This is a genomic window from Rhodococcus sp. ACS1, from assembly GCF_002300155.1.
In the GTDB taxonomy this organism is placed as follows: Bacteria; Actinomycetota; Actinomycetes; order Mycobacteriales; family Mycobacteriaceae; genus Rhodococcus_F; species Rhodococcus_F koreensis.
Genome location: NZ_NSDZ01000012.1, coordinates 1 through 56,768 on the forward strand (window position 1 = coordinate 1; position 56,768 = coordinate 56,768).

Sequence of the window (56,768 nt, forward strand, 5' to 3'; positions counted from 1 at the left end):
ACCTCGTGTCCCCCGCCTTCCGGCCGGGGTCGGTGTCCGTGTCGCTCTGACCTGGAATAAGTTACGCGAAGGGAAACTGCTTGCCAAATCGCCAGGTCACGGTGTTCGTCGTTGCAGGATTCCGCTGGTCAGAGCCGGTGCGCCCCTTCGGATCCGGGGCCTCGCCGCTCGTACCGGTTACTGTGACGCCGGACTCACCGTGAAGAACCGGGTTCCGCGTCCACTCGTTCGATGCGGCCACCGAGTTCCTGCAGGATCTCGACGAAGCGGGGATAGCCGCGGTCGATGTGGAAGACGTCGTGCACTTCGGTCACCCCGTCGGCGACGAGACCCGCCAGCACGAGGCCGGCTCCCGCCCGGATGTCCGACGACCACACCGGCGCACTCGACAACTGCGCGATTCCCCGGATCACTGCGTGATGACCGTCCGTCCGCGCATCGGCGCCCAACCGGATCATCTCTTCGACGAACCGGAACCGCGCCTCGAAGACGTTCTCCGTGATCATCGATGTTCCCTCCGCGACCGCCGCGAGGCCGATCGCCATCGGCTGCAGGTCGGTGGGGAAACCCGGATAGGGCAGCGTCGCGAAGTTGACGGCTGTCGGCCGCGCTTCCTGGACCACCCGGAATCCGTCCGCCTCGGCCGTAACCTCGGCGCCGGCCACCCGCAGCTTGTCGAGCACCAGGCCGAGGTGCTTCGGGTTGACCCCGCGCACGCGCACGTCACCGCGCGTCATCGACGCCGCGATCCCCCACGTCGCCGCGACGATCCGGTCGCCGATGACGCGGTGCGTGGTCGGCTCGAGCTTGGGGACGCCCTGGATGGTCAGCGTGGATGTGCCGGCACCCTGGATCTTCGCGCCCATCTGGATCAGCATGTTGCACAGGTCGACGATCTCGGGTTCGCGGGCCGCGTTGTCGATCACCGTCTCGCCCTTGGCGAGGACGGCGGCCATCAGGATGTTCTCGGTCGCCCCCACCGACGGGAACGCGAGCCGGATGTTCGCACCGTGCAGGTCCTCGGCCTGCGCGACCACGCAGCCGTGCTCGATCGTGCTGTGCGCACCCAGCAACCGCAGCCCCGACTGATGCATGTCGAGGGGCCTCGAACCGATGGCGTCGCCACCGGGCAGCGCGACCACGGCGCGACGGCACCGCGCGACGAGCGGTCCGAGCACACACACCGAGGCGCGGAACTGTCGTACCGCCGCGAAATCGGCGTGGTGTTTGGGTTCGGCGGGTGTCGTGATCCGGACGACGGAATCATCGAGGTCCACCTCGCAGCCGAGGCCCCGCAGGACGTCGGCCATCAAAGGAACATCCAGGATGTCCGGACAATTGGTGACAGTTGTGGTGCCCTCAGCCAACAGCGCTGCCGCCATCAGCTTGAGAACGCTGTTCTTCGCGCCCCCGACAGACACTTCACCTACGAGGCGGTTACCGCCGGTGACAAGGAAGCGTTCGCTCACAGAACACAGCCTAGAGCCAGGGATGCCGGCACCGGAGGCCGGTACCGTAACGCTATGGCCGTACACCTCACCAAGATCTATACCCGGACCGGCGACGACGGGACCACCGGACTCAGCGATTTCTCCCGTGTGTCGAAGAACGATCCGCGGCTGATCGCGTACGCCGACTGCGACGAGGCGAACGCCTCGATCGGGGTTGCGGTCGCGCTGGGCGACCCGCCGGAGGAGATCCGGTCGATCCTGCGGCAGATCCAGAACGACTTGTTCGATGCCGGCGCCGACCTCTCCACCCCGGTGGAGGCGGAACCGAAATACCCGCCGCTGCGCATCACCGGCGAATACATCGATCGTCTCGAAAGCTGGTGCGACGAACTGAACGAACGCCTGGAGCCGCTGAACTCCTTCATTCTCCCGGGCGGGACGGCGCTGGGCGCTCTGCTGCACGTGGCGCGGACAGTGACCCGTCGCGCCGAGCGGTCCGCGTGGGCGGCCGTCGACACCAACCCGGAGACCACCAACGCTCTTCCGGCGAAATACCTCAACCGGCTGTCGGATCTGCTGTTCATCGTCAGCAGGCTCGCGAACCCCGAGGGCGACGTGCTCTGGAAGCCGGGCGCCGGGAAGTCCTGATCAGAGACGGCGACCGCGAACCGATCGGCCGGACGGTCGCGATTCGACCCAGGACAGGAACGCGGTCAACGCTCCCCCGTCCAATGCGATCTCGTACGAGCTCCCGCGGTCCTTGACCGACAGGATGATGATCTCGTCGGACATGATGTCGAATTCGGAGCCCTCGGGGCTGCGACGACCTGCGACCTCGATGCCCTGGCGCTCGATACGCGAATCGGGGCCAGGTCGCAGACTCGACAGTTTGAAGAAGACGAGGGAGCCCTCGCCGTAGCGGATGACGCCGTGGCGCCACCCGGTGTCCCCCAGGGCAGGCGTCACCCGGAGGATCGCCGCGGTGCCCCCGCGGCGCAGTACTGCAAGCCGATACAGAAAAACCGCGACGGAGGCCGCGAGCAGCACAACCAGAATGATCAACACAGTCATTCCGATTGTCACTGTTCGTCGGCTCCGTCGCGGTCTTTCTCGTGCAGCCTAGGCGCGCTCGACAGCGCGGACCCGACCCTTGGCGACAGCAATCGCCTCGAGGTCGTCTCCACTCTCTGCGAGCACGGCCTTGGCCGCTTCCACATCGATGTCCTCGGCCAAGTCGGCTGACTCGGCGAGGATCGTGACTGTCTTCGCGGTCACGGACAGGAATCCGCCGTGCACAGCAGCGACGATACGCTCACCGTCGGCCGTCGTGATCGCAACCACTCCGCCCTCGACCAGCTGTCCGAGAACCGGCTCATGCCCGGGCATGACACCGATCTCGCCCTCGGTCGTCTGTGCGCTGACGAGAGTCGCCGAACCAGACCACAACCGTCGCTCCACGGCGACGAGTTCCACGGTCATCTCAGCCATCGTCGACTACTTCCCGGCGATCTTCTTGGCTGCAGCCTCGACGTCGTCGAGTCCACCACAGCTGTTGAACGCCTGCTCGGGCAGGTGATCGAACTCGCCCTTGCAGATGCGGTCGAACGCCTCGATGGTGTCGCGGAGCGGCACCACGGAGCCGGGCTCACCGGTGAACTTCTCGGCGACGATGAAGTTCTGGCCGAGGAACTTCTGCAGACGACGGGCACGGCCGACGAGCACCTTGTCCTCTTCCTGCAGCTCGTCCATACCGAGGATGGCGATGATGTCCTGCAGTTCCTTGTACTTCTGCAGGATGCGCTTGACCTCGTTGGCGACCCGGAAGTGCTCGGCACCGACGATGCCGGGCTCCAGGATGCGGGAGGTGGAGGTCAGCGGGTCCACAGCGGGGTAGATACCCATCTGCGAGATCGGACGCGACAGCTCGGTGGTGGCGTCGAGGTGCGCGAACGTCGTGGCCGGCGCCGGGTCGGTGTAGTCGTCGGCGGGCACGTAGATCGCCTGCAGCGAGGTGATGGAGCGGCCTCGCGTCGAGGTGATCCGCTCCTGCAGCTCACCCATCTCGTCAGCCAGGGTCGGCTGGTAACCCACGGCCGAAGGCATACGACCGAGCAGGGTCGACACCTCGGAACCGGCCTGGGTGAAACGGAAGATGTTGTCGATGAACAGCAACACGTCCTGACCCTGGACATCGCGGAAGTACTCCGCCATGGTCAGCGCGGACAGGGCGACGCGCATACGCGTTCCCGGCGGCTCGTCCATCTGGCCGAAGACGAGGGCGGTGTCCTGGAGGACGCCCATCTCTTCCATCTCGAGGTGAAGGTCGGTGCCCTCACGGGTGCGCTCACCGACGCCTGCGAACACCGAGGTGCCGGAGAACTCGCGGGCGATACGGGTGATCATTTCCTGGATCAGAACGGTCTTGCCGACACCGGCACCACCGAACAGACCGATCTTTCCACCCTTGACGTACGGGGTGAGGAGGTCGATGACCTTGATGCCGGTCTCGAGGATCTCCGTCTTACCCTCGAGCTGGTCGAAGGCCGGTGGCTTGCGGTGGATGCCCCACTGCTCGCCGTCGCGACCCGTACCGGGAGCGTCGAGGCAGTCGCCCAGCGCGTTGAAGACGTGGCCCTTGACGACGTCGCCGACGGGAACCGAGATCGGCTTGCCCGTGTCGGACACCGAGGTGCCGCGGATCAGACCGTCGGTGGGCTGCATCGAGACGGTGCGCACCAGGTTGTCGCCGAGGTGCTGTGCAACCTCGAGGGTCAGCGTCTTGGCGACCGAGGGGAGCGTGATCTCGGCGTGCAGGGCGTTGAACAGTTCAGGAATGGCGCCACGCGGGAATTCAACGTCCACGACGGGACCGATGACCCGCACGACGCGGCCGGCGACGGACGAACCCGAGCCTGCCCCGTTGTTTTCGGTTACTGCTGCGGTCATTGCTTAGTCACTTCCTGCGCTCGAGGCGAGCGCATTCGCGCCGCCGACGATCTCGCTGATTTCCTGGGTGATCTGGGCCTGGCGAGCCTGGTTTGCCTGACGGCTCAACGTGTTCACCAGTTCGTTTGCGTTGTCCGTCGCGGCCTTCATGGCGGTACGACGGGCAGCCGACTCCGACGCCGCAGCATCCAGCAGCGAGGAGTAAATGCGGGTGCTGATGTACTTCGGCAGCAGGGCACCGAGCAGCTTGTCGGGTTCCGGCTCGAAGTTGTATCCGGCGACCGGGTCCGAGTTGCTGGACCCGTGACCGTTCGTCAGGATGTCTTCGCCGAGTTCGACGTGCTCCTCGGAGACCATCACCTCGAGGGGAGCCATCCGGCGAACCTCGGGAGACTGGGTCAGCATCGACACGAAGCGGGTGTAGACGATGTGCAGCTCGTCGACGCCTTCGATGGTGCCCTCACCGTTCGGCGCGGGAACCTCGGAGCCGGATCCGGCCATGAACAGGTCGACCAGGTGCCGGCTCGCCTTGGCAGCGTCGGAGTAGCCCGGATTCTGGGAGAACCCGGTCCACGCACCCCCCAGATCGCGGTCACGGAACGTGTAGTAGCCCAGGCCCTTGGATCCGAGCACGTAGATCACCGGATCCTTGCCCTCGCTGCGCAGCAGCTGGAACAGCTCCTCGGCCTCCTTGAGGACGTTGGAGTTGTATCCGCCGCACATACCGCGGTCACTGGTGACGACCAGGACCGCGGCACGCTTGGGATCGGTGCGCTCGTTGAGCAACGGGTGGTCCAGCGAAGCGGACGCGCTCGCCAGCTCCGAGAGAACCTTCGTGATCTCCTCGGCGTACGGCTTCGCCGCGGCGACGCGCGACTGTGCCTTCGTGATCCGCGAGGTCGCGATCAGTTCCTGGGCCTTGGTGATCTTCTTGGTCGAGTTGACCGACTTGATGCGAGACCTCAGTTCGAGAATGCTTGCCATCGATCGATCACTCTCCCTTCATGTTTCGCAGCATCATGGGCAGGCCGCTCACTTGCTGACGGTGGTGCGCTTGACGTTGATCTGCTCGTGGCCGACCTCGCCGGCGTCCAGAGCCTCAGCCTCGGCCTCGTTCACGACCCGGCTTCCGTCGGACGCGAGGAACGTTTCCTTGAACTTGTCGGTGGCCTCGACCAGTGCCTTGGCGTTGTCGGCGTCGAGGGCCTTGCCGCCCTTGATGCTCTCGTACACGCCGGAGGCGGTGCGGTGCAGCTCGTCGAGCAGTTCGGCCTCGAAGCGACGGACGTCGCCGACGGGCACGCTGTCGAAGACACCTTCACCGGCGAGGTAGATCGACACGATCTGGTCCTCGACGGGGATCGGGCTGTACTGATCCTGCTTGAGCAGCTCCACCAGGCGGGCGCCACGCTCGAGCTGTGCCTTCGAGGCGGCGTCCAGGTCGGAGGCGAAGGCCGAGAACGCCTCGAGCTCACGGAACTGGGCCAGCTCCAGACGCAGCGAGCCGGAAACCTTCTTCATGCCCTTGGTCTGCGCGGCGCCACCGACACGGGACACCGAGATGCCGACGTTGATGGCGGGACGGACACCCTTGTTGAACAGGTCCGACTCGAGGAACACCTGACCGTCGGTGATGGAGATGACGTTGGTCGGGATGTAGGCCGAGACGTCGTTGGCCTTGGTCTCGATGATCGGCAGCGCGGTCAGCGAGCCTCCACCCAGGGCGTCGGACAGCTTGGCCGAACGCTCCAGCAGGCGGGAGTGCAGGTAGAAGACGTCACCGGGGTATGCCTCACGTCCCGGCGGGCGACGCAGCAGCAGCGAGATGGCGCGGTACGCCTCGGCCTGCTTGGTCAGGTCGTCGAACACGACCAGGACGTGCTTGCCCTGGTACATCCAGTGCTGACCGATGGCGGAGCCGGTGTAGGGGGCGAGCCACTTGAAACCGGCGGAGTCGGAGGCCGGGGCAGCGACGATGGTGGTGTACTCCATCGCGCCCTGCTCCTCGAGGGCAGCCTTGACGCCCGCGATGGTGGAACCCTTCTGGCCGATCGCGACGTAGATGCAGCGAACCTGCTGCTTCTCGTCGCCGGTCTCCCAGTTGGCCTTCTGGTTCAGGATCGCGTCGATGCAGACGGCGGTCTTGCCCGTCTTACGGTCGCCGATGACGAGCTGACGCTGTCCGCGGCCGATCGGGGTCATCGCGTCGATGGCCTTGATGCCGGTCTGCAGCGGCTCCTCGACGGGCTGACGCTCGAGCACCGAGGCAGCCTGCAGCTCGAGGGCGCGGGTCTCGTCGCTCGCGATCTCGCCCAGGCCGTCGATCGGCTGGCCGAGCGGGTTGATGACGCGGCCGAGGAAGGCGTCGCCGACGGGTACCGACAGCACGTCGCCGGTCCGCTTGACTTCCTGGCCTTCCTGGATGTTCTCGTAATCGCCCAGGATGACGGCACCGATCTCGGTGGCATCCAGGTTGAGCGCGACGCCCAGAATTCCGCCGGGGAACTCCAGCAGTTCGTTGGCCATCGCCGAAGGCAGGCCACTGACGTGCGCGATGCCGTCGCTGGTGTCGGTCACGACGCCGACCTCTTCGCGGGAGGCCTCCGGGGAGTAGCTCGCGGTGTAGTTCTCGATCGCGCTACGGATCTCGTCGGAGGAGATCGTCAGCTCCGCCATGTTTTTCCTGCTCTCGGTGTCTGGTCTTCGAAAAGATCTGGGGTATGGGGTTCGGTTGCGGACTACTTGAGGGACTTCCGCAACGCTGCGAGACGTCCCGCTCCGCTGCCGTCGATCACCTCGTCGCCCACCCGGACGACCAAGCCGCTGAGGAGTTCAGGATCGACCTCCACGTGAACCGTCACCGGCTTCCCGTAGGTACGGGTGAGGGTGGCGGTCAGCCGATCCGACTGCTCACTGGACAGCGGAGCAGCGCTGCGCACCTTGGCGACAACGGCCTTCCGCTGCGCTGCTGCCAGATTCGACAGTTCGTCGAAGGCGTCCGCGGGTGCGGAGTTCTTCAACCGGCCCACTGCCTGGGTCGCCAATGCCTCGGAGACCGCGGTGACCTTGCCGTACAGCAGCTTGGAGAGCAGGTCACGCTTGCCCTTCGCCGGTACGGAACGGTCGGACAGTGACTGCTCGAGCTTGGGGTCACCGGCAACGATGCGGCCGAGACGGAAGAGCTCGTCCTCGACGGCGTCGAGCTGTCCCTGATCGGCCGCTGCCTTCAGCAGCGATTCCCGACCGAGGAGCACCAGCGAGTTGAGCAGGTCGGAGGTGGCGGACCAGTCCTGGCCCACCGCCGCCTTCAGGACGGCGAGGGTCTCGGCCGAGACCTTGCCGCCGAACACCTGCTGGGCCAGACCTTCGCGAACGCTCCCGATCGTCGAGGTGTCCGACAGGGCACTCCGGAGAGTGCGCTGCTCGTCCAGGATCTCGACGACCGAGAACAGCTCGGCCCCGATCTGGGCCGCGGCCGCTGTGGCTGCTCCGGCAGAGACGGATCCCAAGGCCGAAGACAACGCAGCACGGGTCTGCGTCAAGGCCTCACGGCTCGCTGCGTACATGGTGCTCACTTCCCTGCTGCGGAATTTGCGCCGATGGAGTCGAGCTCGTTCAGGAATCGATCGACCGTGCCGGCCCGCTTCACGTCGTCGGCGAGGGACTCACCGATGAGCTTCTCAGCGAGGTCGACCGCGGTGCGGCCGAGATCGGCGCGCAGTTCGGCGACGATCTGCTGACGCTGCGCAACCAGCTGGTTGTTGCCGGCGGCCACGATGCGGTCGCTTTCTTCCTGAGCCTGTGCCTTCATTTCGGCGATGATCTGCTGCCCCTGGGTGCGCGCGTCCTCACGGATCTGCGCAGCTTCGGTGCGAGCTTCGGCCAGCTGAGCGCGGTACTGCTCGAGCGCCGCCTTCGCTTCGGCCTGGGCCTCTTCGGCCCGCTTGATGCCGCCGTCGATCTGCTCGGTTCGCTCGGCAAGGACCTTCTGGAACATCGGAAGGACGTACTTCCAGAAGACGAAACCAACGATGACCAGGCAGACGATCGACCAAACGATGTCATACGTCGCGGGGAGGAGAGGGTTGTGACTCTCTTCCTCTGCCGCGAGCAATGCGATGTTGGCTGCCATGTGACGGTCTTAGAAAATGAAGCCGGCGACGAGGCCGATCAGCGCGAGGGCTTCGGTGAAGGCGATACCGAGGAACATCGTGGTACGAACCTGTCCGGCCATCTCGGGCTGGCGAACCATTCCCTCGATTGCCTTACCGACAACGATGCCCACGCCGATGCCGGGGCCGATCGCGGCGAGACCGTAGCCGATGGCTCCGAAGCCCGTCGAGCGGGTTTCCTGGACAGCTTCCTGAGCGAGGTAGGCGAGGCTCATGGTGTTCCGTTCCCTTTCTGTTGACCTCCGCCGGATTCGGCGGGAGGCTCAGTTCTTGGTGTAGCTGGTCGTGAAGCTTGTGGTGCTAGTGCGAATCCGCGTGCAGCGCCAGATCGATGTACACCGACGTGAGCAGCGCGAAGACGTAGGCCTGCAGGAAGATCACCAGCAGTTCGAAGAAGGTGAATGCAATGCCGGCGGCAAGCGAGGCCACACCGAACACGGCCTGGAACCCACCGGAGACGAAGAAGAAGTACTGGGTGGCGCTGAAGAACAGCACCAGCAGGATGTGGCCGGCCAGCATGTTGGCCATGAGACGAACCATGAGCGTGAACGGCCGGAGGACGAACGTCGAGATGAACTCGATCGGCACGAGCAGGAAGTGCAGCGGAAGCGGTACACCCGGGACGACGATGCTGCTCTTCACGTACTTGAAGAAGCCGTACTTCTTGATGCCGACGTAGTTGAACACGATGTACGCCAGGGCGGCGAGCACGAGCGGCATGCCGATGCGCGCGTTCGGCGAGATGTTGATGAAGGGGATGATGCTGCCGAGGTTGCTGGCGAGCACCAGGAAGAAGATGGTGGTGATGACCGGCAGGAAGCGCTTGCCCTGCTCCTTGCCGAGAATCTCTTCCGCGATGTTGATCCGGACGAAGTCGAGCGCGATCTCACCGATGTTCTGGACACCGCGAGGAATGATCTTCGGGCTGCGCATCGCGATGACGAAGAAGAGCATCATCAGCGCGGACAGCAGGATGCGAACCAGCATCAGGCGGTCGAGTTCGAACGGAGTCCCTTCGAACAGGACCGCGGGCGGGAAGAAGTCGTTCAGGGAAGGCGCGTGGAATTCTTCCGCGGCCACGTTGATGACGCTCAGCGTTCTCTCCCGTAGTCGGTCCGCAGCCTTCGTTGACTGCGGTTCGATCGGACATTGACGATCAAACAAGTCGACAAGCTCGACTCGCGTATTCGTCAGCTGCTGCGGACTGTTCGAGTCCAGCGTCTGTCGGTGTCGGCGACTCTCGTCGACTCGGCGGCCCTGAAAGTGCGGCCACCTACAAGCATGCAATACCGGCGAGTAACTGACTCGCACTCTCATTGCTCTCGCTTGACCCAGACCTTAGCAAGTCATCTACGACGTTGTGTAGACGGGGTCGGGGTCGATTCAATTTTACTACATCTCGTAGTACTACTTATCGTCCGAATCGGGCGATCCGGCGTCGTCCGACGGCGTGGGTTCGACGTACGGCGCCTTGGTACCGAGCACTCCGAACGTTTCCGCTCCCAGCACGATGACCAGCGAAAGCACCATGACCAGCACCAATGCCGTCTTGTCGTAGAAGTCGAGCGGTTTGAGGATCGCGAGGACCGTGATCGCGAGGATCATCTTCAGCAACCACGTACCGAGCAGTACCGCTCCCGCCGTCAGCGCCGGAAGCTTCGCGGTGAACAGCACACCGAGTGCGGTGCACAGGATGAATCCTCCCCCGACCGCCGCACCGAGAAGGGCCCCGTACAGGCCCGGCTTACCCGCGACGAGAAAAGCGACGATCGAACCGACCACTGCCAGCACGATCAGACCGAGAACTCCGTAGCGCACGGCAGCCCGCAACGACGCGGTGTGATCAGGGGCGGAGGCAGGGGTGAACGTCACGGTCGCCAAGGGTAGTGGATCCTCGCCGGTCCGCGGCAACCCTCCCGTCAGCCCCGACGATCGTGCTGCTGTCCGCGAATCGACGGGACAGCCGTCACGACCAATGCGAAGACCAGGCCTCCCGCGACCAGGAGCACGACGACGCGACGGTCGAACAGGGCCGAACCGACCGCGCCGAACGCCAGCACACCGACCCACAAGTAGATGAGCAGCACGACGCGGCGGTGCGAGTGCCCGATCTGCAGGAGCCGGTGGTGGAGGTGCATCTTGTCGGGGCTGAACGGGCTCACCCCGGCGCGGGTTCGCCGGACCACGGCCAGCAACAGGTCGAGGATCGGAATGAACATGACGGCACCGACCAACAGCAGCGGCGAGAGCAGACCGAGCAGGTCGCGGGTGCCGTACGCGGTCAACGGAATGCGACCGGACGCGCTGGTGGAGATGGCCGCCAGCATCAGTCCGATCAGCATGGAGCCGGAGTCGCCCATGAAGATCTTGGCGGGCTGGAAGTTGTGCGGAAGGAAACCGAGACACGCACCTGCCAGGGCGGCGGCGATCAGAGCGGGCGGATAGGCGCTGACGTCGCCGCCCTGATCGTGCAGAAGTCCCACCGAGAACACGCAGATCGCGAGCGACGAGATCAGGCCGAGGCCCGCGGCGAGGCCGTCGAGGCCGTCGACGAAGTTCATGGCGTTCACCATCACCACCGCGACACCAACGGTGACGAGACCGGCCTGCAGCTGGTCGAGGATGACCGTGCTGCCGTCCCCGAACGGCATATAGACGATGAACCAGCTCACCCCCATCACGACGAGGATCCCGGCCGCGGTGACCTGGCCGACGAACTTCGTGAGCGCGTCCAGGCCCCAGCGGTCGTCGACCACCCCCACCAGCACGATCACAAACCCCGACACCAGGGCCGCGGGAATGTCGGAGGTGAACTCGAATCCCCTGGTGAGCGCGGGTAGCTGCTGCGCGAACAACAACGCGACGAGCATGCCGAGATACATGCCGACCCCGCCGAGGCGGGGCGTCGGGATGACATGGACGTCCCGGTCCCGCGGCACCGCCACTGCCCCGAACCGCAGCGCGAACAGCCGCACGGCCCCGGTGGCGAGGTAGGTCACCACCGCGGCCGTGAAGAGGACGAGCAGGAGTTCGCGCAGCGGGACACCCGCGCCCCCACCTGCTTGAGCCAGCACCACGCCGGCCGATTCGGCAGCACTCACTGGGCGGACAGACTCTCCGCCGTCACTCCGAGTACGGCGGCGACATCGCCGGTGGGCACCGCGCCTTCACGCAGGATCCGCGGGGTGGCGCCGGTGAGGTCGACGATGGTCGATGCCTGCCCCTGTTCCGCCCGGCCGCCGTCGAGGTACACGCTCGCCGATCCGCCGAGTTGCTCGCGGGCTTCCTCCACCGTCGTGGCGGGCGAGCGCCCGGAGACGTTCGCGCTCGACACCGCGAGCGGACCGACCTCACGCAGCAGTTCGAGGGCGACCGGGTGCAGCGGCATGCGCAGCATGACCGTGCCCCGGGTGTCGCCGAGATCCCATGCCAGCGAAGGCGCTTGCTCCACAACGAGACTCAGCCCGCCGGGCCAGAACGCCCGGATGAGGTCGCGCGCCTGCGGGCGCACGCTGTACACCAGGCCGTCGATCGTGTTCCACGAGCCGACGAGCACGGGCACCGGCATGTCCCGCCCGCGACCCTTGGCCCGCAGGAGGGCGGCGACGGCCTCGCTGTCGAATGCGTCCGCGCCGATTCCGTACAGCGTGTCCGTGGGGAGCACGACGAGACGCCCGGCCTTCAGCGCATTCTTGGCCGCACTCAGTCCGGCGGAGCGTGAATCGGGAAGGCCACAGTCGTAAACGGTACTCACCGGTTCATTCTTTCACCCTCGGCGTCGGCCCCTGCACGCTGCGCCTCGATATCCGTTGCGACGCGCCGGGCCACGACGAACCGCGGCTTCCCCGCCAGGTCCGGATGCTCCGCGACCTCGCCGAACACCCGGCGGGACGCGAACAGTGCCGCGACGTCGGAGCCGTTCGAGTCGTCGTGCTCGATTCCGACCGCTCCCCCGATGCGCAGCCAGCGCGCGACGTTCGAGATCATCGGCTTGATGACGGACAGACCGTCAGGTCCGGCGAACAGCGCGCTGTGCGGATCGTGGTCGGCCACCTCGGGTTCGAGTTCGACACCCTCCGGGATGTACGGCGGATTCGCGACGATCAGGTCGACCCCGCCCTCGAGCCCGGCGAGCAATGTCCGGTCCGTCACGTCACCCTGGTACAGCCTGATCGGCGCGTCACCTGCCTGTTCGCGGGCGTCGGCATTGCGCCGGGCCCACGCGAGCGCATGCGGTTCCAGTTCGACGGCGTGTACGACGGCGTCGGGGCGGGCGTTGGCGATCGCCAGCGCGAGCGCGCCCGACCCGGTGCACAGGTCGAGGACCACCGGCGGATGCTGATCGCAGCTTCCGAGGAATGCGAGCGCCCACCCGAGCAGCAGTTCCGTCTCCGGGCGCGGCACGAAAACGCCGGGGCCGACCTCGATGTCGATGTCTCCCATGGCGGCCGTACCGAGGATGTACTGCAACGGAATCCGCTTGGCCCGCTGGTCGACCATCTTCTTGTAGGCGTCGATCACCGACTCGTCGACGAGCGGGACGAGCCCGAGCCGGGTTCGCTCCACCCCCAGCAGGTGTGCCGCGAGCAGTTCGGCGTCCGCACGGGAGCTACGCACCCCGGCCTCGTCGAGTTGCGCGGTTGCGTCGATCAGGGCCAGGCGAAGAGGAAGGCGACTCACAGGTACAGACTGCCACGCGGCCCGCCGCCCGGTGGCGCGGTCCCGGCTTCGCGGTTACTCCGCGGCGAGCCTCGCCTCACGGTCCGACTTGCCGAGCGCGTCGAGCAGGGCGTCGAGTTCGCCGTCCAGGACCGCATCCAGGTTGTGGGACTTGAACCCGATCCGGTGATCGGTGATGCGGTTCTCCGGGAAGTTGTACGTACGGATCCGCTCGGAACGGTCGACGGTGCGCACCTGGCTCTGCCTGCCCGCCGACGCCTCCGCGTCCGCGGCCTCCTCCGCCGCAGCCTGCAACCGGGCGGCGAGCACCTGCATGGCGCGGGCCTTGTTCTGCAGCTGCGAGCGTTCGTTCTGACAGGTCACGACGATGCCGGTGGGCAGGTGCGTGATCCGGACCGCGGAGTCGGTGGTGTTGACACCCTGACCACCCTTGCCCGAGGAGCGGTAGACGTCGATGCGCAGGTCGGTTTCGTCGATCTGCACCTCCTCCACCTCTTCCGGTTCCGGGTAGATGAGGACACCGGCGGCGGACGTGTGGACGCGTCCCTGCGATTCCGTCACGGGCACACGCTGCACACGGTGGACGCCGCCCTCGAACTTCAGCCGCGCCCAGACCCCGTCACGCACATCGCCCTTCGACTTGATCGACAGCGTCGCGTCCTTGTATCCGCCGAGGTCGGACACGGTCGCGTCGAGGATCTCGACGCGCCAACCGTGACGCTCGGCGTACCGGACGTACATCCGGGCCAGGTCGGAGGCGAACAACGCGGATTCCTCGCCGCCCTCCCCCGACTTCACCTCGAGCACCACGTCGTCACCGTCGTGCGGGTCGCGGGGAGCCAGGAGATCGGTGAGAGTCTTGTCCAGTTCGAGGACCTGCTCCTCGAGTGCGGGCACCTCGGCGGCGAAGCTGGAATCGTCGGCGGCGAGTTCACGCGCCGCCTCCAGATCGTCCTGCGCCGACTTGAGCCTGGTGTACGTCGCCATGATCGGTGCGAGTTCGGCGAATCGCTTGCCCGCCTTGCGGGCCGCGGAAGCGTCGTTGTGCAGGGCCGGATCCGCCAACTGCTGCTCCAGGCCGGCATGTTCGGCCAGGATGTCGTCGATGGCCGAAGGCTGGGTGGTCCCTGCCATGATTCGCTCCGCTCTGCGTTCGTTCGGGAAGTAGGCACAAAAAAGCCGACGCCCGGCCTGCAATTATCGCAGGACGGGCGTCGGCCGAACAGCTAGGACTCTGCAGATTCCTTGGCTGCGCCCTTGCCGGCACGCTTGCCGTAGCGAGCCTCGAAGCGGGCGACACGTCCACCGGTGTCGAGGATCTTCTGCTTGCCGGTGTAGAACGGGTGGCACTGCGAGCAGACCTCGACGTTGATACGCCCGGTCTCCTTGGTGCTGTGGGTCTCGAAGGTGTTGCCGCAACCACAGACCACGGTGGTGGCCACGTAATTGGGGTGAATGCCTGACTTCATGGTGTCCCTTTCAATGGTCGCCGGGTCGCCTTCGCCGTTCGAAGACGTGAACCGGAACCGGACTCAGCCGCTCAGTATGCCAGACCGCAGGTTCGCGATCCCAATCGGCATTTTGTGCTTGCGGTGTGGTCAACGCGGGTGGTCCGCGTTTTGTTCCACGGTGATTCCGGAGGGGGAAACAGCGGGGCCCGGCGACCGAAAGTCGCCGGGCCCCGCTTCGGGTCGATGATCAGTCGTCGATCGCGCCCGGAGCAGTCTTCGACACCTGCATGAGGAATTCGAGGTTGCTCTTGCTCTTCTTGAGCCGGTCGATCAGCAGATCGATGGCCTGGTGCGAATCGAGACCGGAGAGCACGCGCCGGAGCTTGTGCAGCACCGCCGCCTCGTCCGGGCTGAGCAGCAGCTCGTCCTTACGTGTGCCCGAGGGGTTCACGTCCACGGCCGGGAACACGCGGCGTTCCGCGATCTTGCGGTCCAGCTTCAGCTCGGCGTTACCGGTGCCCTTGAACTCCTCGAAGATCACGGTGTCGCCGGTGGAACCGGTCTCGACCATTGCCGTCGCGATGATCGTGAGCGAACCGCCGTTCTCGATGTTGCGCGCAGCACCGAGGAAACGCTTCGGCGGGTACAGCGCGGTCGAGTCGACACCACCGGAGAGGATACGTCCCGACGCCGGCGACGAGTTGTTGTACGCACGGCCGAGGCGGGTGATCGAGTCGAGCAGGACGACGACGTCCTTACCCGCCTCCACCAGGCGCTTCGCACGCTCGATGGCGAGCTCGGCGACCGACGTGTGGTCTCCCGGCGGGCGGTCGAAGGTCGAGGAGATGACCTCGCCCTTCACCGAACGCTGCATGTCGGTGACCTCTTCGGGACGCTCGTCGACCAGCACGACCATGAGGTAGCACTCGGGGTTGTTGGTCGCGATGGCGTTCGCGATGGCCTGCAGAACGCTGGTCTTACCGGCCTTCGGCGGGCTCACGATCAGCGCACGCTGTCCCTTGCCGATCGGCATCACCAAGTCGATGACACGCGTCGTCAGGATGTTCGGCGTCGTCTCCAGACGCAGCCGCTGATTCGGGTACAGCGGGGTGAGCTTGCCGAACTCGGGGCGCTTCTTGGCCGCTTCGACGTCGCCGCCGTTGACGGTGTCGATGCGGACCAGCGGGTTGAACTTCTGCCGCTGGTTGCCCTGGTCACCCTCGCGTCCGATCCGGACGGCGCCGGTGATGGCGTCGCCGCGACGGAGGCCGTTCTTGCGGATCAGGTTCATCGACACGTAGACGTCGTTCGGTCCGGCCAGGTAGCCGGAGGTCCGCACGAACGCGTAGTTGTCGAGGACGTCCAGGATGCCCGCGACCGGCTGCAGGACGTCGTCCTCGCGGATCTCGGTCTCGCGAACGTCACCGCCGCCGCCTTCACCGCGGTCGCGTCCACGACGACGTTCGCGGAAGCGGCGTCCGCGGCGTCCGCGACCGCCTTCCTCGTCGTCGCCGGGGCGGTTGTCGCTGGTGCGCGGGCCGTTGCCGCCCTGGCTGCGGTCGCCACGGTTGTCGCGGTCGCCCCGGTCGCCCCGGTCACCGCGGGTCTCGCCGCGATCACCACGGGTGTCGCCACGGGTGTCGCCACGGTCGCCGCCGCGCTCACGTCGGTTGCGGTCGCCGCCCTGCTCGCCGGAGCCGTCCTGCTTCGCCGGCTTCTCGGCGGAATCCTGACGGTCCTCGGCCTGCTTGCGCTCGGCCTGCTGCGTGTCGGTGGCAGTCGCCGAGGCCGTGTCCTGGGCGTTGCCGCCCTGGTCACCCTGCTCGGGAGCGCCCGCCCGACGTGCGGATCCGCGACGCTGGCGGCCACGACGTCCGCCTTCGGCGGTGTCGGTGTCCCCTGCAGCGCCGTCGGCCGTCGCAGGTTCGGCCGTCTTGGGCTCGGCGGCCTTCTCGGCGGGTTCCGCCTGCGGAATCACTTCGAGTTCGGTCTGAGCGGACTGTTCGCGCTTGGCGCGCGTCGCCCGGGTCCGGGGAGCGGTTTCGGTCGCGGCAGCGGCCGGGGCCGCAGAGCCGCCCTGACGCTCCTTGATCGCGGCGATCAGGTCGCCCTTGCGCATCCCCGAAATGCCCTTGATGCCCAGCTCACCTGCGAGAGAGCGGAGCTCGGTGAGCACCATTCCGGACAGCCCGGCACCTCGGCGCGCGTCGGCGCGCTTTGTGGAGGCCGTCACTGATGACGCCTGTGAAGAGTCGCCTGCCTGCGCGCCAACGGTATCCACCGAGGAGGCGCGCACAGGAGCGGCGATGAGGTCCGTATCGGTCACGGAGGTCCTTTCCTTCCCTCACTCGCGCTGCGCAGAGTCGAGGGTTCGTCCCGTAATTCGGTTTCGAATACCGAATTCGGATGTGCCGTACGTAGTTGCATGTGAAGAACTGCCGGCTTGCCCGCCATCACATCACCCTTGAAACAGGCGCGTACTCGCAATCCCTACACGACAGATAGTGCGGAGGATCGTGCCAGGAGCCGTCAACCCCGATTGACCTGGAGTAATTGCCCTGGTGAAGCACCGGCGTCTGATGCGCACGATGTACGGACATTGCCCAGGATAGCTGTGAACGACCGTAGGGGCAAGGAGACGCCCCTACGGCGTGTCAGCTGGTCCGGACGCCGTCGGCTACGTCCAGTTCGAGAACCTGCAACCCCTCGGCCTCGGCCTGTGCTCGAAGATCCACGGGGAAAGGCTCCGTGGTCAATGCGAGAACGGTCGGTCCGGCTCCGGAGACGGTGGCGGCGATACCCGCCTTGCGGAGGACGGCGATCCATCGCGTCGTCAGAGGAAGGGCCGGAGCGCGCTGCGTCTGATGCAGTCGGTCCTCGGTGGCCGACATCAGAAGGTCGGGACGCTCTGTGAGCGCCACCACAGCGAGGGCCCCGCGGCTGACGTTGAACGCGGCATCCCGGTGGGGAACCGTCTCGGGCAACAGACCCCGCGTGTGGGCCGTCGACGAGCGCTCCCCCGGAACCAGTGCGACGACCCGGATCGCGGGGTGCACCTTCAGCGGGACGGCCGAGTAGATGTCGGTGGCCGCGGGGGCTCCGTCGGCCTGCTCACCCGCGCAGCTCCACGACACGACCGCGCCGCCGAGCACGCTCGCCGACGCGTTGTCGGGGTGCCCTTCGAATTCCGACGACAGCTGGACGAGCTGATCGAGCGACAGTCCGAGTTCGGGGTCGAGCTTGATCGCCAGGCCGTTGGCGGCCGCCAGTCCCCCGACGACAGCGGAGGCAGAGGACCCCAGACCGCGCGAATGGGGTATCACGTTGCGGCACACCACGTCCAGGCCGTCGGCCCACACACCGGCCGATTCCAGGCCGCGTTCGATCGCCCGGACCACGAGATGGGATGGACCCCACGGCACGTCGTCGGCGCCCTCGCCCTCGACCCGGATGTTCAGCCCCGAAGCCGTGGTCGTCACGGTGATCTCGTCGTACAGTCCGAGCGCGATGCCCAGCGTGTCGAAACCCGGGCCGAGGTTGGCGCTCGACGCAGGCACGCGAGCGGTCACGGTGAGGCCCGCGGGGAGGGTCTGTGTCATGGTGGCAGTGTGGTCCTGCGGCGTGGTGGGCGTGGGCGCCCCCACTACGCCAGCTCGAGGGCCGAGGCGACAGCGACTGGGTCGACCGGGATCGGTTGGACCTCAGGCATACCCGCCAACGCCGTGTCGGGGTCCTTGAGGCCGTTACCGGTGACCGTGCAGACGACGGTCAGCCCGGAGTCCAGCCAGCCCTCCTTGCGGGCGGCGAGCAGGCCCGCGACGCTCGCGGCCGACGCCGGTTCGACGAAGACCCCTTCGGTCCTGGCGATCAGCCGGTACGCCTCGAGGATCTCGTCGTCGGTGGCGGCCCGGAAGGCGCCGTGCGACTCTTCCTTGGCGGTGACCGCGCCGTTCCAGGATGCCGGCGAACCGATGCGGATCGCGGTCGCGATGGTCTCCGGGTCCTTCACCGGCGCACCGTGGACGAGCGGCGCCGCGCCCGCGGCCTGGACTCCGAGCATGCGGGGCTTCACGCTGGTGAGCCCGTCCGCGTAGTACTCGGAGTACCCGCGCCAGTAGGCGGTGATGTTGCCGGCGTTGCCGACCGGGAGGGCGTGCACGTCGGGCGCCTTGCCGAGGGCGTCGCAGATCTCGAACGCCGCGGTCTTCTGCCCCTCGATGCGGACCGGGTTGACCGAGTTCACGAGCCCGATCGTGGGGAATTCCGCGGTGGTCTTGCGGGCCAGTTCGAGGCAGTCGTCGAAGTTGCCCTGCACCTGGATGATCCGCGCACCGTGCATGACGGCCTGCGCGAGCTTGCCCATCGCGATCTTGCCCTGCGGCACCAGCACGGCGCAGGTCATCTTCGCCTTGGCGGCGTACGCGGCGGCGGAGGCCGACGTGTTACCCGTGGACGCACACAGGACGGCCTGCTGACCGCGGGCCAGCGCATCGGTGACGGCCATCGTCATGCCGCGGTCCTTGAACGAACCGGTGGGGTTGAGCCCCTCGACCTTCAGGTACACGTCGCAACCGGTGATCTCCGAGAGGTGCCCGGCGGGCAGCAGCGGGGTGCCGCCCTCGCGCAGGGTGACCGTCTTCCAGTTCGGTCCGATGGCGAGGCGGTCGCGGTAAGCCTCGATCAGCCCCGGCCAAGGGGTGTGAACGGGATTACGGGTGCCGGTCATTGTTCGGTGCCTTCCAGTCGCAGCACGCTGGTCACAGCGGTGACGAATTCGAGTTTGCTCAGGGCCTCAACGGTTTCCGACAGGGCAGAATCCGTCGCGACGTGGGTCACGACGACGAGGCGGGCGCCGTCGCCGGCGCCTTCCTGCCGCACGGTGGAGATGCTGACGCCGTGCTGCGAGAATTCGGCAGCCACCGCCGACAGGACCCCGGCCTTGTCCGCTACCTGCATGTTGACGTAGTAGCGGGTGGGGATGTCGCCGATCGGCGCGATCTTCAGCTTGGCGTACTTGGACTCGCGGGGTCCGCGGCCGCCGTTCACCTTGTTGCGCGCGGCCATCACCAGGTCGCCCATCACGGCCGACGCGGTGGGGGCGCCGCCGGCGCCCTGACCGTAGAACATCAGGCGCCCGGCGTTCTCCGCCTCGACGACGACCGCGTTGAACGCACCGTTGACCGAGGCCAGCGGGTGCTCCAGCGGCACGAGAGCCGGGTAGACCCGCGCGGAGATCCGCTCCTTGCCCTCGGGGGTGGTGATCCGCTCGCAGATGGACAGCAGCTTGATCGTGCAGTCGAGTGCGCGTGCCGACGTCAGGTCGGCCGCGGTGATCTTGGAGATCCCCTCGCGGTACACGTCGGCGGCGGTGACCCGGGTGTGGAACGCGATCGACGCGAGGATGGCAGCCTTGGCCGCGGCGTCGTAGCCCTCCACGTCGGCGGTCGGATCGGCCTCGGCGTATCCCAGGCGTCCGGCCTCGGCGAGGGTCGCGGCGTAGTCCGCGCCGGTCTCGTCCATCGCCGACAGGATGAAGTTGGTGGTCCCGTTCACGATTCCGGCGACCTTGTTCACCCGGTCGCCCGCGAGCGACTGGATGAGCGGGCGGATCACGGGGATGGCGCCCGCCACGGCGGCCTCGAAGTAGAGGTCGACGTTGTGCAGTTCCGCGGCCTCGGCCAGTTCACCGGTGTGATCGGCGAGGAGCGCCTTGTTGGCGGTGACGACGGACTTGCCGGAGTTCAGCGCCGAGAGAATCAGCTTGCGGGGCAGATCCATGCCCCCGATCACCTCGACGACCAGGTCGACGTCGTCGCGGGCCACGAGGGACTCCGCGTCGGTGGTCTGCAACTCCTCGGGAATTCCGCGGTCCTTGCCGGGGCGGCGGACGGCCACTCCACGCAGTTCCAGCGGGGCGCCGACGCGAGCCTCGAGGTCTTCGCTGTGCTCCCGCAGGATACGCACGACCTCGCTCCCGACGTTGCCGAGGCCGAGGACGGCCACACCGATAGCGCGATGCGCCGATTCGCTCGTCACTCTTGTACCTCCAAGCTCAACAGGTCTTCCACGGTTTCCCTCCGCAGGATCACGCGCGACTGTCCGTCGCGCACCGCCACCACGGCAGGGCGGGCGAGCAGGTTGTACCTGCTCGACATCGAATAGCAGTATGCACCGGTGGCCGCGACGGCGAGCAAGTCGCCGGCGTCGATGTCCTCGGGCATCCAGGTGTCGCGGATCACGATGTCACCGGATTCGCAGTGCTTGCCGACGACGCGGGACACCACCGGCGCCGCGTCGCTGACCCGCGAGACCAGTTTGGCCTCGTACTCCGCCTGGTACAGCGCGGTGCGGATGTTGTCGCTCATACCGCCGTCGACGCTGACGTACCGGCGGGTGAGGTTGCTGCCGACGGTGACGTCCTTGATGGTGCCGACCTCGTACAGCGTCACCGTTCCCGGTCCGGCGATCGCGCGGCCGGGTTCGACGGCCAGCGTCGGCTCCGGCAGACCGGCGAGCGCCGACTCGTGGCGCACGATGTCGCCGAGTTTGGCGGCGAGCTGGTCGACCGGCGGCGGGTCGTCGGTGGGGACGTAGGAAATTCCCATGCCGCCGCCGAGGTCGATGATCGAGATCTGGGCGGTCTTCTCGACGCCGAACTCCGCGACCACGTCCCGCAGGAGCCCGATCACACGGTGCGCGGCCACCTCGAAGCCGTCGACGTCGAAGATCTGCGAGCCGATGTGACTGTGGAGACCGACGAGACGCAGGTTGTCGGCGGCGAAGACCCGCCGGACCGCGTCGATCGCCTTACCGCCGGCGAGCGAGAACCCGAACTTCTGATCCTCGTGGGCGGTGGAGATGAACTCGTGGGTGTGCGCCTCGACTCCGACCGTCACGCGGATCAGGACGTCCTGCACCACACCGGCTTCGGCGGCCACCTTGTCGAGGCGGTCGATCTCCGTGGCGGAGTCGAGCACGATGTGCCCGACCCGGGCCGACACGGCGGCGGTCAGCTCGGAGACCGATTTGTTGTTGCCGTGCATGGCAATTCGCTCCGCCGGGAATCCGGCGTGCAGCGCGACCGCGAGTTCGCCGCCCGACGCGACGTCCAGGGACAGGCCCTCGTCGGCGACCCAGCGGGCGATCTCGCCGCACAGGAACGCCTTGGACGCGTAGTGCACCTTGGCCGTCGGCCCGAAGGCGCGGGCCATGTCGCGGCAGCGGGACCGGAAGTCGTCCTCGTCGACGACGAACAGTGGGGTGCCGTACTTCTCGGCCAGTTCGGTGACCGGGATGCCCGCGAGGCTCACCACTCCGTCCGCGGCGCGGCGGGCGTTGCGGGGCCACACCTCGGGAGAGAGCGCCGCGAATGCGGCCGCGTCGGCGGGACGTTCGGGCAGACCGGGCGCGTGCAGTTGCTCGGCGTGCTTGGGACCGGCGGGGTGCGCGTTCACATCTGCTCCGGTGCGCTGACGCCGAGCAGGGCGAGACCGTTGGCCAGAACCTGACGGGACGCGTCGCACAGCGCCAGTCGCGCGATGTGCAGCGGGCCGACCTCTTCGTCGCCCTGGGGCAGGATGCGGCAGGCACCGTAGAACCGGTGATAGGCACCGGCCAGTTCCTCCAGATACCGCGCGATGCGGTGCGGCTCACGCAGATTCGCGGCGCTGGTCACGACCCGCGGGTACTCGCCGAGGGTGCGGATCAGATCGCCCTCCTGCTCCGAGATCAGCAGCGAGAAGTCGGGATCCGTGACGGCGATGCCGAGGTCGGCGGCGTTGCGGGCGATGGCCGACAGCCGGGCGTGCGCGTACTGCACGTAGTACACCGGATTCTCGTTGCCGGTGCTCGTCCACAGTTCGAGGTCGATGTCGATGCTCGAATCCACCGAAGACCGGATCATGGCGTACCGCGACGCGTCGACGCCGATCGCCTCGACCAGGTCGTCCAGGGTGATGACGGTGCCGGCACGCTTGCTCATCTTCACGGCCACGCCTTCGCGGACCAGGTTCACCATCTGCCCGATGAGTACCTCGACGGTGTCGGGGTCGTCGCCGAACGCGGCCGCGGCCGCCTTGAGCCGGCCGATGTACCCGTGGTGGTCCGCACCGAGCATGTAGATGCACAGGTCGAAGCCCCGGGAGCGCTTGTCCTGGAAGTAGGCGATGTCACCGGCGATGTACGCCGCGTTGCCGTCGCTCTTGATGACGACCCGGTCCTTGTCGTCGCCGAAGTCGGTGCTCTTGAGCCACCAGGCGCCGTCCTCCTGGAAGAGGTTGCCGGAATCCTTCAGCGTCTCGACGGCCTTCTCCACCGCGCCGGACTCGAACAGCGAGTTCTCGTGGAAGTAGACGTCGAAGTCGACGCCGAACTCGTGCAGGGTGCGCTTGATGTGCGCGAACATCAGGTCGACGCCGATGGCGCGGAAGACCTCCTGCTGCTCGCCCACGGGCAGGTCCAGCACGTCGGGGCGCTGCTGCTGCACCGCGGTGGCGATGTCGGCGATGTAGGCGCCCGCGTATCCGTCCTCGGGGGCGGGTTCGCCCTTGGCGGCGGCGATCAGCGAGCGGGAGAACCGGTCGATCTGGGCGCCGTGGTCGTTGAAGTAGTACTCGCGCGTGACCGCCGCGCCCTGGGTGGACAGGATCCGGCCCAGCGCGTCGCCCACCGCGGCCCAGCGGGTTCCACCGAGGTGGATGGGGCCGGTGGGGTTCGCGGAAACGAACTCGAGGTTGATCTTCTTGCCGTCGAGCGTGTGGCCGGACCCGAAGGCGGCACCCGCCTCGAGGATCTTCGCGACGATCGCGCCCTGCGCGTCGGCGGCCAGGCGGATGTTGAGGAAGCCCGGGCCCGCGATGTCGGCGCTGTCGATGCCCTCGGCCGCGGTCAGCGCGTCGGCGAGCCAGCCGGCCAGCTCACGCGGGTTGGTACCGACCTTCTTGGCCACCTGCATCGCGACGTTGGTGGCGTAATCGCCGTGCTCGGGATTGCGCGGACGCTCGACCGTGAGAGTTTCGGGAAGCACGGACACGTCGAGTCCGCGTTCGGCGAGCACTTTCGCGGCGGTTCCGCGGAGCAGTTCGGCAAGGTCAGCTGGAGTCACAGGTATCTATCCTATGGCCAACGCGTCCCGAGCGGTGATCCGGCTTCCCGCGAGTCCCGGCGACCGCCGGCGAGCGTGGGCCCGGCCACTCTCCCAGGTTGCGCTCAGGGTGGGTAAGTACAGTGGGATCGCCCTGAGTCCCGGCTCTCAGCTCCCGGTCACCGGGGGGTCGAGCGCCCGTAACCCACACACCGAAAGATCACAATCGATGCCAAGCGGTTCGGAAAGTCGCGGTCCCGATAAGAACTCGGGCGCGAAGTCGGCGAAGGCCATCAAGGCCGCCAAGAAGAAGAGCGGCGGCGCGAAAGTCAAGGGCGGCGCGTCCGCTCCGCGGAACATCCCGTGGCTGACGATCGGTGCCGGAGCGGCCGTTCTCGCGCTCGTGGCGGTCCTCGCGATCAACCTGGTTCCCAAGTATCAGGCCAAGGAAGAGGCCGCGAAGTACGCGCCGAGCGCCGAGAACCCCGATCCGTCGGTCAACATCGACGGCGTCGTGAAGGTCGACTACCCGGCAGGCATCCACATCCAGCCGACGCAGCGCGTCGCGTACGACCAGTCGCCGCCGTTCGGCGGCCCGCACGACGCCATCTGGGCGACGTGCACCGGCACGGTCTACCCGAACGCGATCCGCACCGAGAACGCGGTGCACTCGCTCGAGCACGGCGCCGTGTGGATCGCCTACAACCCGGACGAGCTGTCCGCCGACCAGGTCGAGACGCTGAAGGACAAGGTGGACGGCGAGACGTACACGCTGCTGTCGCCGTACCCGGGCCTCGACAGCCCCGTCTCCGTGCAGTCGTGGGGCCACCAGCTGAAGGTGGACAGCGTCGACGACGAGCGCATCGACCAGTTCATCACCGCGCTGCGGATCAACAAGAACACGTATCCCGAGGTCGGCGCGAGCTGCTCGTCCATCCCGGGCTCCGGTTTCGACCCGGACAACCCGCCGCCGTTCGACCCGTCCACGCCGGGCGCGGACGCGGTGCCGATGGACGGTGGCGGTATCAACCCCGACCAGTCGGAATCCGGCGGCGCGGGAGCGCAGCTGCCGAGCGGCATGCAGCTCCCGTCCGACCTGCAGCTGCCGTCCGATCTGCAGCAGGCCCCGGCCGAGGGCGGCAATGGCTAGTTCCGCCGACACCGGGCACGGACCCGAGACCGATTCCGTCGACGAGGCGACCCCGGCCCGGCTCAGTCAGCGCACAGCGCTCCTGGTCATCGGGCTGATCGGCGCCATCGCCCTCGGATTCGCGCTCGGGTTCCTCGCCCGGCTTCCGCTCGAGGACTCCGGTACCCCGGTCCCCGAGGCCGGTTCCGTCGATGTCGGATTCGCGCAGGACATGAGCGTGCATCACAGCCAGGCGGTGGAGATGTCGGCGATTGCGCTGGCCAATGCCACCGACCCGGCGGTCCGCAGCCTCGCATACGACATCCTCACCACGCAGCAGAACCAGCTCGGACAGATGCAGGGCTGGCTCGCGCTGTGGGATCAACCGGCGCTGCCGTCCGGCGGCTACATGGGCTGGATGGAGTCGGAGCACTCGGATGGTCACACCCACGGGACCGCCGAGAACACGCACATGGAGTCGATGTCGAAGATGCCCGGCATGGCGTCCTCGGAGGACATGGCCGCGTTGCGTCAGGCCACCGGCCCGGCCGTCGACGTCCTGTACCTCCAGCTGATGCTGCGGCACCACCAGGGCGGGCTCCCGATGATGGAGTACGCGGCCCAGCACGCGTCGGAAGACGCGGTCCGCAGCCTCGCTCAGACGATGGTGGACACCCAGCAGAGCGAAGCGACGGTGATGACGAACATGCTCACCGCGAAGGGCGCCGCTCCCCTGCCGATGAACTGACGTCCGGCGTCACGACCACGTCCAGTCGCGCACCTCGGGCATGTCCTCGAGGTGCGCGACGACGTATTCGCCGTGCCGTTCGAGTTGCCGGAGGCAGAAGTCGGCCAACTCCGTGGCACCGGCCGGTTCGCGCCGCGTGCGGCGCAGCGCGGCGAGGGCGAGGTGGTAGCGGCTCATCCGGTTGAGCACGACCATGTCGAACGGTGTGGTCGTGGTGCCCTGTTCGCTGAAGCCGCGGACATGGAAGCGGTCCGGTGCGGGACGTCCGTGCATCAACTCGTGGACGGCGCGCGAGTACCCGTGGAACGCGAACACCACGTGTGTGTCCGCGGTGAAGAGGTCGAGGAAGGTGCGCGCGTCGAATCCGTGCGGGTGCTCGGTGGGTGTGAGCAGCCCCATCAGGTCGACGACGTTGACCACCCGGGTGACCAGTTCCGGGGTGTGTTCGCGCAGCAACTGCGCTGCGGCGAGAACTTCCTGGGTCGGGACGTCCCCGGCGGCGGCGAGCACGACGTCCGGTTCGGTGCCCGCAGAAGACTCCGTTCCCGCCCACTCCCACACCGACGCCCCGGCCGCGCAGTGCGCGTGTGCCTCCGCGAGGGTGAGGTACTGCAGGTGCGGCTGCTTGTCGACCACGACGAGGTTGACGTGATCGGTGCTGCGGAGGCAGTGGTCGGCGATCGAGAGCAAGGTATTCGAGTCCGGTGGGAGCCACACCCGGACCACGTCCGGTGCGAGCGGGATGACGGCGTCGATCATTCCCGGCCCCTGGTGGCTGAACCCGTTGTGGTCGTTGCGCCAGCAGGTGCTGGTCAGCAGGACGTTCAGCGAAGCCACCGGCGCGCGCCACGGCAGATCCACCGCATGCTGCAGCCACTTGGTGTGCTGGACGAGCATCGACACGCTCACCATCGCGAACGCCTCGTAGCTCGCGAACAGTCCGTGCCGCCCCGACAGCAGGTACCCCTCCAGCCAGCCCTCGCAGAGGTGCTCGCTGAGCACCTCCATCACCCGGCCACGGGCCGACAGTCCGTCGTCGTAGTCGGTGACCGGGAGCTGCCAGCACCGGTCCGTCACCTCGAAGACGGCGCCCAATCGGTTGCTGGACGTTTCGTCCGGGCAGAACAGCCGGAAGTATCCACCGCCGTCGGGCGTGGTGGTGGCGGCGTAGAGGTCGCGGAGCAGTTCCCCGAGCACCCGGGTGGTCTCGTGGTGGGTGGTGCCGGGTTTCTCGATCGGGAGCGCGTACTTCTCCAGGGGCAGTACCGGAAGATCCGCGCGCAGGCGGCCGCCGTTCGCATACGGCGACGAACCCATCCTCTTGTCGCCCTGCGGCGCCAGCCGCACGAGGTCCGGCACGAGTGCGCCGGACGAGTCGAACAGTTCGTCCGGGCGGTACGACCGCATCCACTCCTCGAGTTGACGCAAATGGGCCTCGTCGGTGCGAACCCCCGACAGCGGAACCTGGTGCGCCCGGTGCGTGCCCTCGACGAGCACGCCGTCGACGGTGTGCGGACCGGTCCAGCCCTTGGGGGTCCGCAGCACGATCGCCGGCCACTTGGCGGCGCTGCGCCTGCCTGCCCGCGCCTCCCGCCGAAGGTCGGAGATCGCGGTGTGTGCGTCGGTCAGCGCGCGATGCAGCGCGGGGAAGACCTGCCGCGGGTCGTCGCCCGAGACGACGACCGGCGCCCACCCCTGACCGCCGAGGAACGCTTCGACGTCGGCGTCGCTGCTGCGGCCGTGGACGGTGGGCCCGGCGATCTTCGCACCGTTGACGTGCAGGATCGGCAACACCGCACCGTCGCGTTCCGGATTGAGGAATGCGGGCAGTTTCCACGACGCGGACAGTGGTCCCGTCTCCGCCTCTCCGTCTCCGATCACGCACGCCACCAACAGATTCGGGTGGTCGAACGCCGCCCCGGCGGCGTGTGCGAGCGCATAACCGAGTTCGCCGCCCTCGTGGATGCTGCCCGGAGTCTGCACGCTGACGTGACTCGGGATGCCGCCCGGCGTCGAGAACTGCCTGCAGAGCCGGTGGATACCGGCGGCGTCGCGGGACACGCCCGGATACACCTCCGAGTACGTCCCCTCCAGGTACGTGGCGGCGACGAGCGCCGGACCACCGTGACCGGGACCGGTCACGTAGAGACAATCGGTGTCGGTCCGGCGGATGAGACGGTTCAGCAGGGCGTAGATCATCGACAGCCCCGGACTCGTTCCCCAGTGCCCGAGCAGCCGGGGTTTGATGTGGTCCGGGCGCAACGGCTCCCGCAGAAGCGTGTTGTCCTGCAGGTAGATCTGCGCGACCGTCAGGTAGTTGGCCGCCGCCCACCACCGCAGGTCCGACTCGAGGTCGGCATCGGAATAGTGCCTGTCGGAATCCTGCGACCCCGGCTGCCGTACATCGGTCATTCTCGACCCCTCCCCGAGAGTTCGCGAGCGTCCACGTCCTCCCGACACTAGGCGTGTTCGGGCCTCTACCGGGGCGAGTCCACGAAGTAGGGGGACCGATTTGGTCGATCCCCCTACCTATGCGCTACCATTGGCCAGCCCAATCGGCACACCGGTTTTCCGGTGCGCCCCCGTAGCTCAGGGGATAGAGCGTTCGCCTCCGGAGCGAAAGGTCGCAGGTTCGAATCCTGCCGGGGGCACCACGAGAAAATGCGCCGCATTGCCGCGGCGCAGTTTTCTCTGGTGCTACCAGTCTTCCCCGAGTGATCTCCTCGGGCCTTGTCGAGAGCTGCAGCCGCGCCGGCACATGCCGCGCACATCGATCGAACGCCGGCCTCCTCCATTGCAGGTTCCGCGGCAACAACTCTCTGCCGAAGACTCTCTCCGGCAGTGTCGACCAAGGGACACCCCTGTGCATCAACACCGCTCTCATCCACTCACCCTCGGCGTCGTCGCGCGTTCGAGTAAGACCGACGAACGCCGGCTCCCGATCCATCCGCTCCACTTCGATCGGATCGACGCCGACCTCCGTGGGCGCATCCATCTCGAGTACGGCTACGGCGAGCCCTTCGGCGTGTCCGACGAGCAGCTGGCCCTGTCGGTGGGAGGGCTGCGCACCCGGGAGCAGCTGATCGAGCACTCCGACGTCCTCCTGCTGCCCAAACCTCTCGCGAAGGATCTGGCGGACCTGCGAGACGGCCAGATCCTGTGGGGGTGGCCGCACTGCGTCCAAGACACCGAGCTCACCCAGGTGGCCGTCGATCGCCACCTCACGTTGATCGCGTTCGAAGCCATGAACCACTGGAGCGCCGAGGGGTCGTTCCAGCTTCATGTCTTCCACAAGAACAACGAACTCGCCGGATACAGCTCGGTGTTGCACGCGCTGTCGATCGCGGGTTCGACCGGCGACTACGGTCGCCGCCTCCGCGCGGTGGTCCTCGGATTCGGTGCCACCGCCCGCGGCGCCGTGACCGCGCTGAACGCCCTGGGCATCCACGACGTCCATGTCGTCACCCAACGCGGGGTCACCGCCGTGAGCTCGCCGATCCACTCCGCGGAGATCGTGCAGTTCGATCACGACGACGCCGATCCGCGCCGCAGTCACGTCACCACGGATGAGGGCCGGATGCCGCTCGCCGGGTTCCTCGCCCGGCACGACATCATCGTCAACTGCGTCCTGCAGGACACGGAGTCGCCACTGACGTTCCTGATCGACTCGGACGTCGAGACTCTCCTGCCCGGCAGCCTCGTCGTCGACGTGTCCTGCGACGAGGGAATGGGCTTCAGCTGGGCCCGGCCCACGTCGTTCGCCGATCCGACGTTCGTGATCGGTGAGAACGTCCGCTACTACGCGGTCGATCACAGCCCGTCCCACCTGTGGAATTCGGCGACCTGGGAGATCAGCGAGGCCCTGCTTCCCCACCTGGGGACTGTCCTCGACGGACCCGCCGCCTGGGACCGCAGCGACACGATCCGGCGGGCCGTCGAGATCCGGGACGGAGTGGTGCAGAACCCCAGGATCCTGTCGTTCCAGCACCGCGCGGCGGAGTACCCGCACCCGGTCGTCGCCTGATCGACCGGGCTCAGGCCGGGGTGCTGCGGCGCATCTCGCGTCGGAGGATCTTCCCGCTGGCCGTCTTGGGTAGTTCGTCGACGATCTCGACCCGCCGCGGTGCCTTGTAGCTCGCGAGCCGCTCCCGGCAGTACTCGACGAGGTCGTCCGTCTCCACCGTCTGCCCGGGGCGGAGGCTGACGAACGCGGCGACGGTCTCGCCGCGGTAGCTGTCCGGTTCGCCGACGACGGCCGCCTCCCGGACGGCGGGATGCCGGTAGAGGACGTCCTCGACCTCACGCGGCCAGACCTTGAAACCGGACGCGTTGATCATGTCCTTCTTGCGATCGACGACGTACACCCAGCCCTGGGCGTCCATGAATCCCACGTCGCCGGTGAGCAACCGGCCGCCGGGCAGCGACTGCGCCGTGGCGTCCGGCTTGTTCCAGTACGCGGGCACGACCATCGGTCCGTCGACGGCGATCTCCCCGACTTCGAGTGGGTCGAGGTCGGCGCCGTCCTCCCCGACGATCCGGATCACGGCGGAGGGCAGCGGCAGGCCGATCGCCAGCGTGCCGGACGACGGATCGACCGGCGCCTCCAGGTTCGGCGGGACGACGACGCACGGCGCGCTGGTCTCGGTGAGCCCGTAGCCGTTGCGGATGTACTTTCCGGTCAGCTCCCGGAACCGTTCGACGATGGCGGGCGGCAGCGGGGCGCCACCGGACATCACGGCCTCCAGCGAGGCGAAGCGCTCACCGGAGAAGTCGGGGTGGGCCATCAGTGCCATGTAGGCGGTGGACGGGCCGACCATGAACACCGGCCGCTCCTGCTCGAGGGCGTCGAGCACGACCCCTGCGTCGAACCGGTACGCGAGGATCAGCGGCGACGCCAGGTCGATCGCGGTGAGCAACTGGCACACCATGCCCGTGATGTGGAACAGCGGCGCCAGCGCGAAGATCGGCGAACCGGCGGGCTTGCTCTCGTACAGGCGCAGGATCGAACTGTTGACGGTGAGATTCCGGTGGGTGTTGGTCGCTCCCTTGGGGACTCCACTCGTTCCGGACGTGTAGGACACGAGCGCGATGTCGTCCGGGACCAACCCGGGATCGGGTACGTCGGCCCCCGCGCGCGCCCGGGCCACCTCGAGCAGGTCCGGCACGCCCTCGGCGCGCGCCCGGGTCATTCCCCCGAACACCCGTGGGTCGCCGGACGTCTGGATGTCGAGTTCGCTCGCGGTCAGCGCGATCCGCACACCCGCGGCGGACGCCCGCTCCGCCACCCGATCGGCCCACGCATTCTCGCTGCACACGATCGCGGTGACTCCGGCGTCGGTGAGGATGTGGGAGAGCTCGTCCCGATACATCGGGTTCAGCGGGACGACGACCCCGCCTGCCTTCCACGTGCCGAGCAACGCCAGCACGAACTGCGGGACGTTCTGCAGGTAGATCGCGAGCCGGTCGCCGTTCCCGAACCCGTTCTCCGCGAGGTATGCGGCCACACCGTCGCTGAGTTCGTCGACCTCGCGGTAGTCGAGGGTGCCGCCGAGGTACCGGATGGCCGGCCCGTCCGGGGCGGACTCGACCGCGGCCGAGAACATGTCGAGCGCTGTCCGGGCGGGGATCTCCCCCACTGAACGCGTGTTCTCGTCGTACCGGTTCATCCAGGGCCTGTCGTCGTACCAGCTCATCGTCGCCGTGCCGCCTCTCGCTCGTTCCGTGTCCGACTGTGTGACGTGCTGCTTCAGCGTGTTCCCGAGATCCCGCCGTCGACGGGGACGACGGTGCCGGTGAGGTAGGCCCCGGCGCGCGAGGAGAGGAAGATCGCGGTGCCGGCGACGTCTTCCGGAGTTCCGACCCGGCCGAGCGGCACCGATCCCTCGACCGCCTCCTTCCGCTCCGGGTCGTCGAGGATGAACGCCATCATCTTGCTCGGAAACGGACCCGGCGCAATGGCATTGACGGTGATCCGCTCGACGGCCAGCGCCGCGGCGAGCTTGCGGGTGAGCATGTGGACCGCGGCCTTGCTCGCCCCGTACGAGAAGTTCTCGGTACCCGACACCACGAGTCCGTCGATCGACCCGATGTTGATCACCCGGGCGGGGTTTTCGTCCGTCGCCGCGGCCCGCAGACTCGGCAGCAACGCCTGGGTGAGCAGGAACACGCCCTTGACGTTGATGTCGAAGATCTTGTCGAACCCGGCGGCGGGGAACTCGTCGACCGGCGCACCCCACGTCGCGCCGGCGTTGTTCACCAGGACGTCCAGCCGGGGCGACACCTCGGCGACCCGTGCGACGAGTCCCTCGATCCCCTCCTCGGTGGACAGGTCGGCGGGGTGCGCGTGGCACGTCCCCGGCCCGGCGGCGGACAGTTCGGCCGCGGCCTTCTCGCACGCCTCGGCCTTGCGGGCGGAGATGACCACGGTCGCCCCGGCCTCGACGAACCCCTGCGCGATCATCCGGCCGATACCCCGCGAACCTCCGGTGACCACCACGGTCTTGCCTGCGACGTCGAACAGCGAACCTACGTCCATGTGCGTTCCCTTCAGGGTTGGAAGACTTCAGGGTTGGAAGACGAGGCGACCGACGGTGCTGCCGTCACCGAGCCTGCCGATGCCGTCGGCCACGTCCGCGAGCGAGAGCCGCTCGCTGATGAGCGGCGTGATCGCCCCGGACTCGGCGAGGCGGGTCAGTTCCTCGTGACAGTCGGCGATCGCCTGCTGGTTGTACTGCTTGTACAGACCCCAGTGCAGTCCGATGATCGAGTAGTTCTTGATCAGGGCGTGATTGAGACCGGGTGTCGGGATAGTGCCGCCGGCGAAACCGATGATCAGGATCCGGCCCTCGAACGCGATGCACTTGGTGGACTTCGCGTAGGCGTCGCCGCCGACCGGATCGTAGATGACGTCCGCGCCGCGTCCGCCGGTGAATTCCTTCACCAGCGGAACGAAATCGTCGGTGTGCCGGTCGATCACCAGATCTGCCCCCAGCCGGCGGCAGTACTCGACCTTGTCGGCGCCACCGACGACGCCGATCACCTTCGCTCCCGCGGCCTTGCCCAATTGCACTGCGGCGCTGCCCACTCCGCCCGCGGCGGCGTGGACGAGCAGAGTCTCCCCCGGCTTCAGCTGGGTGCGGCGGTGCAGTGCGAACCAGCTCGTCTGGTAGCCGATGCTCAACGCCGACGCCTCCGCGTCGTCGAGCGCGGACGGGGCGGCGAACGTGTTGGCCTCGTCCATCACGGCCATCTGCGCGAATCCGCCGCCGGGCAGGTTCGGGTTGCCGATCACCCGGTCGCCGGCGGCGAAGCGGGTGATGCCGTCACCGACCGCGACCACTTCGCCGCACAGCTCGACTCCGGGCGTGAACGGCAGCGGCGGCTTGATCTGGTATTCGCCGCGGCACAGCAGCACGTCGGGGAAGTTCGCCGGTGCGGCGAGGACCCGGACCAGCACCTGCCCCGGGCCTGCCGTGGGGTCCGGGACCTCCTCGAGGTGCAGCGCGGTGCGCGGCTCGCCGAGTTCGTGGACACGCCATGCCTTCATGGATTGCTTCCTGACTGTCGGTGGTGGGGCCCGGGTTACGCGGGCAGGTCGATCAGGCCGGCGAGGTGCGCGCGGTGACGGTAGGCGGTGCCGAATGCCAACTGGTCGCTCTTCGCCCTCTTCAGATACAGGTGGGCGGGGTATTCCCAGGTCATGCCGATCCCGCCGTGCAACTGAACGCACTCCTCCGCGGCGTGGACCGCGACCCCGCTGCAGTACGCCTGCGCGACGGCAGCCGCGACCTCGGCGTCCGCGTCGCCCCGGGCGGCGGTGTCCGCGGCGTAGCGGGCAGCGGCGGCCGCGGAGGTGACTTCGAGCCACAGGTCGGCGAGGCGGTGCTTGATCGCCTGGAACGACCCGACGGCGCGGCCGAACTGGGTTCGCTCCTTGGCGTACGCCAGGGTCGTCTCGAAGCACCACTGCGCGAGCCCGAGTTGCTCGGAGGCGAGCAGCGCTGCGCCGAGAACGAGGGCCTCACGGACCGCCGCCGCGGCGCTGCCGTCGTCGATGCGGGTGGACGCGGCGGCGTCGAACGCGACATCCGACAATGGCCGGGTCATGTCGAGCGCGAGCACGGGCGTGACCGTGACACCGGCGGTGCCGGCGGGCACCGTGTGCAGTTCGAGCCCGTTCGGACCCTCGACCGGCACGATCAGGATGTCGGCCTCCGAGACGCCCGCGACGCTGGTCACGGTGCCGGTCAGGGCGTCGCCCTCCCGGTGCACGGTCGGGGTGAACAGTCCCGGTGCGGTCGCGAGCCCGACCGTGAGTGCACCGGTGGTCGTCCCGTCGGCGAGTGCGCCGACTGCCTTCGTGTTTCCCGCTTTCAGCAGCGCGACCGTCGCGAGTACGGCGCTGGACAGGTACGGGACGGGCGCGACGGCACGTCCGATCTCCTCCATGACCACCGCGGCCTCGCGTGCGCTCGCGCCGGCGCCGCCCAGGTCCTCGGGAACGAGCAGGCCCGCCAGTCCGAGCTCGACGGCGAGGGATTTCCACACCCCGGAGAAGTCGGCGGGCGTCCCGTCGTACGCCCCGACGACCAGCTCGTGCGGGCACCGGTCGGCGAGTAGCCGGCGGACGCTGTCACGCAGGGCGTCTTCGGTGTCGGAGTACAGCAGATCTGCGGTGTTCATCGGGGCAGGTCCTTCCAGGCGATGTCCTTGTCGACGCGATGCTCCGGCGGGAGGCCGAGGACGCGTTCCGCGATGACGTTGCGCAGGATCTCGGACGTGCCGCCCTCGATCGAGTTGCCTTTCGCGCGCAGGTACCGGTATCCGGGTTCGCGGCCGGTGAAGTCGACCTTGTCCGGGCGGCGCATGCTCCAGTCGTCGTAGCGCAGCCCGGCCTCACCGTGGAGTTCGATGTCGAAACCCGAGATGGTCTGCGCGAGCCGGGCGAAGGCCAGCTTCAGGCCGGATCCCTCGGGGCCGGGCTGCCCGGCCTCGAGTTGCTGCCGCAGCCGTTCGCCGGTCAGCCGGGCGACTTCCGCTTCGACCCACAGCCGGAGCAGTTCGTCGTGCATCGCGGGGTCGCGGAGCTCGGGTTGTTCGCGCCAGGCGCGGGCGACCGGTCCGATCATGCCGCTCTCGCGGGCGGCCGCGGAACCGCCGATCGCGACCCGTTCGTTGTTGAGGGTCGCGGTGGCCACCTTCCAGCCCTGTCCCTCGCTGCCGAGCCGATCGGAATCGGGAATGTGGACGTCGGTGAGGAACACTTCGTTGAACTCGGCCTCACCGGTGATCTGCCGCAGCGGCCGGACGTCGATACCGGGATCGCTCATGTCGCACAGGAAGTAGGTGAGCCCGGCGTGCTTGGGCACCGACGGATCCGTGCGGGCCACGAGGATGGCCAACTGCGCGTTCTGCGCCCCCGATGTCCACACCTTCTGCCCGTTGACCGTCCATTCGTCACCGTCACGGACGGCTCGCGTCGCGACGGCGGCGAGGTCGGAACCCGCCCCCGGTTCGCTGAACAGCTGGCAGTAGATGTGCTCGCCGGTGAAGATCGGCCGAAGGTACTTCTGCTGCTGTTCGTCGGTGCCGAACGCGGCGATGGTCGGCGCGGCCATGCCCAGTCCGATCCCGTTGCGGCTCTTCGCCGGGCCGGGCGCCCCTGCGGCCTCGAGTTCGGCGTCGACCTGCGCTTGGAAGCTCTGCGGCAGACCCAGACCGCCGCGCCCGGGCGGGAAGTGGACCCATGCGAGGCCGGCGTCGAATCGGGCCCCGAGGAACCGGGCCGGATCCGACTGGTCGTTCTGTTCCAGGAGGGTCGCGACGCGGCCGCTCAGGTCGCGTGCGATCGCCTGTTCGTCAGTGCTCATCGTCCTCAGTCCTTCGGTCAGATTCCGGCCCGGGCGGCGATGTCGCACGCCTTGGCCACGAGGTCGTCGATGCGCTCGACGGTCGGGGTGCCCGCGGCCGCCTTGTTCTGCGGTTCATCCCGGGCGCGGCGCATGACGCCCTCCGCGATGACCGCCACCTTCCACAGGCCGAGGACGTGCCAGAACGCCAGGGCTTTCGGGTCGCGTCCGGTCTCGTCGAGGTACACCCCGGCGATCTCCACCCGGTCCGGGAAACCGTCGAGGGTGGACGCCGGGAAGTCGCCGCCGGTGGTCTCACCCGGCTCCGGCCAGTACGCGAGCAGGCTGCCGACGTCGGCGAGCGGGTCGCCCAGCGTGCACAACTCCCAGTCCAGGGCGGCGGTCACCTCCCCGGTCGCGTGGGAGGTGATGACGTTGCGCAGGTGGAAGTCGCCGTGCACCAGTGTCAGTTCCCGCTGCTCCGGCACCGAGTCGGTGAGCCGTCCGGTCAGGTCGTCGAGGGCGGGCAGCTCGCGGGTCTTCGACTTCTCCCACTGACCCGACCACCGCTTGAGCTGACGCTGCGCGTACGGCTTGTGGCTGGCCAGGTCGGTCAAACCGGTGCTCTCGAGGTCCACCGCATGGATCTTCGCCAGCGTCCGCGGCAGCGACAGGCCGATCGCCCGGCGACGTTCCGGGGTCAGGCACTCCGCGATCGACATGCGATCGACGACCTGTCCGTCGACGAACTCCATCAGCAGCAGCGGTACCTCGGTCACCTCCGGGTCGTCGGTGAGCCCGAACACCCGCGGGGTGGGCACCGCGGTGTCCTCGAGGGCGGAGAGAATCCGCGCCTCGCGGGCGACGTCGTGGGCCGACGCGAGCAGGTGCCCGAGGGGTGGGCGCCGGAGCACCCATCTGCCACCCGCCCGGTCCTGGACCAGGTAGGTGAGGTTCGACTGGCCGAGACCGATCCGGTCGAAGGTCAGCGGTCCGGCAGTGTCGATGCCGAGCGTGCCGATCCAGCGGCTCACGGCCTCGCTGTCGATGCCGACGACGTCCACGCTAGACACCGAGCTGAGCCCCCTGCCGGAACGGGATTGCGTCGCCGAGCAGTTGCCCGCCGTCGATCGCCATGGTTTCGCCGGTGATCCAGCTCGCGGCATCGGACACGAGGAACGCGACCGCGGACGCGATGTCCTCGGGTTCGCCGATCCGTCCCAGCGCCGTGGACGCCGACACGGCCTGCTCGTGGTCCTTCCACAGCGCCTCGGCCAGCTTGGTCCGCACCACACCGGGAGCGACGGCGTTGACCCGCACGTTCGGTGAGAGTTCCAGTGCCAGTTGCTTGGTGAGGTGGATCAGCGCGGCCTTCGACGCGTTGTACAGGCCGATGTTCGCCTCGAACGCCATGCCACCGATGGACGCGGTGTTGACCACGGCGCCGCCGTGCTCGCCCATCCACGCCTTCGTGGCGAGGCCGGTCCACAGCACCGGCGCCCACAGGCTCACGTCGAAGGTCTTGGCGAACCGTGCGTGGTCCTGGTCGATGACCGGTCCGAAGGCGGGGTTCGTTCCCGCGTTGTTGACCAGGATGTCCAGGCTGCCGAAGCGTTCGACGGTGGTGTCGACGCAGCGCCGGGCGGCCTCCTCGTCGACGGCGTGCGCGGCGACGCCGATCGCGGTGCCCCCGACCTGCGCCGCGGCGGCGTCGGCCGATTCCTGGGAGCGTGAGGTGAGCACCACGTCGGCACCGGCCGCCGCGAGGGCCCGGGCGACGGCCAGGCCGATACCCCGCGAGGCGCCGGTGACGATCGCGGTGCGTCCGGTGAGGTCGAGTCCGGCCATGTCAGCTCACCGCAACCTTGTGACCGTTGGTGGAAGCGTGGGCGGCGTCGCGGTACTGCCGCAGTTCCTGCCGCGCGATGGCGCGCTTGTGGACCTCGTCGGGACCGTCGGCCAGGCGCAGGGTGCGCAGGTGCGCCCAGGCCATGGCGAGGGGGAAGTCGTCGGTGACGCCCGCACCGCCGTGCACCTGAATCGCCCGGTCCACGATCTTGAGCGCAATGTTCGGAGCCGCCACCTTGATCGCCGCGATCTCCGTCCGCGCCTCCTTGTTCCCCACCGTGTCCATCAGATACGCCGCCTTCAGCGTCAGCAACCGGATCATCTCGATCTCGATGCGCGCCTCCGCGATCCAGTCCTGGATGTTCGCGTTCTCACTGACCGGCTTCCCGAACGTCACCCGCGACGACGCGCGGCGGCACATCAATTCGAGTGCCCGCTCCGCCATCCCGATCGCCCGCATGCAGTGGTGGATCCGGCCCGGCCCCAGCCGCGCCTGGGAGATCGCGAAGCCCTCGCCCTCGCCCTTCAGCACGTCCGTCACCGGCACCCGCACATCCGCGAAGTCGATCTCCGCGTGCCCCTCACGGTCCTGATACCCGAACACCGGCAGCCCCCGCATCACCGTCACCCCGGGCGCATCGATCGGCACCACCATCATCGACTGCTGCCGGTGCGGCGCCGCCGACGGATCCGTCTTGCCCATCACGATCAGCACCTTGCAGTTGCGGTGCAACGCATTCGACGCGAACCACTTGCGGCCGTTCAGCACGTACTCGTCGCCGTCACGCACCATCGACAACTCCACGTTGGTCGCGTCCGAACTCGCCACCGCGGGCTCGGTCATCGCGAACGCCGACGCCATCGTCCCGTCGAGAAGCGGCTTCAGGTACTTCTCCTTGTGCTCGGCCGTGCCGAACAGCTCGAGCACCTCCATGTTGCCCGTGTCCGGCGCATTGCAGTTGCACGCCTCCGACGCAATGTGGCTGCGCCCCATGATCTCCGCCAACGGGGCGTACTCGAGGTTGGTCAACCCGGCGCCCGTGCCCGGGTGCGGATGGAACAGATTCCACAACCCCCGGCGCCGCGCCTCCGCCTTGAGCTCCTCCAGAACCGGCGGCTGGAAATGCGGATCCCCCGACTCCCGCATCTGCTCCTCATACACCGCCTCCGCCGGATACACGTGCGAATCCATGAACTCGAGCAGATCGACCTGCAACTGCTGGGCGCGTGCGGAAATGTCAAACAGGGACATGGGAACTCCTGACGGGTAGTGAGGGAAACACGGGTGTGCGCTTGTCGAGGTGGCTCTGGATGCCCTCGACGAGATCGGCCCCGCGGAACGCCTGCAACATCAGGCCTTCCGCTCGGGCCACGGACTCGGCGTAGGTGCCGTCCGCATCGCTGTGCAATTGGTCCTTGATGACGGCCATCGACGTCGGCGAGCAGTGCGCCGCCAGGTCCGCGGCATACGCGACCGCGGCGTCGACGACCGAACCGTCCGGCACGAGGTGGTCGACGAGTCCGATGCGCAGCGCCTCCTCGGCGTCCACAATGCGGCTCGACAGCAGCAGGTCGGTGGCCCGGCTGCGTCCCACGAGTCGGGGCAGCAGCCAGGAGATACCGTATTCGGCGATCAGCCCGCGCTTGGCGAACGCGGTCGTGAACCGTGCCGATGCGGACGCGAACCGGACGTCGCAGTAGAGGGCCTCCACCATGCCGAGTCCGGCCGCGACCCCGTTGATCGCCCCGATGAGCGGTTTCCGCAGCGTCGCGGGAAGGTCGCGGGGGCGCGGGCGGAAGAGGTCCGCGTCGGAAGCGTCACCGACGGCCTGCAGGCGGCCGAGGTCGGCACCGGCGCAGAACCCGCGCCCGGCGCCGGTCACGACGATCGCGCGCACGTCCGGGTCGTCCTCGGCGTCCACGAGCAGCGTGAAGTAGCGGTCCTCGAGGTCGTCTGTCCAGGCGTTCAGCTTGCCGGGCCGGTTGAACGTCAGCACCAGGACCGGTCCGCGCCGCTCGGCGAGGACCAGGTCTGCGGGCTCGCCGGTCACGCGTGCTCCAGCAGCGAACTCTGGAAGCGGCGCATTCCGCGCAGCCAGCGGTCGTAGTCGGACCCCTTCTGCTGGTACATGGTGAGGACGCTCTCGTGCGGCAGGATCAGGAACGTCTCCCGGTCCACGGCGTCGAGCACGATGTCGGCGACCTGCCCGGGCTGCAGCACCTCCCCCGCCGAGACGACGGCCTTCGTGGCAGCGACGCCGAGGGGATCACCCGAGTTCTCACCGGAGCGCATCAGCTTCGTCTCGACTCCCATCGGGCAGAGGCAGCTGACGCGAACCCCGTCGTCCCCGTATGTGACCGACAGCCATTCGGCGAACGAGACGGCCGCGTGTTTGGTGACCGCGTAGGTCGCCGAGCCGATCTGGGTGAGGAGGCCGGCCGCGGAGGCGGTCGACACGAAATAGCCCTCGCCGCGCGCGATCCACTTCGGCACGAGTTGCTGGGCGGCGCGGATGTGGGCGCGGACGTTGACGTCGAACGCGAGGTCCCAGTCGGCGTCGCCGGCGTCGAGGCCGGGCGCTCCCGCGATGCCGGCGTTGGCGAAGTAGAGATCGACCGGCCCGAACTCGGTCTCCGCGCGGTCGATGATGCGCCGGATCTGATCGGTGTCCGCGACGTCGCCACCTTCGGCGACGGCGGATCCCGGATGGCGGGCGTTGATGCCGTCCGCGACGGCGACGGCTGCGTCCGGGTCGAGATCGGCGACCAGCACCTTGGCGCCCTGTTCGGCGAGACGGTCCGCGATCGCCCCGCCGATTCCGCCTCCACCGCCGGTCACGATGGCGACTTTCTGTGCAACCTTCACGAGGTGTCCTCTCCTTCGCCGTGCGTTGTGACTCGCGTCTCTCTTTTGTATAGTTGAATCCGTCGTCAAGTTCAAGTGTCTGGGGTCGGCAACACACGACTTCCGATGCAGCCAACGTGACACATCCAGGCCCTGCACCACCCGGAATCGAGGGAGACAGATGACCGACACCACCGCACTGCCCGTTCGCCCCGCGAGCTTCGACGAGCTCACAGCGCTGATCGGCAAGGAGCTGGGCCCCACCGACTGGCACGACGTCACCCAGGAACGCGTCAACGCCTTCGCGGACGCCACTGGCGACCACCAGTGGATCCACATCGATACCGAGCGCGCTGCCGCCAGCCCGCTCGGCGGCACCATCGCGCACGGCCTCTACAGCCTGTCCCTCGGACCGGCCCTGTCGGCGACCCTGCTGCGCTTCGACGGCTTCGCACACAGCCTGAACTACGGCTACAACAAGGTCCGCTTCCCCGCGCCGGTGCCGGTGGGTTCGCGCATCCGGATGCGTGCCACCATCCAATCCGCGGAACAGGTCGGGGGCGGCATCCAGGTGACCATGTCCCAGGTCGTCGAGCGCGAGGGCTCCGACAAACCGGTGGTCGTGTCCGAGTCCGTCGCCCGCGTCGTCGAGGCCGGCTAGCAGCCGTGAGCACTTGTGAACCGCCCGCGGTTGACAACTACTCACGGGCGAATGTGCTCGATCCGGTGTCCCGCCACGCCGACGCCACTCCCGACAACATCGCGCTGCGAGGTGCGGACAGCACCCTGACCTACGGACAGTTGCGCGCCGCGAGCACCCGGTACGCGGGAGCGCTCACGGAAGCGGGCCTGTCCCCCGGCGACCGAATCCTTCTGGCCGCACCCTCGGTGCCCGAGTTCGTGGTCGCGTACCTGGGCATTCAGGCGGCGGGGTGCGTCGTGGTGCCGGTGAACACGATGTCGACCCGGCCCGAGACCGAGTACGTCCTCACCGATGCCGGCGCCGCACTCGCCATCGTGTGGCACGAACTCGGGCCCGCGATCGCCGACGCGGCCGCCGCGCTGGACATCCCGGTCTGGACGCTCACCCCGGACAGCGTGTCGCCGGACAGCGTGTCGCCGGACACCGAGCCGGTTGCCGTCGCCCGGCGGGATCGCGACGACACCGCCGCCATCCTCTACACGTCCGGTACCACCGGGCGGCCGAAGGGCGCGGAGCTGACGGTGGGGAACCTGCTGTCCGGCGGCGAGATCGGCGCCGAATGCAGTCGCGGTTCGAGCGAAGACCGGACCGGCACCGGACTTCCGCTGTTCCACGTGTTCGGCCAGGCCTCGGTCATGATGGCGACGTTCACCGGGGGTGGGTCGCTGACGCTGCTGGCCCGGTTCGATCCGGCGGCGATGCTCGCCCTGCTCCGGCGCGACCGCCTGACGATCATGGCCGGTGTGCCGACGATGTGGAACGCCATGCTGCATGCCGCGGACGGCACTGACTCGCAGGACTTCACGCAACTGCGCATCGCCATCTCCGGAGGCGCGTCACTTCCGGGCGAGGTGGCCCGCGAATTCGAGTCCCGCTTCGGGTGCACCATCCTCGAGGGCTACGGGCTCACCGAGACCACCGCGTTCGGCACGTTCAACGACATCGACCGCGGCGGGAAGATCGGCTACACGGGTCGCGCGGTGCCCCGGCTTGCGGTCGAGGTGCGGGACCACGACGGGCTCGCCTGCCCGCCCGGGACCGTCGGCGAGGTGTTCGTGAAGGGGGCGACGGTGATGAAGGGCTACTGGAACCGGCCGTCCGACACCGCCGCCGTCCTGGACCCGGACGGCTGGCTGCGCACCGGGGACCTGGGCGAGACCGATGCGGACGGGGATCTGCGCATCGTCGATCGGGTGAAGGATCTCATCATCCGGGGCGGCTACAACGTGTACCCAAGTGAGATCGAGGAGGTCCTGTACGCGCACCCCGACATCCTCGAGGCCGCCGTCGTGGGCGTCCCCGACGATCACTACGGCGAGGAGGTGGCCGCGGTCGTGGCCACTGTCCCCGGTTCCGGGCTGGACGGCGCCCAACTGACCGGCTGGGCCCGGGAACGGCTGTCCGCATACAAGATTCCCCGGATCGTCGCCATCGTCGACTCCCTTCCCAAGGGGTCGACCGGAAAGATCCTCAAACGGTCGATCGACAGAACCGCACTGAGAAACGACGCACTGACCGCAGAAGTACCCGAAAGGTGAACACCGTGACAACCGTGAACAGGCAGGTCCGACTGGCGAAGCGTCCGGTCGGCCGTCCCGACGACTCCACCTGGGAGATCACGTCGGAACCGATACCCGAACCCTCGGACGGCGAATTCACCGTGAAGGTGGACTACGTGTCCCTCGACCCGGCGATGCGCGGGTGGCTCGACGACGTGAAGTCGTACGTGCCGCCGGTCGCGATCGGCGAGGTGATGCGCACCCACGCCGTCGGCCGGGTGGTGGCGTCGAAGAACGCGAAGTTCCCCGAAGGACAGCTCGTGTCCGGGCAGTTCGGCGTGCAGGAGTACGCGCTCTCCGACGGCCGCGGCGCGCTCGCCGTCGACGAGTCGCTCGCCCCGGCACCGACGTGGCTGGGCGCACTCGGATTTCCCGGCATGACCGCGTATTTCGGCCTCACCGACGTCGGCAGACTGGAGAAGGGCGACACCGTGCTCATCTCGGGCGCGGCGGGAGCGGTCGGGAGCATCGCCGGGCAGATCGCCAAACTGAAGGGCGCCACGGTGATCGGCGTCGCAGGCGGCCCCGAGAAGTGCGCGTGGCTGACCGAGGATCTGGGTTTCGACGCGGCGATCGACTACAAGTCCGAATCGGTCGGGAAGGCGCTGCGCGCCGCCGCACCGGACGGGATCGACATCTACTTCGACAACGTCGGCGGGGAGATCCTCGACGCCGCGCTGGCCCGGCTCCGCAAGAACGCCCGGGTCGCGCTGTGCGGCGCGATCTCCGGATACAACGCCACCGACCCGCAGCCCGGGCCGTCCCGGTACCTGTCGCTGCTGGTCAACCGTGCGTCGATGACGGGGTTCATCGTGTTCGACTACCTCGACCGGTTCCCCGAGGGCATGGAGGCGATGTCGGAGTGGATCCGGGCCGGGGAGATCGTGACCCGTGAGCAGGTCGAGACCGGGGGCGTCGAGGCGTTCGGCCGCACCCTCAATCTGCTGTTCGACGGCGCCAACACCGGCAAGCTGGTGCTGACGATCAGCTGAACTCCTCCTCCCGCGACGATGCCCACCGCCGAGATCCGGCGGTGGGCATCGTCGTGAAAAGGGGCGGGGTGTCTAGTAGAACTGGGCACCGGGCACGGCGGCCGGATCGCTGCGGACCTCGGCGGTGTTGGTCTCGCGGAGCTTCCACGCGCAAAGGAAGGTGACCAGCCCCATCACCGCGACGAACACCGCGACGAACGTGGTGGTCCCGGTCTTGGCGATCAGCGCGGTCATGATGAACGGGGTGCCGCCGCTCACCGTGATCGCGGCCAGCTGATACGCCAGCGAGGCGGCGGAATACCGGACATTGGGAGCGAACAACTCACCCATGTACGCGGCGATCGGCCCGTACGTCATGGACTGGAAGACGCTGCCGACTGTGACGGCGACGAAGAACAACACCAGGTTCCGGGTGTTGATCAGCCAGAAGTACGGGAACGCCCACACGATGATCATCGCCGCACCGATCAGGATCATCGGCCTGCGTCCGATCTTGTCGGACATGTGCCCGGACCACAGCACCACACCGACCGTGAGCGCCGCGCTGAGCAGCGAGATCGCGAGCAGGTCGTTGCGCTTCATCCCCAGTTCCGCGGTGCCGTAACTGAGCACTCCGGCGATGGAAATGTAGAACAGCGAGTTGGTGGCCGCGAGCAGGCCGCAGCCGAGCAGGATCTTGCGCCAGTGGTCCCTGATCGCCTGGGTCAGCGGTGCGCGGACGACGGTCCCGTTCTTCTTCTCCGCCTGGTCCTGCAGGTGACGGAATTCGGGGGTGTCCTCGACCTTGGTCTGGATGTACAGCACCACCGGGAACAGCAGTGCGCTGGCGAAGAACGGGATCCGCCAGCCCCAGCTGAGGAACGCCTCGTTCGAGATCGCCGCGGTGGCGCCGAGGAACACGAGGTTGCCGAGCAGGACACCGAACGAGACACCCATCTGCCCGAAGGTGCCGGAGAATCCCCGGCGCTTGGGACTGGCCGATTCGGTCAGCAGCAGCACGATCCCACCCCACTGACCCCCACACGCGAGGCCCTGGACGAACCGCAGGACCACCAGCAGGATCGGGGCCGCGATCCCGATGGTCGCGGCGCCGGGCAGGCAGCCGATCAGGAACGTCGCCAGCCCCATGAACAGCAGGCAGGTCACGACCGCCGGTTTGCGGCCGTACTTGTCACCGAAGTGACCGGCGACGAGGCCGCCGAGCGGGCGGGCGACGAAGCCGGCCCAGAACGTGCTGAACGAGAGCAGGGTGCCCACCAACGCCGACGCGCCAGGGAAGAAGACGTGGGGAAAGACCAGTGCCGCAGCGGTTCCGTACAGGAAAAAGTCGTACCACTCAATCGAGCTGCCGACCAGTCCCGCCGCCAGCAGTTTCCGATGTGCACGCGTGCGCGAGACGGCCGTGTCGCCTGCCGCGTCCTTACTCGGCTGCACCGCGGATGAAGTCATCCGATCACTCCTCGAGATAGGTCTACGGGTGGATGTGGGATCGCGATTTTTCAGAACATGACGCCAACTTCAAGTCAGTGAGCGCTTGCTTAGTGTGTGTGAACAGTGATGTGATGTCAATCACTCGAGGGGATTGATCTTGCCGATTCCCGCCGGCACGGACGAAGCTCGATGCGGCGGAGAGGACCACCGATGACCGAACTGCGAGACGACGTGTTCGCGACCGAGCAGGCCAGCCCGGGTCCGCCGACCTCCGAGGAGCGCCTGCTCCGCGCGGCGACGACGCTGTTCTCCGACAAGGGTTTCGAAGCCACACGCACGCGGGACATCTCCACGACGGCGGGAATGAGCCCCTCCGCGATGTATGTGCACTTCCCGTCCAAGGAGGATCTGCTCTTCCAACTGGTCCGCCGGTCGAACGAGCGCGCCCTCGCGCTGGTGCTCAGCGCGGTCGCACCGTTCACCGACCCGATCGACCGCGTCCGGGCCCTGGTCCGCGAGTTCAGCATCATGCACGCCCGGAACTTTCGCCGGGCGCGCATCGCCCAGTACGAGAGCAGGCATCTCAGTCCCGAACACCGCGAGACGGTGGCCGAGACCCGGCTCCAGATCCGGGTCGCCGCGATGCGCGAGGTGCAGAACGGGCTCGATCAGGGTGTGTTCCTCATTCCCGACCCCCGCGTCGCCGTTCTGGCGATCATGTCCCTCGCGGTGGACATCTGCCGCTGGTACAGCCCCGACGGCGAATTCACGCCGGAGGAACTGGGCGACATCAACGCCGATCTCGTTCTGCGCATCCTCCACGCCCCCGGCTACTGACGGCCCCTCAGACGCGGTCCGGGACGCGCAGCGCGTTCGTCCACATCCGCGCGAGTCCGGCGTTCAGTTCTTCGAACGTGAGTGATCGCCGCTCGCTCGGCGGTCCGACGAAATAACCGTAGGCCATTCTCCCGACCATGGCGGACAACGCCTTCGACGTCAGCATCGGGTCGAGCGACGCGTCGGCGAGACCCCGAGCCTGCAGATCGGCGATCGCCCGCGCGTTGCGCAGGTAGAACGTCTCGTCCCGCGAGCGCTCCAGTTCACGGAATGCAGGGTCGACGTGCGCGACCTGCTCGAGCAGGGCCAGCAGACGCGCATTCCGGCGGCACGCGTGCAGGTATGCCCGGATGCTCGCCTCCACGACCGCGTGCACGTCGCCCTCGTCCTCGACCCGCCCCATCCCGGGATGCAGCAGGTCGTTCTGCGTCACCTCCACGACCGCCGCGAACACTTCCTCCTTACCGGCGAAGTAGGTGTAGAAGGAGCCGGTCGAGAGTCCGGCCTCCTTGCTGATGTCGACGAGGCGGGCGTCGAGGTATCCCTCGCGCTCGAACACCACCCGGGCCGCGGCGACGAGGCGATCGCGGGTGCGGACGCCCCGGGCGGTGACCGGTGGTGTGGGTGCGGTTCGCGGGCGCGACATGTCAGTACGGGTCCACGTTCTCGAAGTACCGCCGGGGCACGTCGACCAGCATCTCGGTGATCATCTTCTCGGTGACGCCTCGCTCGCGGACGTAGGGCAGCACGTCGTTCTCGATGTGCAGGTAGTGCCACTGCGGCAGCGCCGCCATCAGGTTCGGGTCGATCCAGTCGATGTAACAGGAGGCGTCCTGCGACAGGACCATCTGCCCCGCGAAGCCGCGGCGGCACATCTCGACGAGCGTGTCGGCGCGCGCTTCGAACGTCGTTTCGAGGTTGATCCCGAACCGGTCCATGCCGAGGACGAAGCCGGCCTCGGCGAGGCTGGTCAGGTGGTCGACGTCGGTGCTGTCTCCGCTGTGCCCGAGCACGATCCGGTCGGGCCGCACGCCCTCCTCGTCGCACATCACGCGTGTGACGTGCAGACCGGCCTCGCTGCCGGGGTGGGTGTGCACGGTGATCGGCACTCCGGTGCGCCGATGCGCCTTCGCGACGGCCCTCATGACCCGCTCGACACCCGGTGTCGGCCCCTGGTGGTCGATCGCGCACTTGAGCAGGCCGGCGCACACCCCGGTGTCGGCGATCCCCTCTTCGATGTCTTTGACGAACATGTCCACCATCGGGTCGGGCACCTCGGCCCCCACCATCGCGTCCAGCGCGGGACCGCGGTAGTGGAAGAAGAACGGCACGTCGTCGTAGGTGTACAGCCCAGTGGCCGCAACGATGTTCAGTTCGGGAAGCTGTTCCGCCACCCGCTGGATGCGCGGAATGTACCGGCCGAGGCCGACGACGGTGGGGTCGACGATGGTCCGGACCCCCTGCTCCGCCAGCGCGCGCAGCTTGGTGACGGCGTCGGCGACCCGCTCGTCCTCGCTCCCCCACTCGTCCGGGTAGTTCTGCTGCACGTCGGGTGTCAGCACGAACACGTGCTCGTGCATGTACGTGCGTCCGAGTTCGGCGCTGTCGATCGGTCCGCGGACCGTGTTGACCTGACTCATGCAGATTCGCCTCTCCGAGTGTGACCGTCGTCATACCCCGGGCTCAGCGTAGAGCTAACTTGAACCTGACGTCAACATTTACTGCCGTGGGTCACCCACCACCGGCTGCAGCCTGGATCGGCGCCATGTCGAAGTAGTCGCGCCACGTGGTGATCTTGCCGCCGGTGATCTCGAAGACGCCGACGACGGGCAGTTCGACGACGGTGCCGTTGAGGGTGAACACGTCGATCCGCTCGTTCATCACCACCCCGCTCGACTCCTCGGCGTTGGGGCTCTGACCGCCGTCGGTGACCTGCCGGTGCACCCGGAAGTCGATGCCGCCGAAGGCCGCGGTGAAGCCGGCGATGAACTCGCGGATCGCGTCACGCCCGGTGACGGGTTCCATCGGAATATTGTGATAGACGGCGTCTTCCGCGAAGTATTCGGCGATCTTCGCCGGATCGGGCTCGATCCACTCGGCGCAGAATTGGGTGACCAGCTGGTCCGGGGTCATCGGTTCTCCCTCTCGATCGCGAACGGTTCGATGATGGCCATGACGGACTGGATCGCCCCGGCCGGGATGTCGAAATGTTCCGTGATCCGGACCGACGTCACCTCGGTAGGTGTGGCCCCGAGGTCGAGCACGAACCGGGCCACCACGTTGTCGCCCCATTCGTGGAAGGAGAGGTCGCGCACGGCCTGGATGGCCTGATACTGCAGTCCGTTCTCGAGTTCGTCCCGGATGAACGCCCCCGATTCGCCCGTGTGCTGCCCGTTCTCCACCCGCCACGCGTTGTCCGCGAGACGCACCTTGGTGGCGTCGTGACTGACCAGTGCGTCGATGTAGGCCCTGGCCATCGCGACGCGTCCGCTGTCGGCCGTGTCGGTGGCGTGTTTCGCGATCGCCGCGAGCAGGGGCGCGGCCAGTTCCGGCCGGCAGATCAGCAGGTCGGGGAGATAGGGGTGGGATTCGTTGTAGCCCAACGGGGTTCCGTCGATCCGCGAGCAGTGCAGGCCCGCGGCCACGGCGACGCCGACGGGGGCCGCGGAGTCCCATTCCCACTGCCCGCCCGCATGGATGTACGCGTCGACGTCTCCGCGGAGCACCGCCATCGCCTTCGCGCCCGCCGAACCCATGGTGGAGACCTCGGCACCGATGTCCGTCGCGACGGCGTCGACGAACGCGGGCGGCCTGCTGGCGGACACGACGATCCGCGGGCGGGCAGGCAGCTGTTCGGCATGGACCGCGTGGCTGTCGTCGTCGCTGGCGTACACGGCGCCCAGTGCCGGTTGCGCGACCGCGGCCGCCGTGATGCCGCGACCGCGTTCCCACAGCGCGACGTGCACCGCCCAGTCCGAGTGCCCGGGCAGTCCGTACTCCTTGGACCCGTCGAGCGGGTCGATGATCCACACCCTTGACCGCTCCAGCCGGGACCGGTCGTCGGCCGACTCCTCGGAGAGGATCGCGTCTTCGGGTCGCTCCGCCGCGAGTTTGCCGAGGATGAACGCATCGGCGGCGATGTCGCCGCGCCTGCCGAGTTCACGACCGTCGGCCGATCCCAGTCCCGCGGTGCGGATGTCCAGCAGCAGGGCGCCGGCACCGGAGGCGATGTCGGCCGCGAGTCGTGCGTCAGTGATCACGTGTCAACAATTCCATAATTCTCGCGGCTTGTTCGGTCGGCGTGCCGTCCTCGGGCCGGAGCACGAGTTCGGCGTTCTCGGGCGCCTCGTACGGGTCGTCGACCCCGGTGAATCCCGTGATCTCCCCGGCGCGGGCCTTCGCGTACATGCCCTTGGGATCGCGCGCCTCGCACTGGTCCACCGGCGTGTCGACGAACACTTCGACGAAGTCGAGCCCGGCTGCCCGATGCTGTTCCCGGACGCGGTCCCGGTCCTCGCGGTACGGGCTGATCAGCGACGCGATCGCGACCACCCCCGAGTCGGCGAGCAGTTGCGCGACGGCGCCGACACGGCGGACGTTCTCGGCGCGGTCCGTCGCACTGAACCCGAGGTCGGCGTTGAGGCCGTGCCGCAGGTTGTCGCCGTCGAGCCGGTAGGCGGGCACCCCGGACGCGACCAGGCGGCGCTCGAGTTCCACCGCGACCGTCGACTTTCCCGACGCCGACAGTCCGGTCAGCCACACGGTGCGGCCGCGCGTCGCCCGCTCCTCCCGCGACACGGCCGCCGCGTGCCACACCACCTTCGAACGCGACAGCGTCGGCCCGGTGATCATGCCGGCGGCGACCGTGTTGTGGGTCGACTCGTCGACGAGGACGAAACTGCCCGTCACGTGGTTGCGGCGGTACGGGTCGAACATCAACGGCTGCGACGTTCGCAGCTGCACACGGCCGATCTCGTTGAGCGACAGCGACCGTGCGGACTCGTCGCGGTGCAGGGTGTTCACGTCCAGCCGATAGTCGAGCCGCGCGATCGACGCCTTGGTGGCACGGGTGGTGTGCAGCAGCGTGTACCGGGCATCGGGTGTCAGCGCGGACTGTTCGCTGAACCAGCAGACCATCGCGTCGAGTTCCTGCCCGACGAGCGGACGGTTGTTGGGACGGCACAACACGTCTCCGCGGCTCACGTCCAACTGGTCGGCGAGTTGCACGCACACCGCCGACGGTGCGAACGCCTCGTCGAGGCGGGTTCCGCCGGGACCCCAGATGGCACTGACGGTGGAGGTGAACCCCGACGGCAGGGCCACCACCTCGTCGCCCGGCTTGAACACCCCACTGGCGACCGTCCCCGCGTAGCCGCGGAAATCGTGCAACGCCGAATCGGTCTGGCGTTGCGGCCGGACCACGTACTGCACCGGGAACCGCGCGTCGATCAGGTTGCGGTCGGACGCCACGTGCACCTGCTCGAGGTAGTGCAGCAGCGACGCTCCCTCGTACCAGGGCATGTTGGCGGTGCGTTGCGCGATGTTGTCGCCGCGCAGTGCCGACACCGGGATGAACGTGAGGTCGTGGACCTCGAGTTTGATCGCGAACTTCCGGAATTCCTCCTTGATCTCCTCGAAGCGTTCCTCGGACCACCCGACGAGATCCATCTTGTTGACGCACAGCACGAGGTGCGGAATTCCGAGAAGGCTGGCGATGAAGGCGTGGCGGCGGGTCTGCTCCAGGATCCCCTTGCGGGCGTCGACCAGGATCAGGGCCAGGTCGGCGGTCGACGCGCCGGTCACCATGTTCCGCGTGTACTGCTCGTGCCCCGGGGTGTCCGCGATGATGAATTTGCGGTGCGGCGTGGCGAAATAGCGGTGCGCGACGTCGATGGTGATGCCCTGCTCGCGTTCGGCGCGCAGGCCGTCGGTGAGCAGAGCCAGGTTCGCGTGTTCGTCGCCCCGTTCGCGGCTGGTGCGTTCGACCGCCTCGAGCTGATCCTCGAAGATCGCCTTGGAGTCGTAGAGCAGCCTGCCGATAAGGGTGGACTTGCCGTCGTCGACGCTGCCCGCGGTCGCGACCCGGAGTAACTGCGGCATCAGAAGTAGCCTTCCTTCTTGCGGTCTTCCATGCCGGCCTCGGAGATCCGGTCGTCCGCCCGGGTCGCCCCGCGCTCGGTCAGCCTGCTCGCGGCGACCTCGGTGACGACGGCCTCGGGGCTGGTTGCCGACGATTCGACGCAGCCCGTGCACGTGGCGTCGCCGACGGTCCGGAAGCGGACGAGGGCCTCGTACGGTTCGTCACCGGGGAGCAGGGTCAGGAACCGTGTGTGCGCCAACAGCATTCCGTCGCGGAGCACGACCTCCCTGCGGTGCGCGTAGTACAGGGACGGGAGCTCGATCCCCTCCTCGCCGATGTACTGCCAGATGTCGAGTTCGGTCCAGTTGGACAGCGGGAACACCCGGATGTGCTCGCCCTTGCGATGCCTGCCGTTGTACAGGCTCCACAGTTCCGGGCGCTGCGCCCGCGGATCCCACTGCCCGAACTCGTCGCGGAAGCTGAACACCCGCTCCTTCGCGCGGGCCTTCTCCTCGTCGCGCCGGGCGCCGCCGAAGATGGCGTCGAACCCGTGGTCGCGGATGCCGCGCAGCAGCGCCGTGGTCTGGAGCCGGTTGCGGCTGGCCCGCGGACCCGTCTCCTCGCTGACGCGACCGGCGTCGATGTCGTCCTGCACGCTGGACACCACCATCCGCAGGCCGAGGCGGTCGACGGTCCGGTCGCGGAACTCGAGGACCTCGTCGAAGTTGTGGCCGGTGTCGACGTGCATGACGGCGAACGGGAGAGGCGCGGGCCAGAACGCCTTGGCGGCCACGTGGAGCATCACCACCGAGTCCTTGCCGCCGGAGAACAGCAGGACCGGTCGCTCGAATGTGGCGGCCACTTCTCGGAAGATGTGCACGGCTTCGGCTTCGAGCGCGCCGAGGTGGGACAACTCGTACACGGGCGGTGCGGTCATGGGCGACTCCTCGTCGCGAGTTCCTTACCGGTCGCTATTCCATATTTGGACCAGCCCGGTCGAAAATGAATGCATCTTCGAGAATAGAACGTGTTTCAGATTGCGGTCAATGCCTGCCCGCCCGTCACCGCGGCCGGCGGCCACCCACCTCCGTCGTGATCGCGTCCGCGGCCGCGGCGAGGGCCTTGCCCCGCCGCGCGATCTCGGACGGCGCGAGTTCGGTACCCACGTAGAGGGTGAGGACCATGGCCTGATGCCCCTCGGCGTCGTACGTCGGCGCCGCGATGAGGCTGACGGGGTGCGGCGACGCGGGGTCCGCGTGCTCGGCGTCCAGGTACACCCGCTCCCCCAGGCTGGACACCATCTCGCCGAGCACGTCGCGCAACTCCGGCGGCAGGTCGTGCGCGGCCACCCCCGCCATGAGCGTGTGCAGGCGCTGCCCGACGGGAGTGAGTGTCTCGACGAGGTATCCGGTGCGGGAACACTCCTCGACGACCGTGCGCAACCGGTCCCGGTCGAGGCGCACCGGCAGCGTCGGTTCCCGGCGCAGCCACGACTGCAGGGCGTCGTCGCCGTCCCACAGCACGTACATCAGGCCGACGGGCGGCGCGAACGGGTACATTTCCCCCACCTTGGCGGCGGCCCGCACCCCCGGCGGACTGGTCAGCTCGAGGACGGCGATGCGGTCGCCGACCACCGCCGACGCAGTGCAGGTGGTCCGGAGCTCGTCGCTGAGCACGGCGAGATGCCTGCGCGCCACCGGCCCGGCCGCAAACCCCTGCTGGGCCGCGCGGCCCGCCGCGATGAGGGCGGGCCCGAGGCCGTACGTCTTCGTGGCCGGGTCCCGGACCAGGTAGCCGCCGCGGACCAGTTCGGTGAGGATCCCCAGGCACGTCGGCTTGCTGATGTCGAGCGTCCGGGCCAGCTCCGACAACCCGAAGCGATGCTCCTTACGCGCCACCAGGAAGTCCAGCACCTGCACCACACGCTCGGTCGGCGGCGACCGCCGGCCCTGCGCCCGGTCGGGCATCTCGTCCTCGTGCCCCATTGACCACTCCTTAGAACACGTTCTATTGTCGGTTCATCAATGTTCTACCACGCAGGTACATATTTGTACCACCCCTCGTGAGGAGCACGGTGTGCTGACCGACCCATTCGCCGACGCCATGGCCGAGGCCGAGAAACTGATCGAGAGCGCCCCCCACATCCGCACCGAACAGGACCTGCTGGAGGGCTACCAGTACCTCGCCGGCGGAATCCTCGCCACGACGCACGCGGCCTGGGCCACCGAACGGTCGCACCCGACGTTCATCTCGGGCACCGGCCCGTACATGAAGATGGGCCTGGACAACCCGGACACCCTCTACTTCGGTGCGCGGATCGACGACGACGTCGAATACGTGGTCACCGGCCTGCGCGGCACCACGGCGGACCTCAGCTTCCAGGTGCTGAACGGAAATTACACGGCCGCACACGTTCCCGGCAGCGTCACGGCATTCGACGACCGGGAGATCGACATCGCGCCCGACGGCTCGTTCGAGGTGCGGTTCGGCCCCGACGACAGTGCGGGCCGGCGCAACTACTTCACCCTCGCTCCGGGGTCGTCGCAACTGGTGGTCCGGGAGGTGTACAGCGATTGGAGTCAGCGGCGCGGCACCATTCGCATCGCCAGGGCGGATACGGTCGGTACCGCCCCGGGCCCGCTCACCCGCGAGACCGTGGAGAAGCGGTACGCGCGTGCGGGCAAGGCCCTCGTCGCGCGGGTGAAGACGTGGCTGCAGTTCCCGGAGTGGTTCTACCTGAACCTGCCGGTGAACACGATGACCGAGCCACGGCTCACTCCGGGCGGTCTCGCCACCCAGTACTCGTCGGTCGGGCACTACGAACTGGCCGAGGACGAAGCCGTGGTCATCACCGTCCCCAAAGCCGACGTGCCCTACCAGGGCTTTCAGCTCGGCAGCATGTGGTACATCTCCCTCGACTACGTCAACCACCAGACGTCGCTGAACGTCGCACAGTCGCAGGTGGATCCCGACGACCACATCCGTCTGGTCGTGTGCGAGCGCAATCCCGGCGTCGCCAACTGGATCGCCACCGTCGGGCACCTCCGCGGCTACCTGCAGTTCCGCTGGCAGCGCGTCTCCCGCGAACTGACCCCGGACGACGGTCCCCGGGTCGAGGTCGTGAAGTTCGACGAGATCCACCGGAGCCTGCCGTACTACGACTCCAACAAGATCTCCCCCGGGGACTTCGCTGCACGCATCGCCGCACGCCAGGCCGCAGTGGCCGACCGGATGCTGGGATGACCGCCATGACTACTCCACAACTCCTGCAGGACAAGGTCGTCGTCATCTCCGGCGTCGGACCGGCCCTGGGCCGTACCCTCGCCGTCCGCTGCGCAGCCGCCGGCGCCGACGTGGTGCTGGCCGCCCGGACCGCGTCGCGCCTCGACGAAGTGGCCAAGGAGATCATCGCCGTCGGCCGGCGCGCGGTGACCGTCCCGACCGACATCACCGACCAGGCCTCGGCCGAGAACCTGGTGTCCGCGGCCGTCGACGCGTACGGCACGGTCGACGTGCTGATCAACAACGCGTTCTCGGTTCCGTCGATGAAACCGCTGGCCCGCACCGAGTTCGACCACATCCGCAGCAGTTTCGAGCTGACCGTGCTCGGGGCATTGCGGCTGACTCAGCTGTTCACTCCCGCACTCGCCGAGGCGAACGGCGCGGTGGTGAACATCAACTCGATGGTGCTCCGGCACTCCCAGGAACGGTACGGCAGCTACAAGATGGCCAAATCCGCCCTGCTCGCGACGTCGCAGTCGCTCGCCACCGAGTTGGGACCGCTGGGAATCCGCGTCAATTCCGTTGCCCCCGGCTACATCTGGGGAAACACGCTGAAACAGTATTTCACGCACCAGGCCGAAAAGTACGGGACGACCGTCGAGCAGATCTACGAGCACACCGCCGCGAACACCGATCTGAAGCGGCTCCCCACGACCGAGGAGGTCGCCGACGCCGTGATCTTCCTGGCCTCCCCGTTGGCGAGCGCCGTGACCGGCCAGTGCCTCGACGTCAATTGCGGCGAATTCCACCACTAGCGAACAGAACCGGAGCATCATGAGCGAGCGCACCACGGTCGGCACGGTCGAGGACCTGCACGCCTCGGCCACCCGGCTGACCGGTCTCACCGACTTCGGTGTGGACGACTACACCGAAGCCCTCGGCGTCCTGCTGGATTCGTATCACACCGACGAGCAACTGACACCGCTCGGCAGCAAGGTGTCCCGGGTGTTCCTCCGCGGCGCCCTGGTGGCCCGGCTGCTGAGCGAGGCGGCGTGGAAGCAGAACCCCGAGCACGCGGACGTGCGGATCGAGCGGCCCATCTTCGTGACCGGCCTTCCCCGCACGGGGACGACCGCGCTGCACCGACTGCTCACCGCGGATCCGTCCCATCAGGGCCTGGAGATGTGGCTGACCGAGATGCCGCAACCCCGGCCGCCGCGTGAGACCTGGGAATCGAATCCGGTGTTCCAGAAGATCGAGGAGGGCTTCAGCCGCCACCACATCGAACGCCCCGAATTCATGGGCGTCCACTACATGTCGGCGAGCGAGGTCGAGGAGTGCTGGCAACTGCTGCGGCAGACGTTCAAGTCGATCTCGTACGAGTGCCTGGCGTCGCTCCCGACGTATTCCCGCTGGCTCGAGGGCCAGGACTGGACGAACGCCTATCGGCGGCACAAGAAGAACCTGCAGCTGATCGGGCTGCCCGACCGGGACCGCCGCTGGGTGCTGAAGAACCCCAGTCACCTGTTCGCGCTCGACGAACTGCTCGCGGTCTACCCGGACGCGCTGATCGTCCAGACCCACCGGCCGCCGCGCACGATCGTCCCGTCGGTGTGCAGCCTGGCGGAACAGGCGACGGAAGGGTGGTCGGAAAAGTTCCGGGGCAGCGTCATCGGGGAGAGCCAGCTCGAGCTGTGGGCCCGGGGGCTCGAGCAGTTCACCGCGGCCCGCGCCCGGCACGACCCCGCCCAGTTCGTCGACGTCGACTACCGGGATTTCGTGGCCGATCCGCTCGGCACCGTCGAGGGGGTCTACACGCACTTCGGGCTCGATCTCGGTGGGCCAGCCCGGGCGGCGATGGAGGCGATGCACGCCGAGAGCCGCAGCGGCGACCGCCGCCCCTCGCACAAGTACACGCTCGAGGAGTTCGGGCTGACGGCCGAGCAGGTGGACGAGAGATTCGCCGACTACCAGTTCAGCGCGTCCAGCTGACCGGATAGTCGAGGATCGACGACGCCGCCCGCGCCGCGATCAGCGGCCTGGGCGACAGCGGCAGGTGGACGACCGGGGGAAGCGGCTCGGGTTCGGGCTCGGGTCGGGGATCCGGTTCGGCTTCCGGTTCCGGCGACCACGTCGTACCGCTGTCGAGGTCGAGAGCGTCGAGCAGCGGTATCAACTCGGCGGCGATCCGGTCGCCCACCTCGGTGAACGCCGACTCGGCCAGACCCACCGGGTCGCTGATGTTCGGCTCCTCGACCGTCCCGTAGTCCCGGCGGGCAACCGCGAGTTCGGCGACGGTGCGGGCCCCGGTTGCGGCGGCGATCCTGCGTGCCTCCCGCAGGGTGAACGTGCAGTGGCTCGTCCCGAGGAGCAGTTCCATCGAACGGTCCCGGATCTGCTCGGTCATCGCGAGGACGAGGTCGGCGCGTTTGATCATCTCGGGCTGCAGGCGGCGCGCCCGGAAGCCGTCGGCGCTCGCACCGAGGCCCTCGATGACGCGGGCGGCGACGGGTTCGATCGGAAAGCCCACGAGGGCGCGGACGCCGGCGCTCTCCGCGGTGAGGTGCGGCAGATCGCGGGCGAGTGCGTACGCGTATGTCAGCCGCTCTGCGATCGGCGAGCGGCAGACGTTCCCGCTACAGACGAACAGAACATGCATGAGGGAACCCTAACCAGCGACTTCGCCCACATGCGAGCCCGATTCCACTGTCCGAGCGGTCTGTTCTTACAGTTCACCCACAGGT

General features: G+C 67.9%; 53 protein-coding genes and 1 tRNA gene. 12 read left to right on the forward strand and 42 right to left on the reverse strand.

Translation table 11 applies throughout. The annotated features are described in order from the left end of the window. Positions 1-194: 194 nt before the first annotated feature. Positions 195-1,469: a UDP-N-acetylglucosamine 1-carboxyvinyltransferase gene (gene murA / locus CJ179_RS44520; RefSeq protein WP_072946140.1), complete on the reverse strand. Its 1,275-nt coding sequence runs from the start codon at positions 1,467-1,469 to the stop codon at positions 195-197. A 54-nt stretch (positions 1,470-1,523) separates the two neighbouring features. On the opposite strand from murA, the gene CJ179_RS44525 reads away from it, so the two are divergent. Continuing rightward, the gene (locus CJ179_RS44525; protein WP_095865706.1) at positions 1,524-2,099 is read left to right on the forward strand and encodes a cob(I)yrinic acid a,c-diamide adenosyltransferase; all 576 of its coding nucleotides are present in this window, start codon (positions 1,524-1,526) and stop codon (positions 2,097-2,099) included. On the opposite strand, the gene CJ179_RS44530 is transcribed toward CJ179_RS44525, so the two are convergent. The 21 genes from CJ179_RS44530 to argS form a co-directional block, all read right to left on the reverse strand. Further along, on the reverse strand, positions 2,100-2,522 hold the full coding sequence (locus CJ179_RS44530; RefSeq protein WP_095865707.1) for a DUF2550 domain-containing protein: 423 nt from the start codon (positions 2,520-2,522) through the stop codon (positions 2,100-2,102). Positions 2,523-2,570: 48 nt separating this feature from the next. Further along, positions 2,571-2,939 carry a F0F1 ATP synthase subunit epsilon gene (locus tag CJ179_RS44535; protein ID WP_007300053.1) on the reverse strand — a complete coding sequence of 123 codons (369 nt, stop codon included), beginning with the start codon at positions 2,937-2,939 and terminating at the stop codon, positions 2,571-2,573. A 6-nt stretch (positions 2,940-2,945) separates the two neighbouring features. Next, positions 2,946-4,397 (reverse strand): F0F1 ATP synthase subunit beta, encoded by a 1,452-nt coding sequence (gene atpD / locus CJ179_RS44540; RefSeq protein WP_005252960.1) that lies wholly within the window; start codon positions 4,395-4,397, stop codon positions 2,946-2,948. A gap of 3 nt (positions 4,398-4,400) precedes the next feature. Continuing rightward, the gene (locus CJ179_RS44545) at positions 4,401-5,381 is read right to left on the reverse strand and encodes a F0F1 ATP synthase subunit gamma (RefSeq protein WP_095865708.1); all 981 of its coding nucleotides are present in this window, start codon (positions 5,379-5,381) and stop codon (positions 4,401-4,403) included. Between the two features lie 48 nt (positions 5,382-5,429). After that, positions 5,430-7,073, reverse strand: a complete 1,644-nt coding sequence (gene atpA / locus CJ179_RS44550; RefSeq protein WP_012688409.1) for a F0F1 ATP synthase subunit alpha — start codon at positions 7,071-7,073, stop codon at positions 5,430-5,432. A 62-nt stretch (positions 7,074-7,135) separates the two neighbouring features. Next, a complete protein-coding gene (locus CJ179_RS44555; RefSeq protein WP_179377891.1) occupies positions 7,136-7,963 on the reverse strand; it encodes a F0F1 ATP synthase subunit delta in 828 nt (275 codons plus the stop codon). Positions 7,964-7,968: 5 nt separating this feature from the next. Then, complete coding sequence (locus CJ179_RS44560; RefSeq protein ID WP_095865710.1) at positions 7,969-8,529, reverse strand: F0F1 ATP synthase subunit B; 561 nt, start codon at positions 8,527-8,529, stop codon at positions 7,969-7,971. Positions 8,530-8,538: 9 nt separating this feature from the next. Continuing rightward, positions 8,539-8,784 carry an ATP synthase F0 subunit C gene (locus tag CJ179_RS44565; RefSeq protein ID WP_072946125.1) on the reverse strand — a complete coding sequence of 82 codons (246 nt, stop codon included), beginning with the start codon at positions 8,782-8,784 and terminating at the stop codon, positions 8,539-8,541. An 85-nt stretch (positions 8,785-8,869) separates the two neighbouring features. Then, positions 8,870-9,655 carry a F0F1 ATP synthase subunit A gene (atpB, locus tag CJ179_RS44570; protein WP_371851572.1) on the reverse strand — a complete coding sequence of 262 codons (786 nt, stop codon included), beginning with the start codon at positions 9,653-9,655 and terminating at the stop codon, positions 8,870-8,872. Between the two features lie 321 nt (positions 9,656-9,976). After that, a complete protein-coding gene (locus tag CJ179_RS44575; RefSeq protein WP_072946122.1) occupies positions 9,977-10,450 on the reverse strand; it encodes a hypothetical protein in 474 nt (157 codons plus the stop codon). A gap of 38 nt (positions 10,451-10,488) precedes the next feature. Next, positions 10,489-11,670: a glycosyltransferase family 4 protein gene (locus CJ179_RS44580; RefSeq protein WP_072946120.1), complete on the reverse strand. Its 1,182-nt coding sequence runs from the start codon at positions 11,668-11,670 to the stop codon at positions 10,489-10,491. Next, on the reverse strand, positions 11,667-12,323 hold the full coding sequence (locus CJ179_RS44585) for an L-threonylcarbamoyladenylate synthase (RefSeq protein ID WP_072946118.1): 657 nt from the start codon (positions 12,321-12,323) through the stop codon (positions 11,667-11,669). Before CJ179_RS44585 ends, CJ179_RS44580 begins: the two co-directional genes overlap by 4 nt. Further along, positions 12,320-13,249: a peptide chain release factor N(5)-glutamine methyltransferase gene (gene prmC / locus CJ179_RS44590; protein ID WP_072946115.1), complete on the reverse strand. Its 930-nt coding sequence runs from the start codon at positions 13,247-13,249 to the stop codon at positions 12,320-12,322. Before prmC ends, CJ179_RS44585 begins: the two co-directional genes overlap by 4 nt. Positions 13,250-13,303: 54 nt before the next feature. Beyond that, the gene (prfA, locus tag CJ179_RS44595; RefSeq protein WP_072946113.1) at positions 13,304-14,383 is read right to left on the reverse strand and encodes a peptide chain release factor 1; all 1,080 of its coding nucleotides are present in this window, start codon (positions 14,381-14,383) and stop codon (positions 13,304-13,306) included. Between the two features lie 92 nt (positions 14,384-14,475). Then, positions 14,476-14,718, reverse strand: a complete 243-nt coding sequence (rpmE, locus tag CJ179_RS44600; RefSeq protein ID WP_005252948.1) for a 50S ribosomal protein L31 — start codon at positions 14,716-14,718, stop codon at positions 14,476-14,478. Between the two features lie 229 nt (positions 14,719-14,947). After that, on the reverse strand, positions 14,948-17,026 hold the full coding sequence (gene rho / locus CJ179_RS44605; protein WP_095865711.1) for a transcription termination factor Rho: 2,079 nt from the start codon (positions 17,024-17,026) through the stop codon (positions 14,948-14,950). Positions 17,027-17,354: 328 nt separating this feature from the next. Further along, positions 17,355-18,299 carry a homoserine kinase gene (gene thrB / locus CJ179_RS44610; protein WP_095865910.1) on the reverse strand — a complete coding sequence of 315 codons (945 nt, stop codon included), beginning with the start codon at positions 18,297-18,299 and terminating at the stop codon, positions 17,355-17,357. A 44-nt stretch (positions 18,300-18,343) separates the two neighbouring features. Next, the gene (thrC, locus tag CJ179_RS44615; RefSeq protein WP_072946109.1) at positions 18,344-19,426 is read right to left on the reverse strand and encodes a threonine synthase; all 1,083 of its coding nucleotides are present in this window, start codon (positions 19,424-19,426) and stop codon (positions 18,344-18,346) included. Beyond that, the gene (locus CJ179_RS44620) at positions 19,423-20,736 is read right to left on the reverse strand and encodes a homoserine dehydrogenase (protein ID WP_005264470.1); all 1,314 of its coding nucleotides are present in this window, start codon (positions 20,734-20,736) and stop codon (positions 19,423-19,425) included. Before CJ179_RS44620 ends, thrC begins: the two co-directional genes overlap by 4 nt. Beyond that, positions 20,733-22,154, reverse strand: a complete 1,422-nt coding sequence (lysA, locus tag CJ179_RS44625) for a diaminopimelate decarboxylase (protein WP_095865712.1) — start codon at positions 22,152-22,154, stop codon at positions 20,733-20,735. The genes CJ179_RS44620 and lysA overlap by 4 nt, the downstream gene beginning before the upstream one ends. After that, on the reverse strand, positions 22,151-23,803 hold the full coding sequence (gene argS / locus CJ179_RS44630; protein WP_072946104.1) for an arginine--tRNA ligase: 1,653 nt from the start codon (positions 23,801-23,803) through the stop codon (positions 22,151-22,153). Before argS ends, lysA begins: the two co-directional genes overlap by 4 nt. A gap of 208 nt (positions 23,804-24,011) precedes the next feature. Between argS and CJ179_RS44635 the strand changes: the two genes are divergently transcribed. Both CJ179_RS44635 and CJ179_RS44640 read left to right on the forward strand, forming a co-directional pair. Further along, positions 24,012-24,932, forward strand: coding sequence for a DUF3105 domain-containing protein (locus CJ179_RS44635; protein ID WP_072946102.1), 921 nt, complete (start codon positions 24,012-24,014; stop codon positions 24,930-24,932). Continuing rightward, positions 24,925-25,659 (forward strand): DUF305 domain-containing protein, encoded by a 735-nt coding sequence (locus tag CJ179_RS44640; RefSeq protein WP_095865713.1) that lies wholly within the window; start codon positions 24,925-24,927, stop codon positions 25,657-25,659. The genes CJ179_RS44635 and CJ179_RS44640 overlap by 8 nt, the downstream gene beginning before the upstream one ends. Positions 25,660-25,668: 9 nt before the next feature. On the opposite strand, the gene CJ179_RS44645 is transcribed toward CJ179_RS44640, so the two are convergent. Next, entirely contained in the window at positions 25,669-28,071 is a 2,403-nt protein-coding gene (locus CJ179_RS44645; RefSeq protein ID WP_095865714.1) for a phosphoketolase, read from the reverse strand. 166 nt (positions 28,072-28,237) lie between these two features. On the opposite strand from CJ179_RS44645, the gene CJ179_RS44650 reads away from it, so the two are divergent. Next, positions 28,238-28,313, forward strand: a tRNA-Arg gene (locus CJ179_RS44650). A gap of 209 nt (positions 28,314-28,522) precedes the next feature. Then, positions 28,523-29,683 (forward strand): N(5)-(carboxyethyl)ornithine synthase, encoded by a 1,161-nt coding sequence (locus CJ179_RS44655; RefSeq protein WP_179377892.1) that lies wholly within the window; start codon positions 28,523-28,525, stop codon positions 29,681-29,683. A 10-nt stretch (positions 29,684-29,693) separates the two neighbouring features. Here the strand turns inward: CJ179_RS44655 and CJ179_RS44660 are convergent, their stop codons facing one another. Genes CJ179_RS44660 through CJ179_RS44705 form a run of 10 tightly spaced genes read right to left on the reverse strand, consistent with a single transcriptional unit; the run spans position 29,694 to position 40,221 of the window. Continuing rightward, positions 29,694-31,352 carry an AMP-binding protein gene (locus CJ179_RS44660; RefSeq protein WP_095865716.1) on the reverse strand — a complete coding sequence of 553 codons (1,659 nt, stop codon included), beginning with the start codon at positions 31,350-31,352 and terminating at the stop codon, positions 29,694-29,696. A 53-nt stretch (positions 31,353-31,405) separates the two neighbouring features. Continuing rightward, a complete protein-coding gene (locus tag CJ179_RS44665; protein ID WP_072946090.1) occupies positions 31,406-32,194 on the reverse strand; it encodes a RhlG family 3-oxoacyl-ACP reductase in 789 nt (262 codons plus the stop codon). A gap of 27 nt (positions 32,195-32,221) precedes the next feature. Continuing rightward, complete coding sequence (locus CJ179_RS44670; RefSeq protein ID WP_095865717.1) at positions 32,222-33,205, reverse strand: NADPH:quinone oxidoreductase family protein; 984 nt, start codon at positions 33,203-33,205, stop codon at positions 32,222-32,224. A gap of 35 nt (positions 33,206-33,240) precedes the next feature. Next, positions 33,241-34,341: an acyl-CoA dehydrogenase family protein gene (locus CJ179_RS44675; protein ID WP_095865718.1), complete on the reverse strand. Its 1,101-nt coding sequence runs from the start codon at positions 34,339-34,341 to the stop codon at positions 33,241-33,243. Further along, positions 34,338-35,528, reverse strand: a complete 1,191-nt coding sequence (locus CJ179_RS44680; protein ID WP_095865719.1) for an acyl-CoA dehydrogenase family protein — start codon at positions 35,526-35,528, stop codon at positions 34,338-34,340. The genes CJ179_RS44675 and CJ179_RS44680 overlap by 4 nt, the downstream gene beginning before the upstream one ends. A gap of 17 nt (positions 35,529-35,545) precedes the next feature. After that, positions 35,546-36,580, reverse strand: a complete 1,035-nt coding sequence (locus tag CJ179_RS44685; protein ID WP_095865720.1) for a phosphotransferase family protein — start codon at positions 36,578-36,580, stop codon at positions 35,546-35,548. Further along, positions 36,573-37,355, reverse strand: a complete 783-nt coding sequence (locus CJ179_RS44690) for an SDR family oxidoreductase (RefSeq protein WP_095865721.1) — start codon at positions 37,353-37,355, stop codon at positions 36,573-36,575. Before CJ179_RS44690 ends, CJ179_RS44685 begins: the two co-directional genes overlap by 8 nt. Position 37,356: 1 nt before the next feature. Next, complete coding sequence (locus tag CJ179_RS44695; protein WP_072946077.1) at positions 37,357-38,607, reverse strand: acyl-CoA dehydrogenase family protein; 1,251 nt, start codon at positions 38,605-38,607, stop codon at positions 37,357-37,359. Continuing rightward, positions 38,594-39,406, reverse strand: a complete 813-nt coding sequence (locus CJ179_RS44700; RefSeq protein ID WP_095865722.1) for an enoyl-CoA hydratase-related protein — start codon at positions 39,404-39,406, stop codon at positions 38,594-38,596. The genes CJ179_RS44695 and CJ179_RS44700 overlap by 14 nt, the downstream gene beginning before the upstream one ends. Further along, entirely contained in the window at positions 39,403-40,221 is an 819-nt protein-coding gene (locus tag CJ179_RS44705) for an SDR family oxidoreductase (protein WP_095865723.1), read from the reverse strand. Before CJ179_RS44705 ends, CJ179_RS44700 begins: the two co-directional genes overlap by 4 nt. 160 nt (positions 40,222-40,381) lie before the next feature. On the opposite strand from CJ179_RS44705, the gene CJ179_RS44710 reads away from it, so the two are divergent. The 3 genes from CJ179_RS44710 to CJ179_RS44720 are packed head-to-tail and all read left to right on the forward strand — an operon-like array spanning position 40,382 to position 43,454. Continuing rightward, positions 40,382-40,861, forward strand: a complete 480-nt coding sequence (locus CJ179_RS44710; protein WP_072946070.1) for a MaoC family dehydratase — start codon at positions 40,382-40,384, stop codon at positions 40,859-40,861. A 5-nt stretch (positions 40,862-40,866) separates the two neighbouring features. Then, positions 40,867-42,441 (forward strand): AMP-binding protein, encoded by a 1,575-nt coding sequence (locus CJ179_RS44715; RefSeq protein WP_095865724.1) that lies wholly within the window; start codon positions 40,867-40,869, stop codon positions 42,439-42,441. Positions 42,442-42,446: 5 nt separating this feature from the next. After that, the gene (locus CJ179_RS44720; RefSeq protein ID WP_095865911.1) at positions 42,447-43,454 is read left to right on the forward strand and encodes an NADP-dependent oxidoreductase; all 1,008 of its coding nucleotides are present in this window, start codon (positions 42,447-42,449) and stop codon (positions 43,452-43,454) included. 72 nt (positions 43,455-43,526) lie between these two features. On the opposite strand, the gene CJ179_RS44725 is transcribed toward CJ179_RS44720, so the two are convergent. Beyond that, a complete protein-coding gene (locus CJ179_RS44725) occupies positions 43,527-44,903 on the reverse strand; it encodes an MFS transporter (protein WP_095865725.1) in 1,377 nt (458 codons plus the stop codon). A 192-nt stretch (positions 44,904-45,095) separates the two neighbouring features. Here CJ179_RS44725 and CJ179_RS44730 point away from each other — a divergent pair, with 192 nt between their 5' ends. Then, positions 45,096-45,722 (forward strand): TetR/AcrR family transcriptional regulator, encoded by a 627-nt coding sequence (locus CJ179_RS44730; RefSeq protein WP_095865726.1) that lies wholly within the window; start codon positions 45,096-45,098, stop codon positions 45,720-45,722. A 7-nt stretch (positions 45,723-45,729) separates the two neighbouring features. On the opposite strand, the gene CJ179_RS44735 is transcribed toward CJ179_RS44730, so the two are convergent. The 7 genes from CJ179_RS44735 to CJ179_RS44765 form a co-directional block, all read right to left on the reverse strand. Further along, positions 45,730-46,368: a TetR/AcrR family transcriptional regulator gene (locus CJ179_RS44735; RefSeq protein ID WP_095865727.1), complete on the reverse strand. Its 639-nt coding sequence runs from the start codon at positions 46,366-46,368 to the stop codon at positions 45,730-45,732. Position 46,369: 1 nt separating this feature from the next. Then, on the reverse strand, positions 46,370-47,362 hold the full coding sequence (locus CJ179_RS44740) for a phosphotriesterase (protein WP_095865728.1): 993 nt from the start codon (positions 47,360-47,362) through the stop codon (positions 46,370-46,372). Positions 47,363-47,453: 91 nt separating this feature from the next. Beyond that, on the reverse strand, positions 47,454-47,855 hold the full coding sequence (locus CJ179_RS44745) for a nuclear transport factor 2 family protein (protein WP_072946058.1): 402 nt from the start codon (positions 47,853-47,855) through the stop codon (positions 47,454-47,456). After that, positions 47,852-48,982 carry a 3'(2'),5'-bisphosphate nucleotidase CysQ gene (locus CJ179_RS44750; RefSeq protein ID WP_072946056.1) on the reverse strand — a complete coding sequence of 377 codons (1,131 nt, stop codon included), beginning with the start codon at positions 48,980-48,982 and terminating at the stop codon, positions 47,852-47,854. The genes CJ179_RS44745 and CJ179_RS44750 overlap by 4 nt, the downstream gene beginning before the upstream one ends. Continuing rightward, positions 48,972-50,822 carry an adenylyl-sulfate kinase gene (gene cysC / locus CJ179_RS44755; protein ID WP_072946053.1) on the reverse strand — a complete coding sequence of 617 codons (1,851 nt, stop codon included), beginning with the start codon at positions 50,820-50,822 and terminating at the stop codon, positions 48,972-48,974. Before cysC ends, CJ179_RS44750 begins: the two co-directional genes overlap by 11 nt. After that, a complete protein-coding gene (gene cysD / locus CJ179_RS44760; protein ID WP_072946051.1) occupies positions 50,822-51,739 on the reverse strand; it encodes a sulfate adenylyltransferase subunit CysD in 918 nt (305 codons plus the stop codon). Before cysD ends, cysC begins: the two co-directional genes overlap by 1 nt. A gap of 124 nt (positions 51,740-51,863) precedes the next feature. Further along, the gene (locus CJ179_RS44765) at positions 51,864-52,787 is read right to left on the reverse strand and encodes a helix-turn-helix domain-containing protein (protein ID WP_072946049.1); all 924 of its coding nucleotides are present in this window, start codon (positions 52,785-52,787) and stop codon (positions 51,864-51,866) included. Between the two features lie 91 nt (positions 52,788-52,878). Here CJ179_RS44765 and CJ179_RS44770 point away from each other — a divergent pair, with 91 nt between their 5' ends. Genes CJ179_RS44770 through CJ179_RS44780 form a run of 3 tightly spaced genes read left to right on the forward strand, consistent with a single transcriptional unit; the run spans position 52,879 to position 56,016 of the window. Then, a complete protein-coding gene (locus tag CJ179_RS44770; protein ID WP_072946047.1) occupies positions 52,879-54,045 on the forward strand; it encodes a hypothetical protein in 1,167 nt (388 codons plus the stop codon). Then, positions 54,042-54,839, forward strand: a complete 798-nt coding sequence (locus CJ179_RS44775) for an SDR family oxidoreductase (RefSeq protein WP_072946045.1) — start codon at positions 54,042-54,044, stop codon at positions 54,837-54,839. The genes CJ179_RS44770 and CJ179_RS44775 overlap by 4 nt, the downstream gene beginning before the upstream one ends. Positions 54,840-54,858: 19 nt before the next feature. Then, positions 54,859-56,016: a sulfotransferase gene (locus tag CJ179_RS44780; protein WP_095865729.1), complete on the forward strand. Its 1,158-nt coding sequence runs from the start codon at positions 54,859-54,861 to the stop codon at positions 56,014-56,016. Here the strand turns inward: CJ179_RS44780 and CJ179_RS44785 are convergent. Further along, positions 56,000-56,683, reverse strand: coding sequence for a low molecular weight phosphatase family protein (locus CJ179_RS44785; protein ID WP_095865730.1), 684 nt, complete (start codon positions 56,681-56,683; stop codon positions 56,000-56,002). The genes CJ179_RS44780 and CJ179_RS44785 overlap by 17 nt on opposite strands. Positions 56,684-56,768 lie beyond the last annotated feature (85 nt).

What these genes read in the sequence shown, in the direction of transcription:
- thrC (WP_072946109.1), bottom strand. Translation starts at nt 19,426, where the DNA reads ATGACCGGCACCCGTAATCCCGTTCACACCCCTTGGCCGGGGCTGATC.
- CJ179_RS44765 (WP_072946049.1), bottom strand. Translation starts at nt 52,787, where the DNA reads ATGGGGCACGAGGACGAGATGCCCGACCGGGCGCAGGGCCGGCGGTCG.
- CJ179_RS44565 (WP_072946125.1), bottom strand. Translation starts at nt 8,784, where the DNA reads ATGAGCCTCGCCTACCTCGCTCAGGAAGCTGTCCAGGAAACCCGCTCG.
- CJ179_RS44735 (WP_095865727.1), bottom strand. Translation starts at nt 46,368, where the DNA reads ATGTCGCGCCCGCGAACCGCACCCACACCACCGGTCACCGCCCGGGGC.
- rpmE (WP_005252948.1), bottom strand. Translation starts at nt 14,718, where the DNA reads ATGAAGTCAGGCATTCACCCCAATTACGTGGCCACCACCGTGGTCTGT.
- CJ179_RS44670 (WP_095865717.1), bottom strand. Translation starts at nt 33,205, where the DNA reads ATGAAGGCATGGCGTGTCCACGAACTCGGCGAGCCGCGCACCGCGCTG.
- CJ179_RS44710 (WP_072946070.1), top strand. Translation starts at nt 40,382, where the DNA reads ATGACCGACACCACCGCACTGCCCGTTCGCCCCGCGAGCTTCGACGAG.
- CJ179_RS44555 (WP_179377891.1), bottom strand. Translation starts at nt 7,963, where the DNA reads ATGTACGCAGCGAGCCGTGAGGCCTTGACGCAGACCCGTGCTGCGTTG.
- CJ179_RS44775 (WP_072946045.1), top strand. Translation starts at nt 54,042, where the DNA reads ATGACCGCCATGACTACTCCACAACTCCTGCAGGACAAGGTCGTCGTC.
- CJ179_RS44530 (WP_095865707.1), bottom strand. Translation starts at nt 2,522, where the DNA reads ATGACTGTGTTGATCATTCTGGTTGTGCTGCTCGCGGCCTCCGTCGCG.
- CJ179_RS44675 (WP_095865718.1), bottom strand. Translation starts at nt 34,341, where the DNA reads ATGAACACCGCAGATCTGCTGTACTCCGACACCGAAGACGCCCTGCGT.
- CJ179_RS44730 (WP_095865726.1), top strand. Translation starts at nt 45,096, where the DNA reads ATGACCGAACTGCGAGACGACGTGTTCGCGACCGAGCAGGCCAGCCCG.
- CJ179_RS44740 (WP_095865728.1), bottom strand. Translation starts at nt 47,362, where the DNA reads ATGAGTCAGGTCAACACGGTCCGCGGACCGATCGACAGCGCCGAACTC.
- CJ179_RS44680 (WP_095865719.1), bottom strand. Translation starts at nt 35,528, where the DNA reads ATGAGCACTGACGAACAGGCGATCGCACGCGACCTGAGCGGCCGCGTC.
- CJ179_RS44660 (WP_095865716.1), bottom strand. Translation starts at nt 31,352, where the DNA reads ATGAGCTGGTACGACGACAGGCCCTGGATGAACCGGTACGACGAGAAC.
- CJ179_RS44640 (WP_095865713.1), top strand. Translation starts at nt 24,925, where the DNA reads ATGGCTAGTTCCGCCGACACCGGGCACGGACCCGAGACCGATTCCGTC.
- CJ179_RS44690 (WP_095865721.1), bottom strand. Translation starts at nt 37,355, where the DNA reads ATGGCCGGACTCGACCTCACCGGACGCACCGCGATCGTCACCGGCGCC.
- CJ179_RS44725 (WP_095865725.1), bottom strand. Translation starts at nt 44,903, where the DNA reads ATGACTTCATCCGCGGTGCAGCCGAGTAAGGACGCGGCAGGCGACACG.
- prfA (WP_072946113.1), bottom strand. Translation starts at nt 14,383, where the DNA reads ATGGCAGGGACCACCCAGCCTTCGGCCATCGACGACATCCTGGCCGAA.
- CJ179_RS44665 (WP_072946090.1), bottom strand. Translation starts at nt 32,194, where the DNA reads ATGGACGTAGGTTCGCTGTTCGACGTCGCAGGCAAGACCGTGGTGGTC.
- CJ179_RS44695 (WP_072946077.1), bottom strand. Translation starts at nt 38,607, where the DNA reads ATGTCCCTGTTTGACATTTCCGCACGCGCCCAGCAGTTGCAGGTCGAT.
- CJ179_RS44525 (WP_095865706.1), top strand. Translation starts at nt 1,524, where the DNA reads ATGGCCGTACACCTCACCAAGATCTATACCCGGACCGGCGACGACGGG.
- thrB (WP_095865910.1), bottom strand. Translation starts at nt 18,299, where the DNA reads ATGACACAGACCCTCCCCGCGGGCCTCACCGTGACCGCTCGCGTGCCT.
- CJ179_RS44645 (WP_095865714.1), bottom strand. Translation starts at nt 28,071, where the DNA reads ATGACCGATGTACGGCAGCCGGGGTCGCAGGATTCCGACAGGCACTAT.
- cysD (WP_072946051.1), bottom strand. Translation starts at nt 51,739, where the DNA reads ATGACCGCACCGCCCGTGTACGAGTTGTCCCACCTCGGCGCGCTCGAA.
- CJ179_RS44745 (WP_072946058.1), bottom strand. Translation starts at nt 47,855, where the DNA reads ATGACCCCGGACCAGCTGGTCACCCAATTCTGCGCCGAGTGGATCGAG.
- atpA (WP_012688409.1), bottom strand. Translation starts at nt 7,073, where the DNA reads ATGGCGGAGCTGACGATCTCCTCCGACGAGATCCGTAGCGCGATCGAG.
- CJ179_RS44560 (WP_095865710.1), bottom strand. Translation starts at nt 8,529, where the DNA reads ATGGCAGCCAACATCGCATTGCTCGCGGCAGAGGAAGAGAGTCACAAC.
- CJ179_RS44635 (WP_072946102.1), top strand. Translation starts at nt 24,012, where the DNA reads ATGCCAAGCGGTTCGGAAAGTCGCGGTCCCGATAAGAACTCGGGCGCG.
- CJ179_RS44780 (WP_095865729.1), top strand. Translation starts at nt 54,859, where the DNA reads ATGAGCGAGCGCACCACGGTCGGCACGGTCGAGGACCTGCACGCCTCG.
- atpD (WP_005252960.1), bottom strand. Translation starts at nt 4,397, where the DNA reads ATGACCGCAGCAGTAACCGAAAACAACGGGGCAGGCTCGGGTTCGTCC.
- CJ179_RS44785 (WP_095865730.1), bottom strand. Translation starts at nt 56,683, where the DNA reads ATGCATGTTCTGTTCGTCTGTAGCGGGAACGTCTGCCGCTCGCCGATC.
- cysC (WP_072946053.1), bottom strand. Translation starts at nt 50,822, where the DNA reads ATGCCGCAGTTACTCCGGGTCGCGACCGCGGGCAGCGTCGACGACGGC.
- CJ179_RS44535 (WP_007300053.1), bottom strand. Translation starts at nt 2,939, where the DNA reads ATGGCTGAGATGACCGTGGAACTCGTCGCCGTGGAGCGACGGTTGTGG.
- CJ179_RS44545 (WP_095865708.1), bottom strand. Translation starts at nt 5,381, where the DNA reads ATGGCAAGCATTCTCGAACTGAGGTCTCGCATCAAGTCGGTCAACTCG.